Origin of the sequence: Novosphingobium fuchskuhlense, from assembly GCF_001519075.1 — a bacterium.
Lineage (GTDB): Bacteria > Pseudomonadota > Alphaproteobacteria > Sphingomonadales > Sphingomonadaceae > Novosphingobium > Novosphingobium fuchskuhlense.
Genome location: NZ_KQ954246.1, coordinates 394,384 through 452,054, shown reverse-complemented (window position 1 = coordinate 452,054; position 57,671 = coordinate 394,384). Strand labels below are relative to the sequence as shown.

Genomic DNA, 57,671 nt, shown 5'->3' with positions numbered 1-57,671 from the left:
TGAGCACCACCGAGTGCTCCTGCAGGTTGTGGCCCTCACCCGGGATGTACGAGATCACTTCGCGGCTGTTGGTCAGGCGGATCTTGGCCACCTTGCGCAGCGCCGAGTTCGGCTTCTTCGGGGTCGTCGTATAGACGCGGGTGCAGACACCGCGCTTCTGCGGGTTCTGCTCCATCGCAGGGACCTTGGACTTGGTCTTCTGCGGTTCGCGGCCCTTGCGGACCAGCTGGTTGATCGTCGGCATGAAGGACTCTTCACCTTGGTTGCGGGCGCGGCGAGAACCAGGTGAAGGCTTGCGGGATATCTCATCCAGCGGCAGGCAGGACTGTAAATAGCCCTGTGCCTTAACGCTGCATGAGCCGAAAACGCTCCACCCGGGGCAAGTCGCCACCGGGTTACTTTGACGGCTGACGGAACTGCTTGATCCGCCCGCCCGATTCGGGCGAGTAAGACCAAACACAAGCAGGACCCGCGAATGACGGAAATCCGCCCTCGAGGCCCTTCTTGCCGCGCACCGGCAATGTTCAGCTCTGTTGAACCGAATGGCAGATAACCATTCGGACCGCCGCGCCCTTAGGCCCGAACCGCCTGCCGGTCAAGCATCAAGCCCGCAGCGGAGCCGATGCCTGACCTATTCCGCAGCCTCGGCGAGCGGAGTCGCCTGGCGCAAGATCGACCCGACCGTGTGGTCAAGCGTGACAAGCGCGACATGCAGCCAGTTGTCCATCGCGGCAAGACCGCGCGGCGAAAGGCGGACGAAGGTGCGACGTCCGTCCCGGCCGTCCTCCTCACGTTCGACGAGGCCGCGCGTCTCGAGTATTCGCAGCCAGCGCAGCGCCGTCGTGGGTGGCACGTCCGCTCCGATGCAGGCGCTGGTGGTAGGCACGGGCCGGTTCTCGCGCGTGGCGACATAAAGATCGAGCAGGATATCCCATGTCGGCTCGCCGAACAGGTCAGCGGGCAGGTAGCGATCACGTCGGCGGCGGATAGCGTAGGCTTCGCGTGCGAAGGCCAGCAGGGCGTCGGGCGTAACATGTGCCGATGGCGCGTGCATCCCGGCCGCAGACACAGTTGCGAGATCCGGCAACCCGGCAGCTTCCGGCGAGACCTCAAGGGCCGATACCGGGCTGGGCTCGGCGTTGACCACGATTACGGCGCGACGAAGCGTTGCCCGGCGACGGCCACGATCGTGACGGCGAACGAGACGGCCAGTCATGCGCGCGCCCGCTTCTCTCCCGGCGCGCTCATGCGAGCCGCCAGGAGTGGTAGCGTCCGATGCGACGCTGCCGAGCGACATGCGCGCCGGTGCCGATCGCAAGCACGACCAGTTGGAACAGGAAAGGCATCTGCGTCATCGTCCAATAGGCCCGGCGCACCATGTCCACCTCCCACAGCTTGGCGACATGGCCGAGCACGACAAGGACCTGAGAGGCCGAAACCCACAGCGGCCAGCCACGATTGGCGTAGAGCGCCACCCAGAGCAAAGTGAAGAAAGCCCAGATATCGATCACCAGGTGCCCTGGATTGACGGTGTACCAGGCTGGATCGCCGAACAGCATATGATTGCCCACATCCAGCACGAACGTGGAAAGCAGCACTGTCGCCACCAGCTGTTCGGGTTCGTCGCCCTTGCGGGCAGCGAACAGCACGGTGGCAAGCAATGCCGTACGAAGGAGCCACAACCAGACCATCGCGCATCAGGATCCCCGGGTGGCAGACCGCATCGGCATCATGCTGCGCGGACCGCATCGGCAGCCTCGGATGCGTCATCGCCTTCAAGGAGCGCAGCAGGCGGGCAGGCGTCGTTGCCACCGCAGGTCTCAACCGCGATCGTGCTGAGGCGGCCGTGGACGCGGGCGAGCTCACCGCCGGCGTCGAGCATTGCCTGCTGGCTCTTCACAAGGCGCATGAGGGCATCCTGCCCGAGGAAGGGGGCGACACCGGTACCGCGGCGCGCACCGACCATCGTCTGCAGGAGCTGCGCCTGGCGCACGAGCGCTTCATCGAGCGCGGCTTCGGCCTGATGCAGATCACGGGCGATCCGCAACTGCGCAATCGAGAGCGGCATTTCCGGCGCAATATGGGTAGGAAAGTCGGTCATCTCTGTCTCTCCGTGCTGGGGCCAAGGCTAGACCCACATTGTCAAACCACGAGGAGACGTTCGCGCCAGTTCAGTTGGTGATGATCTGCGACAACTGCGCAAACATCGCCAAGCCTCCCATCACGATCAGGATCAGGAACATGGCAAAGACCGCGATGGTCCCAAGCCTGACATACGTTCCATAGGGCCCGTCGAACATCTCCGGCAGGACATGATGGTAGGGCTCGGCCAGTGCCTCGCCGCCCTGGAACATGGCCTGAGGCACTGTTTCCCGGCGGATCGGCTGGTTTCGGGCCCAGACCATTCTGTCTTCCCGCATCGGATCCTGCAGGGCATCGAGAGGAAGCGCGACATCGGAAAAGTCATATACGGATCGTTCGTATACAGATGAATTCGCGGCTGCATCCGACACGAGACGGCGATAGGCCTGGGCCACTTCGCCTCGCGTCGCGACGCCGAGCTTGGCGCGGGCCAGCATGATCCGTTGGTCAACCGTGTGGTGGGAAATGCCAAGGATGCGCGAGATCTCCTTGGAGGTCTTGTGTTCGATCAGGAGATCCAGAACGGCGCGCTGCTTGTCCGTCAGCGCATTGAGGATACCCCAAGCATCCGGCGAATCGGGCGGCCCTGGCCCGAACACGGCGGCGGGCGGATCCGGCTGTTGCCCGGGCAGGCTTTCGCCGCCGGAAAACAGGGGCGATTCGTCCCGAACTGGCAGAGGCGACGATGTGACGCTATGGCCCGACTTGCTTATGCTCATCTACCCCGCCCCCCAATAGCACCATTGCGGCGGTAAAAATGGATGAATAACGTCCCGACCGCAAGAACAACCCGACCTCGCTGCCCAAGTCTCTGCATGCAGCGAAGAACCCGATATTGCGGGCCACCTCAAAAAATCATACTTTCCCCTAACATAGGTTAAAATGATCATTAACCTGATAGAAGGCATGTGATGCGCGCGCGGATGTTTGCACGGCGAACCGGGAAGGTTCTGGCGACCAGCCGGGCTGCGATGGCGCTGGTCTTCCTCATCGCGCTGGCGCTTGATCCCTCAGCCCCCGGCATGGGCAGCGAGGCGATGTACGTCCTGCTGATAGGCTACCTTGTCGGCGCCGCCGCCATGATCGTCATTGCCTGGCGTAGCTGGTGGTGGGAATTCCGGCTGGCCCCTTGGGTGCATGCGATCGACACGCTTGCCTTTGTCGCGGCGGTCTACTTCTCCGAAGCCGGCAAAGCGGACTTCAACAGTCCCTTCATGTCGCTTACCGCCTTCCTGCTGATCAGCGCCACGCTTCGCTGGGGCTGGTTCGCGGTCGCCTGGACGTCGATCACTCTCGTCACGCTGAACGTCGTGATCGGTACCGGCCTCTTCGCGCTTGGCTTGCCGATCGAGCCCTACCGCTACGGGCGGCGGCTGATGTATCTCGGCGTGCTATCGCTCATGATGGTCTGGCTGAGCGGCGAGCAGCGCGGACCGCGTGCGGCGCCCATGCCGCGCACGCCTGGAACGCCCGGTGAACGGCGCAATGCGATCCTCGTCGATACGCTGAGCTTTGCGCGCACCGCGCTGCAAGCGAAGGGAGCGGCCATCGCGGTGCCCCATGGGGAGGAGCCGTGGACAGAAATGCTGCGTGACACCGGCTTTGCAGTGATCGTCGACAGGTTCGGGCCCGAGGTGCTGGACGGCAGTTTCGGCCCGCCCGACCGCGCCGTGCTGATCGACCTGTCGCGGGGGCGGCAGATCATCAGCCGCGCAAGTTCCTTTCCGCTGGCACTGCCCGGCCCGGTCGATGCGCCGCTGGCCGCGCATTGCGGCGTCAACGAGGCAATTATCGTCACTTTCGAGACGGCGGCGGGACCTGGCCAGCTGCTGATCTGGGGCATTCCGGACATGTGTGTCGACGACCTCCCTCTCGTCGAGACGATTGGCCGTCATCTCAGCACTGAGCTTGACCGCGAGGACCTCGCCGAACTGGCGCAGGCGGCCTCTGCCGCAGCGCTGCGCGATGCACTTGCGCGCGACCTGCATGACAGTGTGGCGCAGTTCCTGGCCGGCACGCTCTTCCGGCTTGAGGCGCTTTCGCGCTGGATCCGCGAAGGCCTTGATCCGAGCAACGAAATCAACGATCTCAAGGCAGCGCTGCGGCGAGAGCAGGGCGAGCTGCGCGCGATGATCCAGCGTCTGCGGCGAGGCGAGGAAGGCGACCGTCGCACCGACCTTATCGAGGAGCTTGAAACACTGCTCGGCGAAATGAGCCGACACTGGCACCTTGGCGTCAGACTTGATTCTCCGGTGCGACCGATGCCGGTCTCAATCGGCCTTGCCCACGAGCTTCGCCAGATCATCCGCGAAGCGGTCGCCAATGCCGCGCGTCATGGCAGCTGCCGCGAGGTTGTCGTCGCGGTATCATCCGGCCAGCCGGGACTGACGCTCACGATCGCCGATGATGGGCAAGGTTTTCCAGCGGACACCGCGCCAGCCCGCCCGAGGTCGATCAGCGAACGGGTGGAGGCTCTGGGCGGAACGCTTTCAATCTGTCATAACGCACCGGGGGCCGTGCTGGAGATTGCCCTGCCCAATAGGATTGCCTGATGATTCCCGTTCTTGTTGCCGATGATCACGGCTTCATTCGTGCCGGCGTCGAAGCCGTCCTGCGCGGAAGCCGCTTCCAGGTCGTTGCCGGTACGGCGAGCGGCGAGGAAACACTTGCCGCCATCGCCACGCACGATCCCGCGATCGTGTTGCTCGATATCAACATGCCCGGAATGAACGGGGTGCAAGCACTCGAGGCGTTGCGCTCGAAAGGCGACAAGCGCGCGGTCGTGCTGCTTACCGCCGGCATCAACGACCGCCAGCTTCTGGCGGTCATGCGCGCCGGGGTCGAAGGGATCGTCTGCAAGGACGGCGCCGAAGGGGGCTTGGTCGAAGTGCTGGAGAAAGTCCATGCAGGGGCCAAGGCGATCGAGCCGGCGCTTCTGCAGCGCGCGCTGGATCTCTCGCTCAGCGCCGAAACCGGGGGGCCGCTCGAACGGCTCAACCAGCGCGAGCGGCGGATCGCCCGGCTGGTTGCGCGCGGTATGCGCAACCGCGACATCGGGACTGAGCTCGGGATCGGCGAAGGCACGGTGAAGGTCTATCTCCACGCGATGTACCAGAAGCTGGGGATCGAGAACCGCACCGAACTCGCGCTGCTGGCCGTCAACGATCCGGGCGAGTAGCCCAGCCCAGTACAAGCCCGCTCGGCTCCGGCTGCTCAGGCAGGCTCAAGCACCACGGTAGCCGCCGCTGTATTGCTGATCGGCACATGATAGTTGCGCATGACCATCGTCTGAGGCGCATCGCCAAGCGCGCCGCGTGCCGTGATCCAGTTGAGGATCTCCACGCCCTGCGTGCCGGCCAGTTCCGCCACTTCCTCCGCTGAATGCGCCGTGAGTGCGGCGGGATCGGTGGCAAGGTTGTCGAGACAGAAGCGGTCGTATTCGGGATTCATGAAACCGGCGCGCGCGCCCTCCAACTGGTGCGAGAGGCCGCCCGTGCCCATGACCATAATCCGCTCGTCGCCTTTCCAGCTGCGCAGCGCACGCCCCACAGCCTGCCCGAGAGCAAGACAGCGACGCGGCGAAGGCAGCGGAAACTGCACGGTGTTGATCGCGATCGGTACGAGCTTCACAGGCCAGGCGCCGACGTCGGGCCAAGCGAGCTCGAACGGGATCGAAAGCGCGTGATCGACCTTCATATTCTGGCAGGTCGTAATGTCGAACTCTGCCTCGACCAGCGTTTCGATAACGTGCCACGACAGGTTGGGATGCCCCACGAAACTCTTGTAGACGGGCAGGCCCCAGCCCTCGTCGGCATTGTCATAGCGGGCAGCCGCCCCCACCGCGAAGGTGGGCATTGCATCGAGGAAGAAGTTGAGTCCGTGATCGTTGTAGAACACGATCGCGACATCGGGCCTCGCTTCGGCAAGCCATTGGCGTACCGGCGGGAAGCCATCAAAGAAGGGCTTCCAATAGGCCTCCTGCTGGTCTCCGCGCTCGATCGCACCGCCGATCGCTGGAACGTGACTGGTGAAATAGCCGCCGACAACCTGCGCCATCACGCATGCTCCCTTTGTAGTGCGGCCGAGGCCGGGTCTGGCCCGAAATGCAGTCCGCCGAGCGCGGGATCGACGAGATCCCGGGTGGCCGAGAGCATCGCCTTGAATTCTGCCACGCTGCGGCCGGTCTGAAGTGCGCCGAGGTCCTGAACGTTGAGACCGAAGATGCCCGCCAGCTTGGCGAGGTAGTAGACATTGCCGCCCACCGCGAGCATGGCCGGAACGTCGCGCGCAGCGACCGCGGCGCAGTGCTCTTCGCTGAGGCCGAACTTGCGGCAGTAGGCCTCCTCGTCCGCGACGAAGGCGGCGCGATTTTCAGCATCATTGAACGAATAACACATCGCGTTCAGCGCAAAGCCGCGCTCCGCCAGTTCGCCATCGAACAGAACAGTGCCGGGGATGGACCGGCGCAGCGCGCGGGGATCGGTTCTGACGCTGACTTGCGACGGCATGGACACTTCTCCCGCAGGAAGACCGGGTTCACCCGGCCCTGTCCGCATAGCAGCAACCACAGGGGGACGAATTGACCAAGGTCAATCGCAAGGCCCGATCTAGGCACTGTTACGTAACCGGCAATGCGGATTGCACAACGAAAGCCGCAGGGCCACATGCGCGATCATGGCCCTTTCCAATGCCGAGCGGCAGCGTCGCTATCGCCAGAAATTGAAAGTGCGGGCATCGCCCGAGGGTGTGGCCGATCAGGTCCGCGCCGCCGTTGAGCGTGCCATCCATGCGCTTTGGGCATTTCATCAGCGGCCGGGTCCGGGCGGGACCGACTGGGCCGAGATCGACGGCTGCCAGACACTCGCCCAGTATCGCTCGGAACTGGAGCGAAGCCCGGGCAATCTCGTGCAGGCGGTGCGCGCGTTCCTACCGGATTTCGCCGGCCTGACTCCGGAGGAGGCGCGCGCTATAGCCGTGGTGATCGATCTGTCCGATGCACTGCGCATCGCCCCGCCCCGCCACCATGCAGCCCGCATTTCCAGCGCGGCCCACCCGGCCGCAGATTGGGCCCCGGCCGCCGATAGGATATGACATGTTCATATTCCCTTCACCAATTTCTGTAACGAGCCAGCACAAGCCCACCAAAGCACGGTTGAGGATGCAATCGCGCTTGATGACTGTGGTTCAATCGTTTAGCCGCCGGGCGTCAGGAGTAATATGAACGTCGACCGTCAATTCATGCGGCTTTTCGTGGCGCGCTATCGGAGTGCCCTCATTCTTGTCGGCATCGCCAGCGTCATGCTCAACGTTCTGGTGTTTGCCGGATCGGCCTACATGCTCCTCGTATACGACTCGGTCTTGCCAAGCCGCAGTGTCCCGACGCTGTTCGGCCTTTTCGGCATGCTGCTACTGGTCTACGCCTTCCAATCGATCTTCGAGGCGATCCGCAGCGAGGCGCTGCTGGGCATCGCCAATGGGGTGCACGACGACCTGTTCGAGGCGGTGCACTATGCCACCGTCACCCGCCCCCTGCGCGCGGGGGCTGACAAGGGTGACGGGCTGCAGTTCACGCGCGACCTTGACTCCATCCACACGTTCCTCGCCGGCCAAGGGCCGATCGCGCTGATCGATCTGCCGTGGGTGATCACCTTCATGATCGTGCTGTTCGCGCTGCACTGGTGGCTTGGCGTCACAGCGCTGGCGGGCGTATTCATCATGGCCGGCATTGCGATCATTTCCAACCGCCGCACCCAGGCCGGCTCGCGCGAGTTGGCGAACATCACCGGACGCCGGTCTGCCGCCGCATTGTCGGAAATCCGCTTTGCCGAAAGCGCTTTCGCGATGGGCATGCAGGAACGGCTTGTTGCGCGCACCGCAGGCTGGGAAACCAACTTCATCGAGGCGCAGTCCTATCTTTCCCGAACGGTTTCGCGGCTCGGCGGTGCCAGCAAGGCGTTCCGCATGCTGCTGCAATCGCTGATCCTCTCGGTCGGCGCGTTGCTCGTGATCGACGGACAGGCCAGCGGCGGCGTGATCCTCGCCTCCTCGGTGCTGTCGGGCCGGGCGCTTGCACCGGTCGATCAGGCCATCGCCAACTGGAAGGGGCTTGTTGCCGCCCGTACCGGCTGGGGCCGCATCGCGCAGGCCGTCGCCACCTTCCGCAAGCCGCAAGCCCGCGGCGTGACGCTCGAGCGGCCTTCGCGCGAGCTTTCTGTGCGGGATATCTGGGTAGCGCCCCCGGGCACGCAGCGCTTCACGCTTTCGGGCGTATCCCTCACCCTTACACCGGGTCAGGTCCTTGCCGTGATCGGGCCGAGTGCGGCGGGCAAGACCACGCTGGTCCGCGCTATCCTCGGCATCTGGAAGGCCAACCGCGGTGAAGTGCGGCTTGACGGCGCGACACTTGATCAGTGGGATCCGGAAACGCTCGGCAGCTACTTCGGTTACGTGCCGCAGACCGTCGATCTCGTCGATGGCACGATCGGCCAGAACATTGCACGCTTCGATCCCGAAGCGACCTCGGAAGGCGTCATGGCCGCGGCCAAGGCCGCCGGCATGCACGAAGTGATCCTCGCGCTGCCTGACGGCTATGAAACCCAGGTTTCGGCCGGCGCGGTGGAGCTTTCCGCCGGCCAGCGCCAACGCATCGGCCTTGCCCGCGCACTCTATGGGGATCCGTTCCTCCTCGTGCTCGATGAGGCCAATTCGAACCTCGACGCAGCGGGTGACGCGGCGCTGGCCAATGCCATTGCCGGCATGCGGGCGCGCGGCGGCATCGTGATCATGATCACCCACCGTCCGGCCACGCTTGGCCCCTCCACGCACCTCGCGGTGATCAATGGCGGCCGCCTTGCAGACTTTGGTCCACGTGATGAAGTGATGCAGCGGATGCAGGCCCAGTCCGCTCCGCAGCAGGTCCCCCAGGGTGCTCCGGGCGCCAGCAATCCGGCCAAGGAAGCCACCGCATGAACATGCCCACCACCATCTCCGATCCCGCACGCCAGCTCCTGCCAGCGTTCGGCGAGGAAGGCGCGAACAAGGCCAAGGCTCCGATCCTCCTCAAGCGCCTGCTGATGACGGTGGGCGGGTTGCTGCTGCTGCTGTTCGTGCTCGCAGCGCTGATCCCAATGGGCGGTGCCGTGATCGGTGGCGGTGCCGTCGGTGTCGAATCCCGCGTCAAGCGGATCGCGCACCCGACCGGCGGCGTGATCAAGGCGATCTACGTGCGCAACGGCGAACACGTCACGCAGGGGCAGCTGTTGATGCGGCTCGACGACCGGGTGACCGGCGCAGACGCGACCTATTCAAACCTCACAGTCGAACAGCTCCTGGCCCAGAAGGCACGGCTTGAGGCGGAACGGCTCGGCTCGGGCAAGCTGGTATTTCCGGCGGAGCTGACGACGTCGACCAAGCCCAGCGCTGCCAAGGCCATGGCGGACGAGACACGTCTGTTCTCGATCCGTCAAACCGAGGAAACCGGCCTGCGCGCACAGCTGGCCGCACGGGTACAGCAGTACAACGAGGAAATTCGCGGACTGGAATCCCAGATCGCCGCGCTCAAGCAGCAGCGCAAGCTGATCGAGCCCGAGCGGCAGGGCGTCAAGGACCTGTGGGACAAGCAGCTCGTAACGATCAACCGGCTGAACCAGCTGGAACGCACCGCCGTCGATCTCGACGGTAATGTCGGCTCGCTCCAGGCACAGATTGCCCAGGCCCGCGCCCGCATCACCGAAGCGCAGGAACAGTCGATCCAGCTCAGCGAGACGCGCCGCGTCCAGGCGGGCACCGAACTCGCCCAGGTCAACACCGCGCTGAATCAGCAGCAATTGCGCAGCGTGGCAGCGTCCGATCAGCAGGACCGCAGCGAGATCAGAGCGCCCTATACCGGGGTGATCGAGAAGATCGCCTTCGCGGCGATCGGCGATGTGGTGCGTCCCGCAGAACCGATCATGGAAATTGTTCCCGATCGCGATACCTTCGTCGTTGAGGCCATGATCAGCCCGGCCGACATCGACCAGACGATGAAGGGCCAGCTCGCCCGTGTGCGGTTCACCTCGTTCAACCGCCCGACGACGCCGGAAATCATCGGCAAGGTGACCTATGTCGCAACGGATCGCAGCGAGAACCCTGAATCCAAGCAGTCCTTCTACATGGTGCGGATCGAGGTGGATCAGGCTGCCGTGAAGAAGGAAGGCCTCGTCCTGCGCAGCGGTATGCCGGCCGAAGTTTACATCGAAACGGGCAATCGCTCGATGCTGTCCTATCTCACGAAGCCGTTCATGGACCAGTTCATGCGCGCCTTCCGCGACAACTGAACAGCAGCGCTATGACCCCTCCCCTGCCCCTGCGCCACGTACTCCTCACCGCCTGTGCGGCATGCTCCTTGCTGTCGCCAGTTTTTGCCCAGACCTCGCCTGCGGCGCCTCCGGCAGGCGCACCGATGCAGGGCCCGCCCAATACCGGTGCGCAGGGCGGCAATCTCGGCACAGACGATCCGGACAGCGGACGCGATCGGGGTGATTTCCGCGATGATGCTGGCGACGACGGGCGCGATGCCGCCGTTTCCGAAGCCGAGCGGATTGCGCTCCGACCGGAACTTCCTGAGGGAACTCCGGCCGACGTCGTGGAACACGCGAATACCGGTGCGCCCGTCACGTCGCTGACGGATGCGCTGCGTCTGGCCTACTGGACGTCGCCCACGCTGCTCGCCCAGCGCGCGACAGTGAAGAGCTACGACTACCGCGTGGCGCAGGCTCGCGCCGGCTACGGGCCAAAGCTGAACTACAGCACAGCGCTGACCTGGCAGCGCGACAGCTTCGAGCAGCGGCGCGGGCGGTCGATTGCGCTTTCGGGCTGGACGTCGACGGCATCGGCGGTGCTGACCCAACCGCTGTTCACCTTCGGCCGTAACGCTTCGCAGGAGCGCAGCTCGAACGCGCAGCTCGAATTCCAGAAGCAGGTGCTGCGATCAACCGAGCAGCAAGCCCTGCTGGATGCGATCACGGCCTACATCGGGGTGCTGCGCGACCGGGCTTCGGTGATCATCGCGAAGGACAACCTCGCGGCGCTCGAACGCCAACTCAATGACAACAAGGCGCGGCTCGCTGTGCGCGAAGTGACCGCGACCGATGTCCAGCAGATCTCGACGCGCGTTGCATTGGGGCAGGCGCAAGTCTATTCGGCACTCCGCGATGCCGCCTCGAGCGAGGCAACCTTCCTGCGCATGGTCGGCGTGCCGCCTGGCGATCTCGTGGCGCCCAACCCGCTCCAGCTGCCGGTGCGGCAGCTGGAGGAAGCCTATGCCTTTTCCGAGACGCATAGCCCAGTGATCCTTGCCGCACAGGCCCGCGAGAAGGTCTCGCGCGCGAGCGTAGCAGCTGCCAAGGCCGATCTGATGCCGCGCATCGACCTGCAGGGCAGCGCAAACATAGGTACGCAGAGCGCCTACAACGACAACCTGCGGACCAAGGAAGCGCGGGCTCAGTTCATCATTTCGGGCCCGATCTTCGAAAGCGGGCTGCGCCGTGCGCGGGTAAGCGAAGCGATGGCGGCCAATGATGCAGATTGGCGCCTGCTCGATGCATCCCTTCGCGAAAGTCGTGCCAGCCTTGCCGCATCGTGGAACGACTGGCAGGCCCAGCAAGCCGCGATCGCCAGCTATCGCGATGCCGAGGCGTCGGCGCGAATGGCCTATGAGGGTGCGATCCTGCAACAGCGCGCGGGCTTGATCACCACGCTCGACGTGCTTGATCTGGCGCGTGAACTGCTGGTCGCGCGCAGCAACTCCAACACTGCTATTGCCAATGCCTATATTGCCAAGGCGCGGGTGCTGGCAGCCGCCGGAGCGCTCGAGCAGACCTGGCTTATGCCCGATGCCGCGCGCTACAACGTCGACCGCCATTCCGATCGGGTGAAGCACAATGGCGATGTGCCACTGGTTACCCCGATCCTGCGCGGGATCGACAGTGCCGCTGCGGTCGGCAGCACGGCCACACGCCCTGTGCGCGATCCGACCGGTTCGCGCACTGCGCCGCCCATCGTGATCCAGCCTGCAGACAAGCTGGTTGAACCGGCTCCCTCCCCCGCAGATCAGGCGCCAGCGAAACCGCCGAAATGACAGCGGAATTCCTGTCCGGAGCGTTGCCTGCAAAATAGTTCTCGCAAGTACCTCCTCGCAGGAGTAGCGGCGCGCCGATGGACACCAACGGGACTCACGACGGCGCGAATCAGACCAGCGAGCCACGGGGCGAAGCAGACCTGGACAAGCCCGCTATCAGCCCATCGGATAGGCCCGATCCGGCGCAGACACATGGTCCGGCAGAGCACGGGCATCACCGCGAGGGGATAGCCACGCTCGCCATAGGCGCCATCGGGGTTGTGTTCGGCGATATCGGCACCTCGCCGCTCTACTCGCTCAAGGAGAGCTTCATCGGCCACCATCCGCTGAAGGTGGACCAGACGCATATCTTCGGCGTGCTGAGCCTCGTGTTCTGGACCATGATCGTGATCGTGACCGTGAAATACGTGTTCATGATCCTGCGCGCGGACAACAAGGGCGAAGGCGGCAGTCTGGCTCTTCTCGCACTGGTCAGCCGTTGCATGGCCGATACCCGGTTGACCTACATCATGGTCATGTTGGGTCTAAGCGCCACGGCACTGTTCTTTGGCGATGCTATCATCACGCCAGCGGTTTCCGTGCTCTCTGCGGTCGAGGGTTTGACTGTGGTCCATCCGGCGTTCGAACGGCTGGTCCTGCCGATCTCGATCGCGATCCTGATTGGCCTCTTCGCAATCCAGTCACGCGGGACCGCTGCGGTCGGCAAGCTGTTCGGGCCGGTCATGGTGGTCTATTTCCTCACGATCGCCGCCCTCGGCGTCACCGGGATCGCCGAGGCCCCGGAAATTCTGTGGGCGCTCAATCCGATCCATGGCGTGGAATTCTTTGCGCTCGATCCCATGCTTGCCTTCCTCGCGCTCGGCTCGATCGTGCTGGCCGTGACGGGCGCGGAGGCCCTCTACGCCGACATGGGCCACTTCGGACGCCGCGCGATCACGGTGGCCTGGCTCGGCATGGCCTTCCCATGTCTGCTGATCAATTACCTCGGGCAGTCGGCAATGATGCTGCGCCATCCCGAAACGGTCGAGAATCCCTTCTTCCTTCTTGCACCCGAAGCGCTGCGCCTGCCGCTGGTGCTGCTGGCGACGATGGCCACGGTCATCGCCAGCCAGGCGGTGATCTCGGGCGCGTTTTCGGTCTCGCAGCAGGCGGTGCAGCTTGGCTATCTGCCGCGTATCCGCATTCGCCATACGAGCGCGAGCGCGGCGGGTCAGATCTATGTCCCCGTCGTCAACTGGGCGCTGCTGGTGCTCGTCGTGCTGCTGGTGCTGAGCTTCAAGACCTCGGGCAATCTCGCCTCAGCCTACGGGATCGCGGTGACGGGGACGATGTTCATCACCGCTTGCATGTTCGGCGTGCTGGCCTTCGTGGTATGGCGCTGGCCGCCGCTGGTGGCGGGCTTCTTTACTGGCGTGTTCCTGCTCGTCGACGGTGCCTATTTCGCCTCCAACGTCACCAAGATTCCGGATGGTGGCTGGTTTCCGCTGGTGGTCGCAGGTATCGCCTTCACCATGCTGACGACTTGGGCGACAGGTCGGCGCATCCTGCGCGAGCGGCTGGCCGAGGATTCGATGCCGTTCGACATCTTCCTCAATTCGGTCTGCCAGAAGGTGCGGCGGGTGGCCGGCACCTCGGTGTTTCTCGCTTCCAACGCGGAGGGCATTCCGCCCGCCCTGCTCCACAACCTCAAGCACAACCACATTCTGCATGATCGGGTGGTGGTGCTGACAGTGGAGACCCAGAACGTCCCGCATGTGCCGCCCGAGCGGCGACGCGAGGTGGAAGACCTCGGCTTCGGCTTCTACCGCATGATCATCCGCATCGGCTTTATGGACGAAGCCGACGTACCTGCGGAACTGGCAGCGGAAACGCGCGCCGGCGGCCCGTTCAAGCCGATGGACACGAGCTACTTCCTCGCCCGCCAGACCCTGATCGCCTCAAAGCGGCCGGGCATGGCGATCTGGCGGGAGAAGCTCTTTGCGTGGATGGTGCGCAACGCGGAAAGCGCAATGGTGTTCTTCCGCCTTCCGACCAATCGCGTGATCGAACTCGGCAGCCAGCTGGAAATCTAAGGTCTCAGCTCCACCACCGTGTCCGCCAGCCGCGCCACATCGGCTCGGTCGTGACTGACCAGCAGGATCGGCAGCGCCAGTTCGTCGCGGATCCGCTCGATCACAGCAATGATCGCCTCGCGCCGCGCATCGTCGAGCGCGGTCAGCGGCTCATCCATCAGCAGGAAGCGCGGGCCCGAGAGCAGTGCGCGCCCGATTGCCACGCGCTGCGCCTCGCCGCCGGATAGCGTGCGCGGACGGCGGCCGAGCAGCGGCGCGATATCCAGAAAATCGGCCACTTCCTCAAGGCTCAGGAAACGGCGTTCGGGCGGTGCTAGCCTTTGGCCGTAAAGCAGGTTGCCCAGCACACGTCGGTGTGGAAACAGGCGTAGGTCCTGAAACATAACGCCGCAAGCCCGAGCCTCGGGCGGCAGGTTGACGCGCGCCAGGCTGTCGAACAGCACGGTGCCGCCGACCGCAATCCGGCCCGCCTCGGGCCGCAGCAAGCCGGCAAGCGCCTCGAGCACGCTCGACTTTCCGGCACCTGACGGCCCGACCAGCGCCGTGATCCCCCCCGCCGATGCAAACCGGCATACGATCGCGCGTTCGCCCCGCCTCACGGTCACATCGACGTCAAAGGACATGACCACCTCGTCCCGAGCCCGATGCCCGGGTCAGCGCTTCCGAAGCCACAAGCGCGGCCAACGACAGCGCCACGGCCATCAGCGCCAGCCGCCACACTGCGCCGTCGCCGCCGGGCAACTGGAGCGCGGCGTAGATAGCGAGCGGCAGGGTGCGGGTTTCATCGGGAATGTTGGACACGAAGGTGATGGTTGCGCCGAATTCCCCAAGCGAACGCGCGAAACCGAGCACCGCGCCGGCCAGCACACCGGGTGCAGCCAGCGGCAGGGTGATCGTCCAGAACGTCTGCCAGGGCCCCGCGCCGAGCGTGCGCGCCGCGGCCTCAAGCCGGGGATCGACCGCCTCGAGGCTTAGCCGGATAGCGCGCACCATCAAGGGCAGCGCCATGACCGCCGCCGCGATGGCGGCCCCCGTCCAGCGGAACAGGACGCTGACGCCCAGCAGCGCCAACAAACGGCCGCCCGGACCCTCGGGCGCGAAGGCGATGAGCAGCAGCCAGCCGATCACCACCGGGGGGAGCACCAGCGGCAGATGGACGAGGCCATCGAGCAGGATCTTGCCCGGGAATTGCAGCCGGGCGAGCACCCAGGCCAGCACGAACGCAAGCGGCAGCGCGCCGGCCATCGCGGCGAGGCTGACCTGCAACGAAAGCAGGACGATGCCCCATTCTTCTCCGGTCATGCCCATCGCACCAGCCTGCCGGATCAGCGCGTGCCGAAGCCGAAGCGGCGGAACACGGCCTTGCCTTCCCCCGATAAGAGAAAGCGGCGGAAGGCTTCGGCATCGGGATGGCTGGATGTGGTCAGCCGGGCGAGCGGATAAGTGATCGGCCGGTGCGCTTCGGCCGGAATCCAGCCGGCCACGCGCACTGCAGGCTCGGCCCGGGCATCCGTGGCGTAGACGATGCCGAGAGGTGCGGCCCCGCGCGCCACCAGCGCAAGCGCGGCGCGCACGTTTTCAGCGCGGGCGAGGCTCATTTGCACGGTCTGCCAGACTTTCAGGTTGGTGAGCGCCTCGCGGGCATAGCGTCCGGCAGGAACGGAATCTGGATCCGCCACCGCCAACCGTCCGCCGCCCAGCGCCGAAGCGAGCGGAAAGCCCGGCCGCATGGCGAAGCCGGCGCGGCTGGCAGCCGGCGCAACGATCACAAGCCGGTTGGTGAGAAAATCGGCGCGCGAGCCGGGAACCAGCAGTTTGCGCGCGGCGAGAAAATCCATCCACTCTTCATCGGCCGATACAAAGAGATCGGCCGGTGCCTTGGCCTCGATCTGGCGCGCCAGCGCGGATGAGGCCGCAAAGGAAAGAACCGGACGGGAATGACCTTTCCTTGCCCAGCTGTCGGCCGCGGCGGTCAACGCTTCCTGCAAGCTGGCGGCTGCGAGCACGAGGGGACCGCGCCCGCCGACCTGCGCCTGGGTCCGTGCGAGGGCCGGCCCGGCCAAGCCCACAGGGGCCAGCAAGAGCAGCAATGCTGCCAGCATGTTTCGGATGCGCATCGATCACCCCAGAGTTGCGATATTCGTCCGTATATAGTTAGGACTGCAAGAACAAGGTGCCGCGCCGTCATTGCAGATTCATCCCGGACGTGAAAAGGAAAGGATGCCCGCAGGCCGGACCCATCCGGCGGCTAACTCAAAGGATCATGTCCGTGTCGCGCTTGCTCAAAACGATGATGGCCGGCGCTGCCTTGCTGGCGGCACCGATGGCAGCTTCTGCGCAGGAAGATGATCAGGGCGGTTGGCACGTGGCGACAAAAGTACCGCCGATCGGACCTGGCGACCGGATCCACGGGCCGGTGAGGGCAGACATCAGCGTGATCGTCTGGCTCGATCCGGAATGCCCCTACTGCAAGCAGTTCGGAACGACGGCGGAAACGGCGATCGATAACGCCAGGGGCAAGGCCAACCTTGCGGTGCGGCTGTTCCCCCTGCCCTTCCACGGACCGAACGCCATGTTTGCTTCGCTTTCTGCGCTGTGCGTGGGCGAACAGGGCGGCGATCCGGCCTACTACCGCTACCTCGATGGCTGGCTGGCGAGAACCGCGACGAATGGGGCTGGTCTCCCTGCCGAGCCCGGACAGGGCGGTGATCCGGCAATCGCGCTGGCCACAGCTGCCGGCGCTCGCGATACGGCCGCACTCGCCTCCTGCACAGCGGCACCCGCGACAGCCGAGCGCCTGAACGAGGAGATGCGCGGGGCGCAGCGCGCCGGACTTGCCGGAACGCCGTCCATAGCGGTGCGCAACAACCTGAGCGGCAGGACGATCATGGTCGACGGCGCCGTCGGAGCAGACGATCTGGAGGCAGCCATTGCCTACATGGGCAAGCAATCGGCGCTCTGATCGCAGCCATCGCCCATGGGCCTAAAAAAAGGCGGTGGACGAAGCCACCGCCAGAGATTGGGATATAAACGTCTCACCTGCCTGAGCCCTGTGTGACATACATGAAGGTAGCGTCAAAGCGTTAACTTTATCTGAACCGACAATTTTTGACGAACCCGCCTGAAAATTGACGAATCAGCGGGTTGCCGGTGCATCATCTGCTCATCGGCAGCGAGCGCGTGTTCCGCGCCGACACAAACCCCCGACCCGAAACTGTGCAGCCCTGACTGCCTGCCCAGCGCCCTACGCCACCGTAATGTGGGCCGTGCGGTGCGTGTGGTCCGGATACAAAAAGACGGCCCCGGTTTCCCGGGGCCGTCCAATTGCGTTGCAAACCGACTTAGAGGGTCGGGATGCCCTGACCGGCGGTGCAGGTCGGGTTCGCGCTGCCCAGCGGGAAGGTCGTGCCCGGGACAATCGCGGTCAGATCGGCGACCGAGAGCGCCGAGCCCTTGGCAACCTTGGTCGGAGCCTTGTACTTCTCGGTCACGAGGCCGTTCTGGATGTAGAGCGGCGAAGTGTAGAGAGCCGGGAACTTGGCGTTGCGAGCCAGGAAGGTGTCCTTGATCGCGTTGATCCAAGCGGCCGGAAGCTGAGCAAGGCCCTGCTGCTGACGGATGCCGAGGGCACCGGCCTTCGCACCCGTGAAGAGGGTCTTGTCGAACTTCTTGCCGTCGCTGCCCGTGATGTTCGCGCCGTACAGCGTGTTGAGCAGGGTGGCGAGACCGTTGCGGGTCGCCGGATCAGCGAAGCAGGTGCCGGTGATCAGCTGGCTCGTGCCCGTCATCGGATAGCCCTTGACCGGGTTGGCGAGCGTCGAGAGGTTGGCATAGAGCGCGTCGTACCAGTTGAGCGGGTTCGAACGGAGCAGATCGCCACCGGCGACATAACCACCCTTCGAGTCCGATTCCGGCGGAAGAACGCCACCGAAGGCGAGCGTCGCATTGGCGGCGTTCGGTTGGGCGAAGTCCCACTTCTTGCCAGCACCCTTGTTGTAGGAGGTACCGACTTCAAGCGCGGCGGTCTTGAGAACCATGTCGGCGGTGCCGCCGATCGAGTTGCCCGAAACCGGGGTCGGGTTCGTAAACACGGTGTCGGCCGAGACGTAGCCGATCTTGCCGTTGAACTTGATCGAAGCGTCGGCGCTGGCGATCAGCACGCCCGGGTTGTCACGCGCATCGACGACCGCGCTGGCGACGTTGCCGCCACCGTTGGCGAGGATGTAGAGACCCGAACCGTTGGTGCCCGAAGCGTTCGCGGTGATCACTTCACCGGTGCCCGAAACGGTCACGATGCCGCTCGTACCAGCATAGGCAGCGCCGCTGATAAGGGTGGCATCACCAGCGAACTTGGTCGAGTCGGTCTGGCTCGGCTTGTAGTTGGCCGAGCTCAGGCTACCCGTGCCCGAGGTCATGTTGATGGCCGAAGCGACGTTGTACGGCAGCTGCTCGGCAGCGCGCGTGATCTTGGCCGTGCCGGTGAGCTGGATGATCGGACCCTGGCAAGCAACCGAGAGGTGACGGGTGAAGATGTCGGTCGTGCCCGAGCCGTCGAGACGGCCGACGAGACGGATCGGTGCACCTTCAGCAGTCCAGCGGGCGCTGCCGTCGTTGGTGGCGTCGAACAGCGGCGTGCCAGCGACCTGACCGGTCTTCTTGAAGGCGACGTCAGGCGTGTTCGAACGCGTGATTTCGGCGTGGTTCCAGTTCTTGATGTTGCCGTTGAAGATACCGCAGTAGGCGTGCTTGCTGAGGCGCAGAAGGCCGTTCGGGGCCTTGATGTTGAAGGTCAGCGGGATCGTGTAGGCGTTCGAACCGTCCTTCTTGTAGCCGTAGATCGGGTTGTAGGTCACCGCGATCGGAAGCACGAAGAGCGGGATCTGGATCAGGGCACCAGCGCCGGTCGGCTTGTTGGTGTTCCAGCTCGTGACGTTGCCGGTGGTCATCGGCGCGTCGCTCATGACGAAGTGCGGCATCGTCCAGGTGTCGGTGTCGGTACCGAAGATCGTCGCGTCCGGCTTGGTGTTGGTGCCGAGGATCGCGGTGCGCGAAGCCGAACCCGGAACGGCGACGAGGCCGTTACGACCGCCGGTCGAACCGACGGCGAGGTACTTCAGGGTCAGGTTGGGCTGGATGTTCTGCGTGGCGCAGTTGAACTTGGCGGTGCTGCCGGCAGTCGTCACAGCGCTGCGAGCGGCGAACGCGGTGGTGCCCGACGGAACGTTGAACGAGTTGTTGTTGCTCGAATCGGCGTTGTAGTCGCCAATGCAGTTGGCTTCGCGGGGCAGGATGTCCTGGATCGACGTGGCGCCCGCGGCGTGCAGTTCAGCCTTGGGGTAAACGAGCTGGGCGTGGGCGGGCGTAGCCGCGGCGGCAATCATCGCGCTCGCGGCGAGCAGCGACGTCTTGAAATGAGTCGACATTGTATATCCCTTTTGTTTCAGACCTTTGCCTCTACTCACCAGCAACTTGGCAAACAGAGACCGGCCCTTGGTGCGTTGAACCTTGGTACCCTTTTTTACAAAGGCTTGACGGGCACTGCGTGCAACGATCCCGCCCCCTCGTTCAAAGAGGCCGGGTTGTGGCACGTTTGATTCGTCCCCGCAGAACCCCCTCTATTTTTCAGCGGTGACATTTTTGTGATGATGATGTCAGCAAATTGGGTGCCTGTTGTTCCGCACCGTCTGCGCATCGAAAGCGATCCCGAAGCAACGCCACGAAATCCTGCGTGAGATCCAATTTTACGTCTGATTTCCAGATCCTTAGCTTGCACATCGGGCGCACGCGATCTGGCCGCCGGAAATGCAGAGCGCACCTCCGGCGAAGTCCAAACAATGTTCCTAAGAAGGATTACGGCTTCGTGCTGGCCGGCAGTGTCGCGCGCTGGATCGCAAACGATGTAATCTTGCCGTCAAGTGCCGTTACAACCGCGGCGGTGATATCATTGCCAAAATTGCCACCGAGCAGGCTGTTTCGATCGAACAGCAAACCGCACCCCTTTTGCCCATAGGCCGCGGCAACCAGCGGTTGAACTTGCGCCGATATGGTCGCGAGGGCATCGATTCGGGTCTTCTCAACCTCGCGGCGGCGCTGCTCGGCAAGGGCCTGCACCGGCGCCAGCTTGGCGCTGAGCGCCTGTTCTTGCGCGCGGATCTGCTGCGGGGTCATTTTGGGTGCCTGCGCACGCAGCGCGGCTACCTGGGCGTCGACCGGCTTGCGCATGGCATCGACTTCGGCTTGCGCCTCGGCCGTGATCTGCCGGATGCGCTCCGACGCATAAACCGCAACCTTGCTGCTCGTGAGCACGGCATCGCGCGAGATGAGGCAGACACCCGGCACAATCGGCCCGCCAAGGCCTGCCGGCACGATCGAGGGCACCGAGCCCTGCGCCTGCGCGCCCGCCGGGGCCAGTGCCAGCATGCTGGCGGCCACGGCAGTCGCGGTGCTGAAGAACTTGCAAGCCATGGTTTAACTCCTTGGGATCCCTGTCTTCGCAACCGGGAAGTGACGTGCGCCGATCAGCGCACGCACTTGCCCGATGAATCGAACCGTCCGCTCGGGCAATCATCCGCGTTGCCACCGATGAAGCCGAGCACGTCGACCCGGATGATCGAGCGACGATCCGTTGTCTTCGATTCCTGCGCCTTGGCCTGTGCCGCTGTGGCCGCGGTCGCCGCTGTAGCGCCCGCAGGAACCGACGGCGCAGCAACGATCGCCGTGGTCGGCACGCCGACCGATACCCCGCCGACCTTGAAGTTGTCGGCATTGGCAACGCGCGCCGCCGCAACGAAGACGTCGCCCGAGGCCCGAACACCGGCGTCGCCCGCGTCGACCGTACCGACCGGCGCCACCAGGATGACGCTCGAAGAGGGCACATCGGGGGTCGGCCGCAGCGCGGCGATACCCGCACCCGCAACGCTGCCTGCCGAGTTGAGCTCCCCGGTCGCGTTGTTCGAGAAGCGCAGGGTGACCGGCGGGAAGTTCGATGCGGTCTTCGGGCCCTGACCGGCGTTGAGATCGCCGTTGGACGACCACATCGTGACATCGCCACCACTGAGCGTGAACAGACGGCTCTGATTCAGGCGGAAGCTGCCGTCGCTGAAGCTGCGGATCGCACCGCCGCGCAGAGAGAGCACACCTTCGAAGCCGATCGGGATCGAATCGATCCCCACTGGGTTCGACCCGAGCGAGAGACCATTGGCAATGGCAAGTCGGCCGGAATCGCCGAGCAGCGTGCTCTTGCTTGCGGCCTGGGTCGAGGTACGCACGACCGAGCCGGCGATGAAATCGCCGCCCGGACCGATGAGGGTAATCGAGCCGCCGCGCGACGTGCCGATCGTAGCGAGACGCAAGTCGACGTTGCCGGTCTGGACGCGGGCTGCAACCGCAGCCTCGCCATTGACGAGCTTCTTGGTGGGCTCGCCCAGCGGGTGATCGGCCGTGACCGATGCAGGATCGGTCTCGAACGTGGAGAGGTTGTCGGTGTAGCCCAGCTTGGCCGGGAACAGCGTCTGGATGACACGATAGCCGCGCACGTACTGGTTGAACGAATTGCTGTCCGGCCGCGCCGGTGCTGCAAGTTCGCCGAAGTACAGGCTGCCGAGGAGGAACTGGCGCTGCTGCTCTTCGGAGACCGTTCCCTTGAAGGCAGCGTAGAGCGCGTCGTACTTTGCCCAGGCTTGCGCCGAGAGTTTCGCATCGGTCGAGACATCGGCGCTGCCGAACACGGCTGCAAACGCATCCGCCGCATTGTCGCGCATCCAGCGGGCGAGCACCGGCCCATAGATCGGACGCTTGCGGTCTGGCGAGAGGTTGCCCGCCGTATCGGCGTTCTGGGCAAAGAGATCGCCGTCCAGCTTCGCGAGGTTGGCCGGATCGAGGTAGGTATCGCGCAGGGCCGTGTAGTCGGCACCGAAGGCCACACCGTAGAGCGCATAGAGATCGGCCCCGGTGGTGCCGAGCCACGGGTTGGCCTCGTTGCCGATGGTGCGGATGCCGCCCGCATAGGAAACGTTGTTGACCGTCACCGAGTTGAGGAATGGCCCCAGATTGCGGCCGGCCTGCACGCTCAGCGCGCCGGGCCCGCCCAGCACGAAATTGGTCAGCCCGACATAGGGACGCCCTGACACCGGCGAAATCAGATCCGGGAGCGTGGTTGTTGCAAGAATATCTCGTCCGGCGACGATGCTCGTGACATCGGTGGGCCGCAGATTCTGGCCTTCGAAGTAGAAGTTGACCAGATCGAGACCCGCATTGATCCGCGCCGCCTTGGGCAGCGAGAGCTGGACGTTCGACATCGAGCCGCCGGCATAGATCAGCGCCGGCCGATCATCGTCGATGTGGGTAATGTTGCGGTCGTGGATGAGGCGCTGCACGGCATCGTCCGGTTCGCCGATCGTGCCGCCGAACGTGAAGCCGAGGCCGCTGACGCGCAGCGGAATGCCGCCGCTGACCGTGAGATACTTGGCAGCGGTGAACGCGCCGGGCAGGTCCGACGGATTCGCGTCGCTCATCGAAAGCGCGAAATTGGAGAGGTTGCCGCCGGCGACCAGCGAAAGCTGGCCGAAACGGCTTGGATAGAGCAGGTTGGGATTGACGCCCGTAAGAGCGACATCCGAGCCGAGCGAGGTCAGCGACAGCGAGGGCGGGAGGACGTACCCGAAGAGCGGCAGCAGGCCGGCCGAAGCCTCCTGCGCGGTAAACGACGTCCGCAGATCGTTGCGGTTGGGCGCGAGCGTGATGGCGCCCACCGTCGCGACCGAAACGCCGGCCATCGGGCTGAAGAAGCCGGCGCTGCCCAGACGATCGCTGATCGAGGCTACAGTCCGCTGCGCGCCGAGCGCGCCGATACCGCCCAGCGTGACCGATCCGCGCGCCGTCAGCGTGACCGCCGCATCGGCGACACGCAGACGCAGCAGGCTGCGCTGGTCATTGCTCGCGAGCGATGTGTCGTAGGCCCCCGTGTTCGCCGTGCTGCCCGCATCGGTCACCTGCCGCCCGACATTGATCGAGGCCGCGCCCTGGGCAATGTCGACCTGCCCGCCGAACACATCGCGGCCGGCGACGAAATCGAGATTGCCCGAACCGCTCGAGACGAGGACCTGGGCTCCATCGGCTGTCCGGTCGGTCACGACGGAGTTGACCAGTGCCACTGTCAGGTCGCTGACATCGCGGCCCGCACGGATGGTCACATCACCGCCAGCCAGTGCGCCCACCCCTGACGAGAACATCTGCGGAATCAGCGTGATCTGCGTGTTGTTGCCGACATTGCCCGTCCGCCAGCGCTGGCTCCGATTGCCGAGGCGCAGGTTGTTGAACGTGGTCGTCTCACCCGCAAGGCCCGGCAGTGTCGTGGTCAGCTCAATGCCACCGTTGAGGTAGACTTCGCTCCACACATCGCGGCGAGCCAGCACGTCGTTGCCTGCGGAGAGGGTGACCGAGCCGCCGCCACCGGTGTAATTCGGCGCGGAATCAAGCAGGCCCTGCGGCGAGGGAATGTAGTTCAGGATCTCTGTCTGATCCGGCTGGGTGATCGTGCCGGTGAGGCCGATCGTGGAGAGGCGCGTGCCGGCGGTGTAGATCGCAGCGCCGCCGACCTGCGCGGTGCCGGCATCGTCGCCAAATGCACCGCCTTCATCGCGCGAGGCCCCGGTCTCGTCGCGATAGGTGATCGCCCCTGAGGCAACCAACGAGATGTCCTTGCCCGCAGCGACCGCGATATTGCCATCACCAGTGCGCACGACCGGACGGTAGAACACGCGCGGCTGATCGAACGTCTGGGGGACGTCGATCGAGCTGAGATCGATGTTCTCCGCGTTCAGGCGTGTGAAGTCCGCACCGTAGCTGCCGGAGAGGAACGCGTTTACTTCCGCCAGCGAGGCGTAGACACCGGTCACCACTCCGTCCTCGCGGATGAAACGCCGTCCGGCGAAGAACGACAGCGCAGCCGTACGCGTCGTGTCCGCAAGATCGGTGTCCGCGCCCCAGTTGAGGCGCGTGTAGAGATCGGCTGCAGTGGTCGGATCGACCAGGCTGGAGAACGCCCCGTTGAAGAAGTTGCCGGTGGTATCGTAGACGATCGTGCCGGAGCCGTCGTCGAAGCCGAACTGGACACCGCCGCCAAGCGAGGTGTCGCCGGCTTTCGGCTTCAGCAGATAGGACTTCTCGCCCGCAACGATGACCGAGCCGCGCTTGGTGGGATCCACAGCGACCGGATCGGCCGATGCGCCTTCGGCGCCTGCGGCAAGGCGAATGTCCGAGGATCGGACAGGCTTGCCGTCGACCAGCGGGAAGAGGTCGGCGACGCCGATACCGTTTCCTGTTCCGTCTGCCGCCACCGAATTCGCCGAGGCCGTATAGGGTGAATGAACGAAGATCGGAGTCGCCTGACCACCGAGTTCAGGGCTGGTCAGATCGACAACGACGATGTCGGCATCGTCGAGGCGGCGGTTCTGGTACTTGCTGAACAGCGGCAGCGTGTTGTCGCAGGTGCTGAAATCGGCGCAGTTGAGCTGGATCGCGGGGTGATACTGCCGATTGCCACCGCCAAGCTGGTAATTCAGGTAATCCGCGTTTGTGCGGTCGTGGAAGGCGAAGAAGCCGTCGCTGATGCTGTTGGAAACCTTGAGGTCTCCGCCTGCGCGGACGGTGAAGATGCCCGCCTCGCCCGTGGCCTTGCCGCCGACGCGGAAGGTCATGTCGATGTACTTGGCGAAGAGCTGGCCTTCCTTGCCCTGGACCACTTCGTAACGCGGGTTGCCATTGGCGTCGGGGCCGAGCGGCGAGGCAACCAGCAGGCCATCTGCCAGTGCGCCGGCGTAATCGACCAGCGTGCCCGCCGCGAGGTTGATGTTGCTGTCGACGAGGATGGTCCCCTTCGACGAAAGCTCGACTTCCGGACGGACCCGGAAGCCGGCGAGCGAGCCGCCGTTCTTGAGCTTTAGCGAGAAGTTGCGGATGAACGAGGGCAACGTTCCGGTGGCGGTCGTATCCGCAAGCAGGTTGGGTTTGCCGGTGGCCGCCGCATCGAGATGGATGCCATCGGCATCACGCGTCACGCCCGAGAACGCCCCCGAGGCCGCGATCGCATCGAGATCGAAGTGCTTGAACGCATCGATCGTCTGCTCGCGCGCGCCGACAATCGTTCCGCTGTTGCGGATATCGACCGTAGTGTCATTGTCGATGACCGGGGCGCGCAGGGTTACCGTGCCGCCGAGGTCGCCGTAGACATGGCGGTAGGCGGTCGTGAGCGCGAGCGTATCGGCATCCTTGACCGTGATTGCCACGAGCCGGTCGCCGGGCCGCTGCGCCGAGACGTCGATGCGCGCACCAGAGGCGATGCTGATGCTTGCCGTATCCGCAGCGACGCCGAGCATGACATTGCCGCCATGGGCCTGACGGCTGTCGAGCGCGCTGTAGCCGCTGGTTCCCGCCAGAATACGGGCAGTCCCGGCCAGCGCGACCCCGTCCTTGCCATAGACGGCAATGTCACCGCCATTGACGCGCAACGCGCGATAGGCCGGATCGGTGAGCTTGAGGCCCGCGACGCTGTCGCCCGAAGTGTCGATCGTGCCACCGATGGTGACGGTGCCGTTGTCGGCCACAAGCCGCACGCTATCGGCCCGCAGCACGGTTCCCGCCGCGAGGTCGAGGTTGCCGGTGCCGGTCCGGAGATCGAAATCGCCCTCGAACAGGCGGCCGTTGTCCGCAAGGAACGCGGTCAGATCGAATGGCTTGTCCTGCGCGCCGAGCACGTTGCCGCCATTGATGTGCAGCGAGGCATCACGGGATGTGCCGGCCTTGACGCCGCCATTGAGCGCCGAACCAAGACGGATCGTCCCGTTCGTCGCGGCGAGCTGCAGCGTGCCGGCGCCGCCGATCCCGTTGTCGACGATGAGGCTGGTGCCCTGCGCCAGCGTGATGTCGCCCCGCGACGACTGCAGGCTGATCGTGCCCGAACCAGCCGTCACCACGAGCGGATCGGTGTTCGATCCGACCTTGGTGGTGAAGCCTGGAACCGCGATCGATGCATTGCCCGAGACCGTGATCGCATTGCGAGCAAAGGCATTGACCACGCCCGACGTGGCGCGGATTTGCGAATTGTTGAGCGTGAGGCTGGCAACGTGCGCATCGGCCGAACCGAACGCGATCAGCGAACCGGCAAGCCCTGCCGCCGCCGACGCATCGCCGGTGCGGCCCGTTCCGTCGATGGTCACCCGGCCGCGGGTCAGGAACGCATAATCGGCACCGCCCGAGGTGTAGTCGATTGTGCCGCCGGGTGCACGGTCGGCGACCAGAGGAGCCTTGATCGTGAGGGCCGCCCCGCTCGTCGCCGAAGCATCGTCGAGAACGAACGCACCCTTGCCTTCGACGAAAACGCCCTTGCTAGCGTCGAGCAGGACGCCGCCTTCATAGCCGACCACGCGGAAATCGCCCGAACCGAGCGCAATCTCGTCGGCGCGGATCGTCAGCTTGTTGGTGCTGCCGCAGGCCGCCGCGCCGTTCTTGGAACAATCGGCCAGCGCTGCAACCGAGTTGCGCAGTTTGACCGACTTGGCGTTGATCAGACTGTCCCCACCGCCCGAGAGCAGCCCCGGCGCATCGATAACAAGATTGTTGAAGCGGTCAGGCAGCGCACCACCGAGAGTGATCGCGCGGCGCGAACGCAGGGTCAGGTTGTCGGCTGCGGCCAGCTTGTTCGCGACGACACTGCCGATGCCGCCGTCCGAGAAATCGATCCGCGTGCTGCCGAGGCTGACCGACTTCGCTTCGATCGAAGCCTGTTCGTCGAAGCGGACGCGCCCGCTGGTATCGAGAGCGATCGTGTTGGCGGAAACGGTGGCACCGCCCGCGATGGTCAGCGTCGCGCCTGCAAGATCGGCATTGCCAAGCGCAGGATCGGTGATCCGGCGCACCAGCCGCTCTGGCCCGGTGGAGATGCGCAGCAACGAGCCGATACCGCTGTTGTCGGACCGTGTCGTCGCCGGTCCCTTGTCCTGATATCCGACGATGTAGTCGCCCAGCAGCTGGTCGGCGAGTGTGCCCGCTGTCTTGATCGAGGCACCCGCCGCGACGGAAACGCGGGAATCCGAACCACCTGCAACAAGGATCAGCTCCGGCAGGGTCAGCGCGACATTGCGGCCGACACTGACATCACGGGCCTGCACGTCGATGCGCGTCGTACCGTCGACATTGTCGCTGCGCACGCCGCCGATCAGCAGGCTGTTGGCATTCAGCGCGCTCAGCGTGCTGGTCGTGAGCACGAGCGTGCCCGGATCGGAAACGGCGGGCAGGGAATCGCGGATCTGTACAACCGAAGCGGCGATATCGAACTGCGCGCCGCGACCGCCGGTGGCAACGTCGGTGACAAACGTCCCGTCGACTGTGAACGAGCGCGATGGGCTGATGACAAAACGCGCGGCATCGAGCGGAGTGCGCGGCGCCACCTTGCCGTCGTTCTTGGCCTGGTTCGAGAAGTTGGTCGTGCCCGACGTGGTCTGGATGCGCGAGTAACGCCCGAACGTGGCGGCAGACTGCACCGTAAACGACCGCCGCACCGACTCGCGATAGTCCGTTCCGGTGGTGGCATAGCTGCCGCCAACGACGACACTGCCGTCGAGCAGCTTGGTCGAGCCGGTGACAAACGGTGCCGCGCTGTCGGTATTCTCGACAAGACGCAGTGCGCCGGGCAGCAGCGCATAATGCGCGGGCAGAAGCAGATATTCGCCAGCAGCAATCCCGTTGCCGCCGTCGAGCCAGACGGTGCGGCCCGCAGCGGTCCCGTAGAGATCGCCGCCGCCTGCCCCATAACTGGCTGAATAGAGCGGATCGAAGGCTGCGACCTCGCCTGCCTGGGAGACCGGCACGATTGCATAGACCTGGCGGCCGTCCTCGAATTGCAGGCCGTTGTTGCTGCTGAAGGTGTCGGTGTTCTCGCGGCTCAACACGTCACGCGAACCACCGGTGCCCGAGACGAACTCGTAAGCGAAGATATCCCCGCCGCCGCGGCCATCGATCTTGGCGCCGCCCTGGATCGCGATGTCCTGGCCCTCAAGCCGCATTTCGCCAACCGGCGCCGCCGTGAGCGGTCCGTTCACGTTCGGCTTGAAGTAGTATTCGGTAAGGTCGGTCGTCTGGCCATAGGGAACATTCAGCCCCTCGCCGCTGACCGAGGTGACGCTGCCTGCGCCGAAGTGCACCGACTGTGTCGCGGGAAGCAGGCCACTGTTAGAACTCAGCGGGCTCGCATTGCCGATCTCGAGCAGGCCGAGCGGAACGCGCAGCACGCCATCCTGTTCGATGTGGGCGCCCGCCACGCGCAGCCAGCTGCCAGCGGAATAGGGCGCCTTGGGAGCCGCGCCGCCGTTGGAGGAGAAGCCGACCGTGCCGTCGGCTGCAAGCGACCCGAGCAGGAAAGGCCGCGCCGTGCTGAGCGATGTTCCGTTGCGACGGTCCTCGATCAACTGCTGGAGATTGCCGGTTCCGGTCGTTGTATAGACCTGGTCCGCGGTGAAGCGCAGGTCGCCGGTCGAGACCACCGCGCCGGTAATGCCTGAAGGCGCAGTTTCGGGGAACGGTGCAGCAACGCCGATCAGGCGGATATCATGATCGGCCTTGAGATTGACCGCGCCCGCGGCAGCGCTCTCCGACTTGCCCGTGGGCACAATGAAGGTGATGCCGCCGACGAGGTCGAGCGACTTGGCCGAGAAAGTGACACTGCCCTTATCAGCCGCGGTCGTCGGGCTGGACAGGGTCTGCTGTGACCGGCTTGAAAGCCGGATATAGGGCGCGGAAATCGCAGCATCGCCATTGCTGAGCAATGAGACCGAAGTCCGCAGTTCCGGCTCGTTCACCGTGCTCGTGGTCGGATCGATGCTGGAGAGGATGAACGCCTTCCCGAGGCGGAGATCGACTGTCCCGTCGAGCCCGAGCTTGCCCCGCGCGATCATCGTCGCAAAGCCCGAAGCCTCAACCCAATCCGCGCTTACCACACCGGCGGCGGCGGCACCGCCGCCAACCGATTGCCGCAGGATGGGGTTCACCCACTCGAGCACGCCGCCCTCTGCCTGATCGGTGCCGCCGAAGGCGCGCACCGTGCCGGCTGCCAGCGATCCGCCGGCCAGCACGCGAACTGCGCCCGCATTCGACCACTGCGGCGTCAGAGCATAGTCGGAACCGCTGATCGCGATGTCGAACGCGGCCTTGCTGCCGCTCACATCGAGCACCGACCCGGTCGCCGCATTGAAGGCAAGGCCCGCGACCGGGGCCACCACCAGCGAACTTTCGCCGCCGCGATAGACCTTCTCGCGCCCGCCGCTGTAGTCACCCGGGGTGTATAGACCCGCCGACGCGTTCGTGAACGCCGCCGAGGTGCCGATCGAACCGCCACCATAAAGCAGGCCGGTGCGCTGCATGCGCCCATCTGCAAGGATAGGGGCACGGGGGTTGAAGACCACACCGCCCGACAGATCGGTCGTGCTGCCAGCCTCGAGGCGGATGCCCTCGTCCGCGCCGAGCTTGCCGAGGAAATAGACCGCCCGGTCCTTGTTGGGACGGGAAAACAGCTGACCGTTGGTGACCGTTTCGCCATCAATCTGCACCAGCGCGTTGGCGTTCTCGGAATACTGCTTGTGGCCGTCGACCAGCGTGAACGCCCCGAGCACTTCACCCAGCCCCAGCCCGCCAAGTTCCTCGCCCCGCACGCCGATCGCGCCGCCGACCAGCGATTCCGGAAGCACGCTGCGCTGGGTGATCGACCCGCCGACAAGGCGGATGCGCCCTTGGTTGAGCAGCTTGGGCGTGATGATCGTCGCGCCCGCGCCGCCGATGATGCTGCCATCCTTTTCGACATCGAGTTCGATCATGCCGCCGAGCTTGAGTGTCGCGGCGCGCTGGTCGAAGGCTTCGGTCGGCACCGCAGCCTGGAGCAGCGCGGCGACATCGGAGCCGGTGGCGAGCGCCTGAAGCGCGCTCGTGCCGGAGGCGTCGAGATAAACCGGCATCAGCGCCTGGTTCAGGTTCAGCGTCTCACCCGCGCCGATGCGGAAAAGTGTCGTATCGAGGAATGCCGAGTTCCCCTCCACGCCGTTGTCGAACAGGTTCTTGAACAGGCGCGAGCGGTAGGACGAGACATCGAGCGTGCCGAAGCCGGTCTTCTGCAGGAAATCGAGATCGACGTGGGCACTGCCCGCCGCAGTGTCGGAGCCGAACGAGACGCTGGGCGCAACCAGCGTGAAGCTACCACCACCGCCGAAGCTGAATCCCTTGAAATTGCTCGCGCTGAACTGGACCGAGGAGCGCTGCTCGACCGGAACTGCGGATGAGCGGATCGCCGGCAGGATGCCGTTCGACGGGATCGGCGTGTAGGTCACGGACTGCGTCGCGGCGCCAACCGCCTGATCGGTCAGGCTGCTTTCGTTGTAGCCTGAATCGGTCCGCGTGACGGAGGCGTAGATTGTCTGGTTGATCAGGCTGACATTGCCTCCCTTGGCCACCAGATCGAGCAGGCCGTTCTGCGCGACATGGCCGCCGGAGGAGACATTGAGCAGCGCGTCGCTGCCGATCACGATGCTGCCGCTAAGATCCGCGGCATACTTTGCGGTCGCGCTCGTGCCGCCAGAGTAGACAAAGACCTTGGGCGCAACGAGCAGCGAGATCGAACCGCCGGACGTGTAGGCGGTGCCAGTGGGAAGCAGATTGGACTGCGCCGCGAGGTAGTCGTTGCTCCACACGCCCGAAACATCGAGCGTGCCGCCGACGCGCACGTCAAAGGGACGCGCCAGCACCGCATCCTGGGCATAGGAGGCCTGAACGTCATCGTCGGTGGTGAAGGCCGAACCGGCGGCGGCGATCGGCGAGGTGAGCACGGTTCCCAGCAGTTCGCTGGTGCCGGCGGTAATGGTGCCGGATTTGGCCGTGATGTTGCCGTCCAGCAGGATTGTCCGCCCGGCATTCACCGTGAGCTTGCCGCCGTCAACCAGCGTGACGGCGCTGTCAGCGGCAAAGCGCACGCCGCCGGAGGTCTGGAGCGTGACCGCTGCCAGATGGGCATCGTTGATCTGGGCATCGGAGAGGATGATTGTCCCCGGCGCCGCGTCGGTCGGCGCGCTGACACCCCGCACCAGGATGTCCCCGCCAAGATCGACGGCCGACTTGCCACTGAAGCTCCCGACCCGCAGGAAGCCTGCACTGGGCAGTTCGTAGGGGCTGGCCTGAAGATTGCGCGGGTCGCGCGCGATAGCTGAGACCTTGCTGCCGATCTGCCCCTTCGACAGCTGGAACTGTCCGGCGAAGGCATCGCCGGCAAAGCTGCCTTCGACCGTGGCCGTGCTGGCGGTGATCGTCAGCCCGCCAGCGTCCCGCCCTTCGTCATAGGCCGGATCATCGCGCGAACCTGAAAGCAGACGGCTCGTGAAGGTGCGCGAGGTGCCGAACTTGCTCTGTACGGAACTGAATCCGTCGGCGATCCCCACATAGTCGCCGTTGGGATCGGCATCGGCGATGTCGACAATCGTGCCATCCGCGCGGATCAGGCGGGTGGTTTCGATCCGGCCCGCATTATAGTGGACCCAGCCGCCCGAGAAATCGATCTTCGCGCCGGATTCGATGATCACCCGCGCCGGATGGGCGGCTTCGGCAACGTCGATGACCGGTTTGGCCAGCAGCGTGACAGTGCCGCCCTTGGTCATCAGTTCAGCCGCATCGACCCCGATCTGGCTGATCGCGGAGCCTGCCTCGATCAGTGGCGAGCCGACCCATTTGACGCCATCGGCGCGCACACCGCTGCGCCGCGGATCTACCGAAACGGTCTGCCCGTTGAGCGTGAAGCCACCATTGGTCAGCACGTCACGGTAATTCGGTGTATCGCGCAGCTCGTTGCCCTTGAGCGGCGAGATCGTGACAATGTTGCGGCTGGCCTCGAGTTGCACGTCCTTGACGCCGCTGACGTCGATGCGCGCGCCGGATTTCACCACCACATCGCCGGCAAGCGGGACCTTGTTGACGGCGGCATAGGCCGCAAGATCGAACGGCTGATCGGCCCGTCCGCCGACCGACACAACGGCCGAGGGCGCATAGATCAGCGCGTTCTCGCCGAACTCGACATTGGCCGTCCCGAACACCCCGCTGGTGGAAGTGCCCGCAACCGGCGAGACATAGGCGCCGCCGATGTCGATCCGCGATGTCTTGAACAGCGGTGGCTCGTCCGCGGTGCCTTGTGGCACAGTTTCGCCATTGTCGTCCGGCTGGATCGAGATCCCACCCGCATGCGCGGTGTCCGCACCGCCACCGATGAGGATATGCCCGGCGGTCAGCGAAACAACGCCATTGCGCGAAACGCTTGTCGTATCGCTGATGAGGCCGAGGTTCGAGACAGACCCGGTGAGATCCGCGCCGAGCGACACATAGCCGCGCTTCGCATCGATCAGACCTGAGTTGACGACCTCGCCTCCCGTCTCGATCGGCGAGCGCAGGATGAGGCCGCGAATGTCCGGATCAGCGCTGTTGGAGGCGCCGGTCGAGGTCGTGTAGCTGATCGCCCGGCCGGCCTGGAGGCTGATCTGGCCGTTTGTTGCCGTAAGCGTGCCGTCATTGCTGAGATTGGGGGCGGTGAAGATGAGGAAACCGCCATCGCCCGCCGTGATCGAGGCACCGCGATCGATGACCACATTGCCTTCAGGCACTGAAGAGAAGCTGGAAGCCGCATCGGTGTAGACATAGGTACCGCTGCCCGCGAGGCTTGAAGTGAGCAGCGCGTCGAACTTGGTCGGCGCCTTCGAGGCGACGAGCAGGCCGTCATCGAGGAACGACCGGTTGCGTTCGGCCAGCGACAACCCGGTGAAGAGCAGGTCGGAACCGGGAGTGCCAACGGGCAGTTCCTTGCCGAAGTTGCCGATCTCGAGGCTGCTGGCCAGCAGCGAGTTGACGTTGATCTGGCTGCCCTGGCCGAAGATCACGCCGTTACGGTTGAGGATCAGCACCTTGCCGTCGGCCTTGATCTTGCCGAGGATGGTGGTGGGCGAAGCCTTGGGATCCACCACGCGGTTCAGCGCGACCCAATCGGTCTGGGCCTTGCCGTTCAGCTTCTGGTCGAACACCAGGGTCGTGTTCGCGCCGACATCGAAGCTGTTCCATGAAAGCAGCGCGCGCTGGTCGGTCTGCTTGATCGTGACGGTGTAGTCATTCCCCGACTGCACCTCGGTCGGCATCAATGCGCCTTCCCAGGTCGCGCGGCCGCTGGCATCGTCTGCCGCCTTTACAGGCGCCGTGACGGCCGGATTGAGCCCGCCGAGCGAGAGCCCGTCCGTTGGCTTGTTGCGCACCGAAGCGAGCAGCGCATTGCGCACATCGGTCACCATCGTGCGCATGGCCTTCACCGCATCACGGTTGGCCTGCTGCTGCGCCAGGGCCTGCTGCATGCGCACCGAACGCTGCGGAACGGCCGCCGTCTGCGCGCCCGTGGTCGGCACCGTCATGGCCCCGAGGACGCCGGCCATGCGCGCTGTCTGCGCCTGCGCCACCGGCGCCGCGACGACAAGGCCCAGCACCATGGCGCTTGTACCCGACAGGAGCATCTGGCGAAGGCGAGGAGCGTCAGCGGGCTGGCGGGGCATAGGGAACCTCATGGAAAACTTCCATCAAACGGGCAGTCTAGAACCGAAGGATGACGGTGCAGGGTCAGCCCGCGCGGGATGCCGGAAAAGACCGGCACGCGGGCGCAGGTGTCCTGAAGCGTCCTCCGGCAAACTCAGAACCGGGCCATGAAATCGATCTGCAACACGTCGATCGCCAGCGGCTCGCCCGAAATCTCGTTCGCGCTGAACCAGCGCGCGCGCAGCGAGAGACGATCCGCGAGGCCATATTCCGCTCCGACGACGTACCCCTTGGCGTTGGTACCGCCGAGGTGGAAATCGCTGTCGGTATAGGCGTCGAGCACCGCATCGCTTTCGAGGTAGCGGTATTCGGCAAAGGCGTTCCAGGCCCCCTTCTTGACCACCTTGGGGTAGCCGATCGAGGCATTCACCAGCCAGCCGGTATCGCCCCCTATGAAGCTCGTCGGGTTGGTCTTGGTGCAGATGTTGCGCGCGGCGTTCCCGTCCGCCCCGTAGTTGTTGTAAGGCTGCACGAGGAAAGCCTGGGCCGTGTCATAAAGGCCCGAGCATATGTCAGCGCGCTTGAAGCCGAGGTTCTTGACATATTCGCCCGCCAGCCGTGCCGTCACGTTTTCCGAAACCGGCACGCGCAGGGCAAGGTTGAGATCGAGGATGCGATAGTCGAACTTGAGGCCGAAAAGCTGCGGATAGACGCCCGCGCTGTTGGTCACGAGATTGCGGATCGTGAACAGCGTGTTGCCCTTGCGCAGGAACTGCGGCTGGAAGCCGTCGGTCGAGCAGAAATTGCCAAGGTCGAGGTTGCAGGGTTCGGACAGCTGGCCCTGAACGTTGCGGAAGCTGTGATAGCCCGCGCTCGCATCGACCGCGAGGGTGTCGGTAATCGGTGCCGTCAGCTTGATTTCGCCGGCATAGAGCCACTTGTTCGGGAACGACTGCTTGTTGACCGCCACGCTCGGGAAATTGCCGTCGCCGTAATCGAGCGGAAATGCGCCGCCCGTCAGCGTCACGCCCGAATCCTTGCCGAACAGGCCGGCCCACTTGAGCGAGGCCGAAAGGCCATCGAAGCGCAGGTCCTCGTCGTAGAGCAGCGGCGTGGTGTTGAAGGGATTCTCGAAGCGGCCGAAATGCAGCGTCGCCCAGTCGGTCGGCTTCACCTTGATTTCGGCCGTATCGACGAAGATCGACCGCTTGGCAAAGCCGCCGCCGAGGCTGGCATTTTCCGAGATCGGGCTGTTGTCTTCGCCGGTGCCAAGCACCAGCGTCGCCGTCACGCCCTTCACCACATTGGCCTCGAGGCCGAGCCGCGCACGATACCGCGCGTCAGTGCGATCCTTGCGCGTGTTGAGGAACTGGTACGAGGCAAGCCGCGCGAGGTCGATCGGCTCACCGGTCGCGGTCATGCGGGTGAAGTCGAAGATCTGGTTCGAGTTGCTGCGCGAATAGAGCGCGCTTTGCGAACGCACGCGCACGTCGCCAAAGAGGCGCAGGCGCTTGGTCCACTCGGGCGCGGCCTGGTCCTTCGTCACCCAGCCCTCGCTCGCGGCCTGGGCCATGATCTCGCCGCGAATCTCGTCGCGGATCTGCGCGCGGACCGCCTCGGGCACGCGGCTGACGCGGACAGCCCCTTCTGCCACCGGCGGCGGAGGCGGCGGCGGCGCGGCGGCGAGCCGGGCCTTGTCCGCCTCCGCCTGGGCCTGGGCCAGCAGCGCATCCCCGTCAGCCTGCGTCAGCGTGCCCTTGGCCACGAGCAGGCGGATGAGGTTGGTCATGGCATCGGGCGACGGCGCAGCGGCCTGGGCTGCCGGAGCAGCAGCAGCCTGAGCGGCATCGCCGGGTGCAGCCTGCGCAAGAGCGCTGCCACCGACCAGCAGCGCGACCAGCGCGGCCGAGAGCCCGAGCCCGCGCTTGACCCGCGCCGGGTTCAATCCTGCACGACCGGTCTTGCGATCCAGATTGCACGCCGACATCACGAAACTCCATTCTTGCAAGGTGCCTGAAACCGAGGCGACAGAAAGGCGAGGCTCAGAAGCCACGGCTGCCCCGGACGGTTATCTTCTGCGGAAAGCGGAACGAGGCGGGCGGTGCATCCAGCCCGCGGATGGATTGCAGCGCTGCCAGCAGAAGCTGATCGCGCTTCGAATTGCCGCTGGACCGCAGCAACTGGACCGCAGTGACCTGCCCGCCGGGGCTGATCGTCACCGCGAAATCCGCGCTGAAGATCTGGCGGTTGATCTTGTCGTTGTTCTCCACCCGCTCCTGCAATGCGGAGCTGAGATAGCGCGTGTAGAAGCCGGTCGCGATCGGCGAACCGCCACCACCGCACGGCGGGGCAAGGCAGGTGCCGTTGCTGCCACCGCCGCCCATGCCGCCGCCCTTGCCGGCGCTCATGCCGAAGGCGTCGGTCCCGGCCTGGGCGGGACCGTCGATCTTCATCGGCGCAGGCTGGTCTGGCGCGGGTGCGGGTTCGGGGTTGGGCATCGGATCGGGCTTGGCGTCCGGCGGGGGCGGTTGATCCGGCGGCGGGGGTGGAGGCGGCGGGGGCGGCGGCGGAGGCGGCAGCATGTCCACCGTCTGCGGCGGCGCCTGTTCCACCTTCACCCCCGGCACTTCGGTCACGATGCCATAGATCCAGTAGCCAAGCGCCAGCGCCGCAAGCACCGCGCCAAGTTGGATCAGGCGGATCTTCAGCGAAACCTTCTCGTTCGGATTGAACGCAGGCTTGACCGGATCAGGAGTGGCGGGGCTGCTGGCCATGGCGGATGGGTTTCAGACGACCTTGCTGCGGCTCACGAACCGGTGGGCTTGCCGGTCACCAGACCGACCTTCGACAGGTCGAGCCGGCGGCACAGGTCGAGCACTTCCATGATCTTGCCATACTGCGTGGTGGTGTCGCCCTTCAGCACGATCGGCACATCGGGGTTAGAGGCCTTGGCATTGCGCAGACGCGTCTCCAGATCGGGCAGCGTCACCGGGAAGGCATCCATGAAGATCTGGCCCTGATCGTTGACGGTCAGGGCTATGGTCTTGGGCTGGACGAGGCTCTTGGCCGAGCTTGCCTTGGGCAAATCGACCTTGATGCCCTGCACCGAAGCCGTGGCCATGAGGATGAAGATCACCAGAAGCACGTACGCAAGGTCGAGCATCGGGGTGATGTTGATATCGTCGTAGGCCTTGCGGCCGCCACCTGCCTGCATGGTCCTGGTTCCTTATTCAGCGGCTTCGCGGGCATAGGCCGCATCGGCCTGCATTTCCGCGAGACGGGTGATCAGACGGTCGATGAACACGCGCATCTGGTCGGCCAGCGCGGTGATCCGTCCATTGAGGTAGTTGTAGCCGAACAGCGCGGGGATGGCGCAGGCAAGGCCGGCGATGGTGGCGAGCAGCGCCGCGGCGATACCCGGCGCGATCGCGTTCACGTTCACGTCGCCCGCCATCGCCACGCCGCCGAACACGGTCATGACGCCGATCACGGTGCCGAGCAGACCGATGAACGGACCGCCCGAGATCGCGATGGTCAGGATCACCATCAGCGCGTCGAGCTTCTGGTTCTCTTCGACATAGACCGCGTCCACCGCGGCGCGCATGGCTTCCACCGCTTCGCCCGAAAGCGGACGCGTGGCGTTCTGGTTGCGGCGCACGTCAAGCTCGGCGATGCCCATCTCGTAAAGGCGGGCGAGCGGCGAGGCCTTCTTGATGAACGCCACCTCAGGCTCGGTGATGCCCTGCACCTTGGCGAGGGGAACGAGTTCTTCGTGCATCGCGTTGAAGCGCTCGAAGAACTGCTTGTTCCCCTTGGCGGCCGCATTGAGGTAGCGGATCTTGTTGACCATCAGCGTGACCGCCATGGTCAGCAGGATCATGCACAGGCCGATCACGCCGGCGTCGATCGGCTCGAGCTTGCTGACGATGAAGAACAGCACACCGCCGCCGCCGCCCTGCTTTTCAGCCGTGTCGGACACGCCGACGAGCTTGGTCGAGGGACCTTCCGCGTTCGCCATGGCGAGCAGCATCGCCGCCGGACGCGCCGACTTCGACAGGCGCACTTCGTCGAGCGAGCCGACCAGCGTGCCGCCGATGGTGATCGGCCCGGCAATCGCCGGCAGCGCGACCGAGACCGCGCCGGCCTCGACGCCGTTGACGTAGATCTTGAGGGTGGTGCCATCGGCGACGACGCCGACATGCGTCCAGTCGCCCTGCTTGACTGCCGCCGTTGCCTGCGCACGGCCGCTGCCGACCGCGACGTAGGGCACGCCGGCATTGATGCCGATCACCATGCCGCCGCGCGAAAACAGCTGCTGGTCGCCGGTGAGGTTGTCCGGCTTCACCCACGCGGTGAAGGTGAACGGTGCGCCGGGCGTCATCGCGAGTGAGGGCGTGTCGTTGATGATGATCCCGCCCTGGCCGACAAAGTGGCCGCCATGACCCACGATCGCGCTGTCCTCGACGCCCGCGGGCGCGTTGGTCGCGTTGTTGCCGTTGGCGGTCTTGTCTTCGGTCGGCTGGCCCGGGCCTTCGGAGAAGTGGTAGGCCAGCGTGTAATCGGGGTCGAAGCTGCCCTTGACGTCTTCGCCGACGGGCGCGTTCTTATTGCCGAAATAGAGCCAGATCTGCTTCTTCTCGCCGCCGTTCAGCACCGGCAGGCTGACCCACACCGTGGCAACGCCGTTCTTCGAGTCATAGCTCTCGATGTGGTAGGGCAGCGGGTTCTTGTCGTCGCTGTCGACGAAGCGGATATCCGCCCCGTTCTCGAGCGCATCGGTGAAAGTGAAGTTGCCGCTGTGCAGGCGCACCAGCACCAGCGTGCGGCCGATCGGGCCGCTCACGTTCACGCCGCTCGGGCTGGTGTCGATCGTCACCGCCTTGCGATAGGCCCAATCCTTCTGCCACCAGGCCGCCGCCGGTGACGCCCAGGTCCCCATGGCGAGGACGAGGAGCGCGAAGAAGGCCTTCAAAACAGGCCGCAAGGTGCTGGTGTGCATCAGAATTCGCCCCTGGCTGTAAAGACGACGCGGGCCTTGCCGCGTTCGGAATCGGACAAAGTTGTCAGTGGAACGCCGACGGTCAGGCCGCCGACGAGGTGCTTGAACAGGCGCAGCCTGAGGCCGCCACCCACGCTCGCCTCGCCGAAGCGGGCGCGTTGATCGGTCAGCGGGTTGATGATCCCCACAAGCCCGTAATCGACGAAGGCGTAAGGCCGAAGCTCACCGACGAAATCGGGCAGGCTGCCGGCCAGCGATGGCCCGTCGATCTGGAACGTGCCGGCATAGCCGCGATCCCCGACCGCTTCGGACTGGAAGTAGCCCCGCACCGAACCTTCGCCGCCGATGCCGAACTGCTCGTTCGAGACAAGGTGGCTGTCGGCATATTGCCCTGCGAGCTTGAAGATCAGGCTGATGTCGTCGGCGATCAGGCGCGTATAGGTGAAATCGGCATTGATATGCGCGAAATTCTCGCGCGACTGATAGTCGCGCAGGCTGAACTGGTCCTCGATCGAGCAGCCCCCCTGCCCGTCGGCCACGCACTGGAAGCGGCGGATCACGCGCAGGCCGAGCGTGGCATTGACGCTGAAATCGACCTGCGTCGTGTCGCCAGCCCGCGCCCAGGTATAGCCCAGCGTAAGCGGAATGTAGCGGATCGGAGACTTCGTGACCGAATTGTCCTTGAGGACGATATTCTGTTTGAAGTCCTTGTAATCGAGTCCGATCGAGAAGGACTGGTCGGTCTTCTCGCCCGCCAGCCGGTAGATCGCGCGGGCACCAACCTGATAGCCGTTGCCCAGCACCTGCGTACCGCCGAGCGCGGCGATGTTGCTGTTGGACTTGAAACCGAACAGCACAAGCGTCCACGGGGTGCCGAGGATCGGCGCATTGTAGGAACCGGAAAACACCTCGGTCTGCCGGCGGTCGCGCGGGGCAACGATGTAGGAGCCCGAGATCGTGTGCCCGACGCCCCACAGATTGGTGTAGCGCAGCGAGGCGGCAAGCCGCAGACGGTCGGTGTTGGGGCTGTTGTCGTTGTTCAGCTCCACCGAGCCGTGCACCGGAAAGCTGTCCTTGACCTTCAGTTCGACATCGATCGCGCCTTCGGTCTTGCTGGGCTTGAACGAGGGCGTGACGGTGCGGTCAGGAATGCGGTTGGCCTGCGCCAGCTGGGCCTGCAGATCCTTGAGGTTGATCGGCGAGCCGGCCGCCAGCGCGGGCAGCTGCTTGACCACCGTTTCGGTCGAATGATGCTTGGCACCCGCGACGCGCACTTCGCCAACCGGTGCTTCCAGCACGCGGATCTGGATGATGCCGTTGGCCAGATGCGCCTGGTCCTGCGGCGGCACCTCGACCACTGCAGCTTCATATCCGCGCGCCGCATAGGCATCCTGCAACGCCTTGCGCGCAGCCTCGATATCGGCGGACGTCCGCTTCTCGCCGGTGAAACGATAGACGATGTTCTCGATGTCGTCAGGGCTCAGGATCTTGGCACCACTGACCTCGATCGCGTCGATCAGGAAGGTGTCCGCAGCCGGAGCCCCGGGTGCCGCTTCCTGCGCACGCACCGGCACGCCGGACGCGACAAGCGCCACTGCAGCCACGCGCGGCAGCCAAGCGCCCGACCGCGCCCCCAGGTACCCGAAAGATGTCATGTTCCTCGCATGGCGGGATGCCGCCGCTGATTCCCCACGTGCCGAATGGTCTCCCAATGTGAAATTTTTGAGACTGACCTCCTTCAATGTCCGGATGTGGGAAATTTGTGTGGCTCACGTCCTGATTAGATCCATTACGGACGAGGAACAGTCCGTCCGGAGGTGGAAACCATTTTGTCACACAGCGCGCATAGATAGGCGCGAACGAATGGACGTGCTAAAGCCGAGTAGTCCGTGTACCCGAGGTTTTCCGGCACTATGCCATCGTCGACCGATCCCGCTCAGCGTCATGCCAGGACTTCCCGTGAGGCGGCCGAAGGCCTGATTCCTGACCTTCCGGCAGTGCTGCGATCGGCGGGGCTCGCGGATGATTCTCTTGCCCGCGCCCGCCTTGTCGAGGCCGAGACCGGCGAAACGCTCGAAAAGATTGTTACACGCCTCGGTCTTATTTCGGAGGATGCACTGGCCCGCGCGCTGGGCGCTGCGCTCGATCTGCCGGTGATCGAGCCCGAGCGCTTCCCCACCGAGGCACTGGCCGTTCCCAACATCTCGCAGGCCTTCCTGCATGACCGCCGCGCCCTGCCGCTGTGGCTCGACAAGGGCCGCGTGGTCGTGGCGCTGGCCAATCCGCTCGATCATGATGCGGTCTCGGGCCTTGCCTTCGCCACCGGACATCCGGTCACGCGCGTCATCGCGCGTGGCGGCGATATCGACGCAGCAATCGACCGCCTGTACCGGGCCGAGCCCGCCGACCAGGTCGAGGACGAGATCGACGATGCCGATCTCGAGCGGCTCAAGGACCTCGTCAGCGATGCGCCGGTCATCCGTGCGGTCAACCGCCTGATCGCGGATGCCGTCGATGCCCGGGCCTCGGACATCCACCTCGAGCCGACCGACGACCGCCTGGCCGTGCGTTTCCGCATCGACGGCATGCTGCGCGAAATGCCTGCCAAGCCCGCTGCCATGCGCGCGCCCATCGTCAGCCGAATCAAGGTGATGGCCAATCTCAACATTGCCGAGCGTCGCCTCCCGCAGGACGGGCGTCTGCGGTTGACCGTACGCGGGCACGAGATCGACTTGCGTGTCGCGACGGCGCCCTCGATCCACGGCGAGAGCGTGGTGATGCGCATTCTCGACCGCTCGAACCTCTCGCTCGATCCGAAGACACTCGGCTTCGATCCTGACCTCGAAGCGCAATTCCTTGCAGCCCTCGCCCAACCGCACGGCATCATGCTGGTGACCGGGCCGACCGGTTCGGGCAAGACGACCACGCTCTATGCGGCGCTCGCGCACCTTAACGCGCCGGATCGCAAGCTGACGACAATCGAGGACCCGATCGAGTACCGGCTGCCCGGCGTCGTCCAGAGCCAGATCAATCCGACCATCGGCTATACCTTCTCGACCGCGCTGCGCTCGTTCCTGCGCCAGGACCCGGACGTGATGATGGTCGGCGAAATCCGCGATACGGAGACCGCACAGATCGCCGTGCAGGCCGCACTCACCGGCCACATGATCCTCTCCACGCTGCACACCAACACCGCGGCAGGCGCCGTCACACGCCTGCTCGACATGGGCGTGGAGCCGTTCCTGCTGTCCTCCGTGCTGACCGGCGTGCTCGCGCAGCGGCTGGTGCGGCGGCTGTGCCCGCACTGCCGCGAGCCCTACGAGGCCGATCCCGCACTGCTCGAGCGGCTGGGTATCGCGCATCAGGGCAGCGGGCACGACACGTTCTACCGTCCGGTCGGATGCCCGCGCTGCAAGGGTTCGGGCTATGCCGGGCGCATGGCGGTCTTCGAGTTCATCCGCATCGACCGCGACATTTCGGCGCTCATCCTCCGCCGGGCCGATACCCGCGCAATTGCCGAACAGGCGGCGCGCGCCGGCTACGGGACCCTGCGCGCCGATGGCATTGCGAAGGCGCGCAGGGGCTTGACCGCGCTTGAGGAAGTGCTGCGCGTCGCGAGCGAGGACTGACGCGCGATGGCGACATTCCAGTACCGGGCGCTGGCGAGCAGCGGCGGCGCGGTCGCCGGCCAGCTTGAGGCTGCAACGCGCGAGGATGCGATTGCCAGCATGCGCAAGTCGGGCCTGCGCCCGATCGAAGTCACCGAGCAGAAGGGCAGCGCCAAGGTCCGTGCCGCACGCGGCGCGGAAAAGAAGTGGCGCCGCCAGATCACCGGCTTCTTCGCCGAACTGGGGGTGCTGCTGCAAGCCGGACTGCCGCTGGACCGGGCCTTGTCGATTGCGGTCGATAATATCGCCGTGCCGCCGCTGCGCCAGCGCCTTGCCGATGTGCTCGCGGCCGTGCGCGAGGGCCGTCCGCTCTCGGGCGCGCTGCTCGATCAGCCCGGGCTGTTCCCCGGGCTTGCCCCGGCCATGGCGGAAGCCGGAGAGGCCAATGGCGAACTCGGCCTTGCGCTGGCGCGTCTCGCGCAGATGCTCGAACAGGCCGACGAGCAGCGCCGGCAGGTCTCCGCCGCGATGACCTATCCGGTCGCACTGACGGTCGTCGCGGTCGGTGTGATCCTGCTGATGCTGCTATTCGTCGTCCCGCAGTTCGAAACGCTGTTCGCCTCGGCTCCGGCTGGCTCACTGCCGGCCTCATCAGTGGCGGTGATGTCGGCCAGCAAGTTCGTACGGGCCAATGGCCTTTATATCCTGGGCACTCTTGTCGCCGGCGGCTTCGCGCTGCGCCAGGCGCTTTCAAGCCCGGCCAGCAAGGCATGGCTCGACCGGCAGATGCTTGATGTGCCGCAACTCGGGCCGCTCCTCCGCAATATCGAGACGGTGCGTTTTGCCCGCAGCCTCGGCGCGCTGATCGATGGCGGAGTTCCGCTGCCGAGCGCGATGGCGCTGGCGCGCCGCACCGTGACGAACCGGTACATGAACACAAGCCTGGGCGAAGTGGTCGATATCGTGCGGCAGGGCGGCGGGCTGACAGCCCCGCTGGCCGAGCGACGCATCCTGCCGACCCTCGCCATGAGTTTCGTGCGCACCGGCGAGGAAACCTCGCAGCTCGGCCCCATGCTCGGCCGCCTCGCAACAGTCCTTGACCGCGACGTCAAAGTGCGGCTGGACCGGATCATCGCCATTGCCACCCCGACGATCGTCGTCGGCCTCGGGGTGGGTGTGGCGGCAATGGTCGCCTCGATCATGTCGGCGATCCTCGGCTTCAACGATTTGGCAGTGGCACAGTAAAATGGAAAACAACGCACCCGTCACCGGCAGCCCGAGCCCCAGCCCCAGCGCACCGGCCGCGCGGAGCTCACGCATGCGCGGGCCCCGCAAGCGCAACGGTTTCACCTTGCTCGAACTGCTCGTCGTCCTTGCCATCCTCGGCCTGCTCTATGCGATCGTCGGTCCGCAGGTGATCAAGTATCTCGGCAGCTCGAAAAGCGAGAGCGCGGCGGTGCAGGTCAAGAACATCGATGCCGCGCTCAAGCTGTTGCGGCTCGATGCGGGCCGCTACCCGACCAACGAGGAAGGGCTTCAGGCGCTGATGACCCAGCCGGCCCAGATGCCGAGCTGGCGCGGGCCCTACCTGCCCAGCGCATCCGGACTGACCGATCCGTGGCAGCATCCCTACCACTACACCAATCCCGGCAAGCACGGCGAAATCGACGTTTACACGCTGGGATCGGACGATGCCGAGGGCGGCACCGGCGAAGCCAAAGACATCGGCAACTGGTAATCATGCAGAGCCGCCGGACCCGAAACGCAGGCTTCACGCTGCTCGAAGCACTCGTCGTGCTGGCGATTGTCGCGCTGCTGGCGGGCCTTGCGTTTCCGGCGGTGGACCGCGCCCGCACGGCCATTCTTGCCCGCGCGGCGCGCAGCGAACAGACGCGCATCCTGCTTGCCGCGCGGGCCAATGCGCTGCGCTACAACCAGCCTTTCGTACTGGAGACAACCGCGCGCGGAACCGGCGTGACCGTGGCGCAGGACAAGACCAGCAGCGGTGCAGAAACCGTCGCGACCGCCGCGCCTGCAGGAAGCCAGACCGCAGGCAGCCTGCTCTCCCCGGCAATTACGCGCATCGAGATGACACCGCGGCGAATTGTGTTCTACCCCGACGGCAGCTCCACCGGCGGCACGATCCGGCTCACCACCGCAGACGGCACAATGACGACCTTCATGGTCAGCCGCGACCTCGGCGGCGTGAGCGAGGCCGTGAGGCCCCATGCCTGAGCAGCGCCCTCACCCCGCAGCCGGCTACCTGCTGATCGAGGCGCTTATCGCGCTGGCGATCGTGGCCGTGATGGCCAGCCTGCTGTTCACCACGATAATACAGACCAGCCAGGCTGCCTTGCTGGTGGGCGACCGGCGCCAGGCGGTGCTGCTGGCGCGGTCGGTCATGGCCGCGGCCACGGTCGAAAGCTCCATCGCACCGATCTCGGAGCGGGGCAACGAGGGTCCGTTCGACTGGTCGGTGACGCGCAGCAGCTTTGGCGGCAGCAGCGCGGTCCGCCTTCAGCAGGTTGTCGTCACCATCACCCGGCGCAGCGACGGGCGGCAACTGGCGCGCCTGGCCGGCGTCGAGGCCAGCCGGTGAAGACTGCCCGCCCCGAACGTCTGCCGGCACGCGGCTTCACGCTGATCGAGGTGCTGGTGTGCCTGTTCGTCGTCGGCCTTGTAGGATCCATCCTGCTGTCGATGATCGACATGCAGTGGCGCCGCTCGCTGGTCATGGGCGCGCGCAGCACGGGCGATGAAAGCGTGATTGCGGCGCAGACCCTGCTGCGCGGCAGGCTGGAAGCGATGCGGGCCTTTCCCGATATCCGCACCGGCGGGATCAGACTGGCCATGTACGGCACGGGCAACGAGATCACCTTCCAGGCGCCGCTGGCCGCCAGCGGAGGGCCGCACGCGCTGCAGAGCTTTCGCCTGCGGCTGACAGGCGAAAAGGCACTGACGCTCTACAACGTCAACCTGCACGGCACTGCGGATCCATTCGATACGAAGGAAGCGGGCTGGGACAGCCTGCGTCTGCTCGAGAATGTCGAGCGGCTCGAAATCACCTATTTCGGCTATGACAAGGTCACCCGCCGAAACGCATGGCAAGAGCGCTGGGAGGCCCAGAGCGAATTGCCCAAGCTCGTGCGGATCCGATTGGCCTTTACCGCTGGCGATCAGCGGTTCTGGCCGGTGCTGATGGTAAAGCCCTCTCCGCAGCTGCGGCTTGGCTGTACCGCCCAAAACCCGAACGCTGATTGCTGAGGCGGATGTGAACCTCTCGGAACTCCTCAATGCCGACATGACCACCCTCGCGCGGTGGTCGCGCCAGGGTCTGGATTGGTGGATCGGCGAGCTGCGCACGCTGATCCCGGCCCGCTTTGCCGGCAATGCCGACCGGCTGCGCGCCTTCCACCGGCTCGAAAAGAACGGCGCCGTCCACGCCTCGGGCAATCCGCGCGCCGACACGCTCGTCCTCCCCGGCGAACTCTGCTTCATCCGCCACCTGCAATTGCCGGCGATGAGCGAGGCTGATCTGCTGTCGCTGGTGACGCTCGATGCGGACCGCATCCTGCCCCTCAGCGCCGCAGAGATCGTGCTCGGCGTCCGCAAGCTGGGCCCGTCCTCGACCGAGGGATTGGTCGATGTCGTGGTGGGCTGCCTTCCCCTGGGCCGCGCCCGCAGCGTCGCCGAGGCACTGGCGGAGCAGGCGCTGGTGCCCGCACATGTCGGTCCGCTGGCCGAAGACGATGACCAGACGCTGGCCTTCGACCTTGCCCCCGGCATGCGCAAGGCCGGCCTCCTGCCGCAGCGGCCGGCGGTCGCACGGGCCTGGTGGATCGCTGCCGCCGTGCTGCTCCTCGTCAATCTCGGGATCGCCACGCTGCGCGAACAGCAGCAGGTCAATCATCTGCAGGAGATGGTCGATGCCCAGTCGACCGCGCTGGGGGCTGTCCGCCGGATCGAGGGCCGGCTGCGCACGAACGCAAAATCCATCGAGCAACTCCGCGCCCGCCGCGATCACCAGCAGCCCGAGCGCGCGCTGGCGGCGCTCACCCGGGTGCTGCCGCAGAAATGCTGGGTGCAGCGCATCGAATGGGACGGCGCCAGGATGCGGGTTGCCGGCTATTGTGCGAAGGATGTCAACCCTGTCGCCGCGGTGAAGGCCTCGGGCGCATTCGCCTTCGTGCGCGCCAGCCGGGCCGAAGCCCTCGCCCAGACATTCAGCGGCACGCCGTTCGATTTCAACGCATCGCTAGAAAGGACTGCACCATGAGAACGCTTTCGCCGCGCGAAAGCCGCCTGATCGCGCTCCTGATCCTGGTCGCGGCAATTGCGCTTGTCATCCTCGTGGTGATCAATCCCATAGCCGGGAGCTTCCGCGATCGCGCGGCAAAGCGGGAGGAGCTGGCCTTCACGTTCCAGTCGAACGAACTGCGCATCGCGAACCTCAATGCCCTCCAGCATGCCGCGGAAGACCAGGCCGAGGCGCAGCGCGGGCTCTACATCGTGGCGGCCAACGCCGACGAGGCGGGCGAGGCGCTGCGCGAACAGCTCGAGACCGCAGCGCAGGGCGTCGGCGCAACCATCAAGGCGACCGAGGCCGGTGTGTCATCCGAAGAAGGCCGCACGCGTGCCTCGCTCGAGGCGCGCCTCGGCACCGGCCAGCTCTCGCAGCTGCTGGACCGCCTCAACCTTGCCAAGCCCGTCCTCGTTATCGAAACCATGAACGTGGTTGCGGAAGAGCAGCTCACCAACAGCAAATCGGATCAGATCGATGTCAGACTTGAAGCATCGGCTCCTTTCGTTCGCGCCAAGTAGCAGCAACCGCGCGCTGCTGCCGGCAGCCTGCGTGGTGCTGATGACGAGCACGGCCGTCCTGCAGCTGCTGTTGCCGCAGGACAATCCGCTGTCCGCCCCCCTGCCCGCGCGCCGCGCGCCGCAATGGACACTGCCCGAAATCGGCGTGCCCACCGTGACCGCCGCGGTGTCTGGGTCGTCGGTCTTTGCGCCGACGCGGCTTGCCATGAAGGCAGCGGCGTCCACAGACGGCGAGGAAGACCCGGATGCCGAGGCGGAGGCACCGAAGCCGAAGCGGGTCGGGCAACTGGGCGGCGCCTTCGTGCTCGGCCGGGTCCGCATCGGCGCGGGCCAGGCGGTGCTGGTCGGTCCGGGAGACGGGCGTGTCATCAGGCTGGCGCCCGGCACCGGCTATGGCGGGTGGCGCCTGGTTTCGATCGGCGCAAACGCGGCCGTGTTCCAGCGTGGCGGCAAACGACGTGAATTCAGGTACGGTGCGAGCGACATGAGCTCCGAGAGCGAGGCAAGCAGTGAATAATCTTCCAAACCGGCGTGCAGGCGCGTCTTCGCAAGGTGTCCGCGCAGACGAGTGGCAGCGGCACTTGCGGCGGGGAGCCGGTCTCCTTGCGGTGGCGCTGGCCACTTCGGCTGCCGGGGGCTGTGCCGCCCCGCAGGCGGCAAGGCCGGTCGAAGGCCCTGCCGCGCTGCCCGAGCCGGCAGCACCCGCGGCCGACAAGGGCGTTGCGACCGCGATGGTCGGCGGCGAATTGCCGCCGCCGGTGATCACGCCGCGCAGCACGAAGGCGAAGAACGGCAACATCGAGCTCAATATCCCAAGTGCCGACGTGCACACGCTCGCCCGGATCGTGCTGGGTGACACGCTGCACATTCCCTTTACCGTGCAGGTCGAAGGCGATGTCGATGTGGGGCTTTCGACGCCGGGCCCGGTGAACCGCACCCAGCTGCTCGAACTGTTCGAGGCCTCGCTCAAGAAGGCCGATCTGGCGCTCGTTTGGAAGGGTTCAGGCTATGTGATCGAGACTGTCGCCGCCGCCAAGGCCGAAGGGACAGGCTTCCTGCCCGATCGCGGCTTCGGCACCGAGGCGATCACGCTGCAGTTCGTCAATGCCGAAGAGCTCAAGAAGCTGCTCGATACGGTCGTGCCGGGGGCGGTGCAGTCGGTCGATCCAACCCACAACTCGCTGGTGATCGCGGGCACCGAAGCGCAGCGCAAGAGTGCGCACGACATGGTTGCGCAGTTCGACGTCAACTGGCTGCGCTCGACCTCGTTCGCGCTGTTCGTGCCCGAACGCACCGACAGCCGCCTGATCGTGCCGGATCTCGAAAAGCTGATCAATGCACCGGACGCGCCGACGCGCGGGCTCGTGCGGCTTATCTCGATGGAGAAACTCAACGGCATCATCGCGATCAGCCAGCAGAAGCAGTACCTTGAGGACGTGCGCCGATGGATCGAAGTGCTTGACCGCGAGGGCAAGAGCAACGAGCCGCGCCTGTTCGTCTACCGCGCGCAGAACGGCCGCGCGAAAGACCTCGTGAAAACGCTCACCGGCGCATTCGGTGGCGGCGGCAGCGGTGGCGGTGCCGGTAGCGACGGCCAGACCTCATCCGGCAGCAGCCAATCCGACATGCGTCAAGGCGGTGACGGGATTGATCCGGCGCGCAGCGCCACCAACGCCCCCAGCCTCGCCGCATCTCCTGCGGGCGGTGGCGGTTTCGGCGGCGGCGGGGCCGGCGTGCTCGGCGGCATGAAGGTCAGCATTTCCAGCGACGAGGTCAACAATGCTGTCGTCGTGTTCGGATCGCCGCACGACTATTCGATCGTGGAAGACGCGCTGCGCAAACTGGATGTGCCGCCGATCCAGGTAATGATCGAGGCCGCGATCACCGAAGTCGGCCTCAACGATGCGCTGCGCTACGGCGTGCAGTGGAACTTCCAGACGGGCGAATCGAACTTCTCGCTGAGCCAGGGCACCACGGCTACGGCCACCCGGATATTTCCGGGCTTTTCCTATTTCTACTCCAACAAGAACGACATCCGCGCGACGCTCAACGCGCTGGAGGAGCGCACCAACGTCAAGGTCGTCTCGGCGCCCAAGCTGCTGGTCCTGAACAACCAGACCGCCTCGCTTCAGGTGGGCGATCAGGTCCCGGTGCAGACCGCCAGCTCGCAATCGGCAATCGGCACGAATTCGCCTATCGTCACACAGGTCGAGTACCGCGATACCGGCGTGATCCTCAAGATCACCCCGCGCGTGAACGCCAGCGGCGGCGTGCTGATCGATATCGCGCAGGAAGTCAGCGATGTGAGCGGGGCCAGCAAGTCCTCGACGTCCAGCACACCGACGATCTCCACCCGCAAGGTGGCCACCACGGTGCAGGTGCAGGACGGTCAGGTCATCGCGCTTGGCGGCCTGTTCCGCGACAACAAGAGCTTCGGCAAGAACGGTCTACCGATCCTCTCGCGCATTCCGATCCTGGGAGGGTTGCTGTTCGGCAACAACGACAATTCGCAGCGCCGCACCGAACTGATCATCCTGATCAAGCCGCACGTCCTGCGCTCGCCGGGCGATCTCAGCGCGATCACCGAGGAAATGCGCGAGAAGATCTCGACGCTCGAGCCGTTCAAGAAGCAGGGCCGCATCCCGTGAAACCTGGCGGCCATGGCCGACTGCCCCGGCACGCGGACCGGGGCTACGTCATGGTCGCGGCGGTCGGAGCGATCGCGATCATGGCGGCGGTGGCCGCGATGTTCACCACGGCATCAGTCTCGCAGATCGACACCCTCGATGCCGAGACGACACGCGCGCGCCTCGTGGCGGCGGCCGACGCGGGCATTGCCGTGGCGCTGGGCGGGCTGAGCGAGCAGGGCGGCAACCGCGTGTGGACGCTTGAGGGCGAGGACCATGAACTGACCTTCGACGGCGTTGCTCTGAAGGTCCACGTCGAGGACGAGCAGGGCAAGATCGTGTTCGAGCATGTCAACGAGGAAAACATGGGCTGGCTGCTCGATGCCCTCGGGGTGCCGGAGCCGCAGCGTTCGATTGCCCGCGATTCGTATGGCGACTGGATCGATGACGACGAGGACGCGCGCGAGAACGGCGCCGAATCCGAATACTACAATCCGCGCGGGCTGCGTCCGGCCAACACCTGGATCAGCTCGGTCGACGAACTGGCCGACATCCGCGGCTTCACGCCAGAACTTGTCGAGCGCATCCGCGCCTATGGCACGGCCGATACCTCCGAGTATTTCGATGCCACCCACGCGAATCTGCTCGCGATCCAGGTCATGACCGATGGCGATGCCAATTCGCCCGACATAATCTCGCGGCGACGTGAACTGTCCGGCCAGCGCACCGCGATCGGGTTCAGCGCACCGGAACTCAAGAACCACGTGGTCAGCATTGTTGCCGAGGCCCGCCTCGATGGCGGACGCACGGTGACGCGGCGGGCCGTGGTGGTGGTCGCGCCGCCCGGCCGGCATCGCTATGCGATCAAGTATGTCGAGTAGCACGGCACTTTGGTCGCGCTCTTGTCACACCCGCGTCACCCGTCCTCAATAGGCGCCGGGACAACGAACCACTCGAGGATAGTCATGCCCCGCTTCACCCTGATGCTTGCTCCGTGCCTCGCGCTGGCCCTGGCCGGTGGCTGCGCGCACGCGGCAGGTGGCAAGAAGGTGCCCCTGCTGCCGGCGCGTACCCTCACTTGCGACCTCGGGCACACGACGAATGTCGATACGTCGCGCGAACAGCTCGCCAAGGAGCTCGTTTTCGATTCGTACCATAAGCTCAGCTTGTTCCTGCCGCCGATCCCGGTGCGCACGACCGAGCCGCCCGATCCCGCTTTCCCGGTAACCGAGAAAGTCGACAAGCGCACCCGCATCATCGCCGATCCCGATAAGATCACCGCCGACATGGTCGGCCCCTTCCAGCGCGTGGTCGACATGTGGCCTGAGCGCGTGGAAATGACCGCGCCGGTCGGGGGCTACAAGGTCAAGGTGCTGGTCATCACGAACTACGACGAGGCCGCGCACCGCGCGCAGCTGTTCATGACCAATGCCGCCGATCTCGCGTCGTGGGACAAGGACAAGATCTACGCGGGCTATTGCGACGTCGCCATCACGCCGACCGCCAAAGCGGGCAAGCTGCGTTAACGCAGCGCGAGGCCCCAGGGCGCGAACACCTTCGGTTCCTGCGCGTCGTGCGGGGCCGAAGGTGCCGGGGCAAGCGGCTCTCGGTTCTCTCCGGCACTGCCCTGGCCGATCCGGCTGTAACGGGCATAGGCACGCATGATCATGCCATGGTCGGGCTGCGCCCAGCGCGCGCCGGTGCTGTCGCTTGCGGCGGCCTGCGCTTGCGCATCTCCGCCGGGCAAGCCGCCCTCCGGGCTTCCGCCGGGTAGCGGACGATAGAAGATATGCGCCCCGATCCGGCCGACCCGCACCAGGTTCGCAGCCCACGCCGGGCTCACATAGTTGGCATGATAGTTGAGCGCGCCGGCCACGAGCCGCGGCTTGCCCGCCGCGAGGGTGCCCATGGCAACCGCCCGCGCGGCGCTGATCGTCTCATCGGACAGGCGGCGGGATAGCGCGCCGTCGCAGACGAAGGTGAACTGGCAACCGCGGCCGCGCTGCCACCCCTGCCACACCACGCCGCAGACCGTCTTCGGGAAGGCGCTGTGGGCCAGCCGGTTGAGCACGACTTCGGCAACGGCCTGCTGACCCTCGCGCGATTGGTTGCCGGCTTCGTAGGCCACCGCGAGCGTGAGGCAGCGGAGCGAGTCCTCCTTGTCTTCAGCTGCAGACGGTCCAGCCATATCGGACCGGAGCGCTGCGGCGAAGCCGGTTTCCTGGGCGCGCGCCGTGATCTGGCCGGGACCTGCCACGGCCACACCACACGCCGCCACCAGCAGAACGCCCGCTCTGCTTGCAGATCCGGCCCCGTGGCGGCCGTTAGCTGATCGGGCTTCTAGCATACTCTGCTCGCTACGTGGCGATTGCTTCATTTTTCTGTCAATTGCGCGCAATATCAAGCGCCAAGCCCGGCTCGGCCAGGGACAATCACCGCCCGACACCCGTGATGTCAATAATGTGCAACACAAATGCAATCTAACTGCCCAAAACTATGGGTAGGACGCATCCGCTGCCCGGTCTTTTCAGTGCAGACCGGCCTCCCGACCAGATGGACAAGAAGAGAATTATGGAGAACCCAGTCGGCCCGGCAGGCAAGCAGTCGGCTCAAGCGACCCTGCGCATGGACGCTGGAAATCGCATGTCCGGCGCTGCACAGCGCGGCGCGGGCTTCGGCGCGCGCGTGATGATGCTCGCCGCGCTCAGCTTGCCGCTTGCGGCTTGCGGCATTCCTTACGGCTCGGGCAACCGCGTGACGCTGTCGGAAGCGCCGCCGTCGGCGCAAAGCACGCCGAGCGAAGGCATCATGCAGGCGCTGACCTGCATGCGCGACAGCCACGTGCTCAACCGCATCCGCTTCGGCATTGCGGTGCACTCGGACGGCACCGGCAAGTCCTCCTATGGTTACGAAGGGGCCACCGGCTCGTTCCTGCCGCAGGGCACCGCGGCGATCTGGGCTTCGGAGGCGGTCATCCGCGCCGGCGGGCTCTCGATGAACTACTATGAGCTCAACACCGAGCGCGCGCTGCGCCAGTTTGGCGGCGCGAGCCTCGATTCGGCGCTGGCGACCCAGCAGCAGACCCGGGTGCCCAATTTCATCATCTCGACAGCATTCACCGCGCTCGACTTCATCGGCGGCCCGTCGGTCGATGTCCGCGCCGGGGGCATCGGCCCCTATTACAACGTGCGCGGGGCAAGCCTCGAGGTTTCGGCCGAGATGTATCGCCCGGGCGACCGCATGACGATGGCGATCAGCTCGCTCAACCGCCAGGTGTTCTACCGCGATGCCGGCGTGGGCGTGGCGCGCCTGTTCGGCAAAGGCAAAGGCGAACTGGTTACCGGCACCATCGGGTTCACCGATCAGCAGCGCCTTCAGGAAGCGACTCGGGACGTGATTGCCCTCGCCGTGGCCGACGTGCTCGCCAGCATGCCGATCGTGCCCGACGATTGCCGCCAGATGGTCGAGAATCTGAAGGCGAACCACAAAGCGAAGGCCAATGAGGATCGCCCTCAGGAAAGGCCCGCAGGCGGGTCGCACAAGGGGCCCGAAGCCGCTCCCGCGCCGGCACAGACCCCCCGGAATCCGGCACCGCAAGCGCCTGTTAGCGGGGATCAGGGCGTTCCAGACAAGGCCCGGCGCAACCGGAACTGAAGGCTCGGTGCGGGACTATGGTGCCCCGCGTCGCAACTTGGTTACAGAATGGTGAAGGAAAAAAACCCGCCCATTCTTCAAACCGTCACCAATGTTTCAACCTAAGTGGCCAGAGCGCTCGTGCTAGTACCTACGGGGCTAGATACGGGGTATAAACGAAAGAATAGGGGTATAAACGTGACCAAGATTCACATGACGAAGCTCGCGCTGCTCGGCGCGACTGCTTTCCTCGCCACGACGTCGGCCCACGCCCAGGTCGCTGACACCTGGTCGATTGCCGGCAACGTGACCGTCGGTTCGGTCAACTCGGAAACCGTGACGCTCGACCCGGTCAACGGTGGCGGCGCCACCCTCGGCGTTGACGGCGCCAACATCGGCGACGGCTTCAAGAACTCGATCTCGGCGTCGGCCGTCGGTTCGTCGGCCTCGTCGTCGTTCACCACGGTGAACAACTCGGGCGTCGGCGGTGATGCCTCGCTCGGCATCGACGGTTCCGTCGGCGTCGGCGCCAGCAACGCCTCTGCGGTGACGCAGACCAGCGACGTGCTGACCTCTGCGACGATCGTCCAGGGCAACTCGAACTCGATCTCGCTCGCGGCGGTCGGTTCGTCGGCCTCGGCCTCGGCCAGCACCACGGTCACCGACGTTGGCGGCGCAACGATCGGCTCCAACGAAACCTTCAGCTACACCGTTGGCGGTGGCCTCACGGTTTCGTCGGGTCTTGCCGACGGCACTGTCGCCCCGGTTGACGTTGCGGGCGGCGACCTCGGCGGCGGTAACAGCGGCGCCGTGGCCCTCACCCTCGGCACCGGCGTTGCCGGCGCGGACATCCAGGCTGGCACGGGCAACTCGATCAGCGTTGCTGGCGTCGGTTCGTCGGCTTCGGCTTCGTTCTCGGCCACTGTCAGCGGCGACGGCACGGTGCTTGACAGCGCCCTGTTCGACCTCTCGGGCGGTGACACCAAGATCAGCGCTGCCAACGACACCACCGGCGCGGTTTCGGTCGGCGTGACGACCGTCGCGACGCCGAAGATTGAAGGCGGCGCGGCCAACTCGATCAGCGGCGCTGCCGTTGGTTCTTCGGCTTCGCTCTCGTTCGCTGCGGCCACCTTCGACAGCGGCGCGATCAGCGACTTCTCGGCGACCACCGGCGTTGTCGGCGTCGACTCGACCAACGCTGCTGCGGTCACCTTCAGCGGCGACGGCACGACCGGCACCGCTGCGACGCTCGATGGCGCCGCGATCTCGGGTACCGGCCTTGGCAACTCGATCAGCCTCTCGGCGGTCGGTTCGTCGGGTTCGGTGTCGTTCACGAACACCGTCTATGGCGGTGCGAACGGCGCTGCCGGCGGTTCGGTCGCGTTTGACGACATCACCGTCAACAGCACGAACTCGGGCGCTGTCTCGAACATCTCGGAAACCATCACCGGTTCGGGCATCGATGGCGGTTCCAAGAACTCGATCTCGATCGCGGGCGTCGGTGCTTCGGCTTCGCAGTCGATCTCGGTTACCGACTACACCGGCGGCGGCATCACCGGCGTCGGCAGCACGCTCAACAACGTCACCGTCTCCGGCAACAACAGCGGTGCGGTTCTCGTTGCTGGCGGTCTGGCCACGCCGAACATCGACGGTGGCTTCAGCAACTCGATCTCGGCCGCTGCGGTCGGTGCCTCGGCTTCGCAGGCGATCAGCCGCACGCTCGTCGGCGCGCAGTAATCGCACAATCCCTGCCCGGCTTGCCGGGCAGGGCCTGCACAAGACTATGGGAAGGAGGGGCCGCGCGCCCCTCCTTTTCCTGTTTCAGACGAAGCTGGTTCAGGTTAGGCTAAGGAAAGGTAGAAAGGGGTTTTGTGATGCTGAACAGACGACTGCCACAGCCGGCCCCTCGGCCGCTTGCGATCTGCGTTTTTTCCGCTGCAGCTGCCGCGATGTTGGCCAGCCTTGTCTGCGCTGCTCCCGCAGCGGCACAGATCGTCAACCAGAACGGTGATTCGGACCTCAGCGCGATCAACTCGGGTGACATCACGCTGCGCGGCAACGTCACCAACCCCACCGTCACCGGCGGCATCGACAACTCGGCGGGCAACCTCGCCGCGCAGGGTGCCAGTTCGAACTACAGCATCACCGACTCGAACATCGGGGCAGACGGCCAGCCGCTTGGCAATTCGTCCGTGAGCGTCAGCGGCAACCGGCTGAGCGGCACCAATTCCGGCACCGTGAATGTCCGCGCCACGGTCACCGGCGGCTCGTTCACCGGTGGCAACAACAGCCAGAGCATCTCGGCCACGGGCCTCTCCAACGTCATCTCGATCAAGACCACTTCGTCGAAGTGATCACCCGACCAGCAGGAAGGATCATCATCATGAACCCGACCAAGACCGCCGCCGGCCTCGCCGCCATCGCCCTCATGCTGGGCACGGCCCCGGCTCCCGCGCTCGCCGGCCCCGCCACCAGCGCCTGGGGCACCATGGGCTCGAACGGCTCTTCGACTCAGGCGATCAACTCGGCGCTGCTGCACAAGACCGAAGGCGAAAACGCGCAGCTCCAGACGATCGGCAAGGACGTGACCTCAATGTACCGCTCGGTGACTTCGTGCGGCTACTGCGTCTACAACCAGATCAATGGCGATTCGAACTCGATCAATGGCAACACGATCTCCGGCAGCAATTCCGGTCAGACGACAGCAACCGGCACTTTCAAGAACTGAGGGCGGCGCTGTCTTGCCAAAGGTCCTGCGGACCAGCTTGGTCGTCCCACTCATCGGGGTCATTTTCGCGCTGCCAGGCGCAGGGCTCCGCGCGCAGAGCACCGCGACATCTCCGGCCATCGCTGCAGCCGTTGCGCTGCCGGACAGTGAAAAGCCGCCTGCCGAGCAGGACGATCCCGTAGCGGAAGAGCCGGCGCCGGCCCCGGATCCGACACCAACGGGCTTGAACGCGCCGCCGACAGCAGCTGTATCGGCCGCGCCGCCCCCGGCAGGCCCGACCTCACCCAGTCCATCCGCCCCCGGACCGTCAACGGCAGGTCAGACCCCAGTGGCCACGGCGCTTCCCGCCGGCTCCGGAGTGCTCGACAGCGCAACCGTGCAACGCATCGTCGACCGGCTCGTTAGCCTGCACTTCCTTGCCAACGCGGCCGATGCGCAGGATCCCGATCTGCTGACCCAGGCCATCCGGGAGTTTCAGGCGAACGCGGGCATTTCGCCCAGCGGCACGCTCGATCGCGATACCGTCGGCCGCCTGACCACGCCCTGATCGTCGGGCTCAGGCCTCGGCGCCGTCGAACCGGAGTTCCGCTCGCAGCCGGGGTTGCTGATCCCCCAGCGCATAGCCGACCGAGCGCACGGTGCGGATCACATCGGGCCGGCTCTCGACATTGAGGCGGCGGCGAAGGCGGGTGATGCGCACGTCGACCGCGCGGATCTCGATCTGGCTGTCGCGCCCCCAGACCGCATGGCGGATCTGTTCGCGGGTGCGGACCTTGCCGGCGTTCTCCATGAGATACCGAAGGATCTTGAACTCGATCAGGCTGAGCCGCACATCGATCCCGTCGCGCTTCACGGTGCCGTTGTCGATATCCATCTCCACCCCGGCGATCCGGATGACGCGGCCGCTGATGGCCGGCGCGGTGCGGCGCAGGATGGCGCGGATGCGCGCGAGCAGTTCCGGCAGTGAGAAGGGTTTCATCACGATATCGTCGGCGCCCGCGTCGTAAGCGCCGAGCCGCTCGCGCTCGTCACGCGCGGCCGAGACGACGATGATCGGCAGATAGCCCACCCCATCCGCCTGCCGCACCGCGCGGCACAGATCGATGCAGCCTTCGCCGGGCTCGGTCCAGTTGAGCAGGACAAGATCAAGATCCTGCATGGCAATGTGGCGCGTGACCTCCGCCGGCTCACCCGCTTCGACCACGATGAAGCCTTCCATCTCGAGATTGAACTTCATCATTCTCAGGATGGTCTGGTTCGGTTCGTAGAGCAGGATGGATGCCTTGCGTGACATCGCGCTTGCGGGGCCTTCCTCTCGCCCGCAGGGAGCCGGG

Annotated in this window: 45 protein-coding genes (1 of these 45 running past the window's edge); 25 read left to right on the top strand and 20 right to left on the bottom strand. The window is 65.4% G+C overall.

The genetic code is table 11. The features are described from left to right. From rpsL to AQZ52_RS15995, 5 genes are all read right to left on the bottom strand, one after another. On the bottom strand, positions 1-244 hold the 5' portion of the coding sequence (rpsL, locus tag AQZ52_RS16015; RefSeq protein WP_054121067.1) for a 30S ribosomal protein S12. Its footprint begins 128 nt before the window's first position; only the first 244 of its 372 coding nucleotides appear in the window; the start codon lies at positions 242-244; its stop codon lies off the left edge, out of view. Positions 245-631: 387 nt separating this feature from the next. After that, complete coding sequence (locus AQZ52_RS16010; protein WP_240481709.1) at positions 632-1,216, bottom strand: winged helix DNA-binding protein; 585 nt, start codon at positions 1,214-1,216, stop codon at positions 632-634. A 28-nt stretch (positions 1,217-1,244) separates the two neighbouring features. Next, entirely contained in the window at positions 1,245-1,691 is a 447-nt protein-coding gene (locus AQZ52_RS16005; RefSeq protein ID WP_067913263.1) for a hypothetical protein, read from the bottom strand. A 38-nt stretch (positions 1,692-1,729) separates the two neighbouring features. Next, positions 1,730-2,101, bottom strand: coding sequence for a hypothetical protein (locus tag AQZ52_RS16000; protein WP_240481707.1), 372 nt, complete (start codon positions 2,099-2,101; stop codon positions 1,730-1,732). A gap of 70 nt (positions 2,102-2,171) precedes the next feature. Next, positions 2,172-2,861, bottom strand: coding sequence for a helix-turn-helix transcriptional regulator (locus AQZ52_RS15995; RefSeq protein ID WP_082698166.1), 690 nt, complete (start codon positions 2,859-2,861; stop codon positions 2,172-2,174). Positions 2,862-3,053: 192 nt separating this feature from the next. On the opposite strand from AQZ52_RS15995, the gene AQZ52_RS15990 reads away from it, so the two are divergent. Together AQZ52_RS15990 and AQZ52_RS15985 are read left to right on the top strand one after the other, a co-directional pair. Next, positions 3,054-4,694, top strand: coding sequence for a sensor histidine kinase (locus AQZ52_RS15990; RefSeq protein WP_067913260.1), 1,641 nt, complete (start codon positions 3,054-3,056; stop codon positions 4,692-4,694). Beyond that, on the top strand, positions 4,694-5,320 hold the full coding sequence (locus AQZ52_RS15985) for a response regulator (RefSeq protein WP_067913257.1): 627 nt from the start codon (positions 4,694-4,696) through the stop codon (positions 5,318-5,320). Before AQZ52_RS15990 ends, AQZ52_RS15985 begins: the two co-directional genes overlap by 1 nt. 35 nt (positions 5,321-5,355) lie before the next feature. Here the strand turns inward: AQZ52_RS15985 and AQZ52_RS15980 are convergent, their stop codons facing one another. Then, a complete protein-coding gene (locus tag AQZ52_RS15980; RefSeq protein WP_067913254.1) occupies positions 5,356-6,198 on the bottom strand; it encodes a class III extradiol dioxygenase family protein in 843 nt (280 codons plus the stop codon). Further along, a complete protein-coding gene (locus tag AQZ52_RS15975) occupies positions 6,198-6,650 on the bottom strand; it encodes a protocatechuate 4,5-dioxygenase subunit alpha (RefSeq protein ID WP_082698163.1) in 453 nt (150 codons plus the stop codon). The genes AQZ52_RS15980 and AQZ52_RS15975 overlap by 1 nt, the downstream gene beginning before the upstream one ends. 166 nt (positions 6,651-6,816) lie before the next feature. On the opposite strand from AQZ52_RS15975, the gene AQZ52_RS15970 reads away from it, so the two are divergent. The 5 genes from AQZ52_RS15970 to AQZ52_RS15950 all read left to right on the top strand — a co-directional run bounded on the left by AQZ52_RS15970 (position 6,817) and on the right by AQZ52_RS15950 (position 14,331). Then, positions 6,817-7,233, top strand: coding sequence for a hypothetical protein (locus AQZ52_RS15970; RefSeq protein WP_067913251.1), 417 nt, complete (start codon positions 6,817-6,819; stop codon positions 7,231-7,233). Between the two features lie 126 nt (positions 7,234-7,359). Next, on the top strand, positions 7,360-9,111 hold the full coding sequence (locus tag AQZ52_RS15965; protein WP_082698161.1) for a type I secretion system permease/ATPase: 1,752 nt from the start codon (positions 7,360-7,362) through the stop codon (positions 9,109-9,111). Next, positions 9,108-10,457, top strand: a complete 1,350-nt coding sequence (locus AQZ52_RS15960) for an HlyD family type I secretion periplasmic adaptor subunit (protein ID WP_067913248.1) — start codon at positions 9,108-9,110, stop codon at positions 10,455-10,457. Before AQZ52_RS15965 ends, AQZ52_RS15960 begins: the two co-directional genes overlap by 4 nt. A 125-nt stretch (positions 10,458-10,582) precedes the next feature. Beyond that, positions 10,583-12,259 carry a TolC family protein gene (locus AQZ52_RS15955; protein WP_067913245.1) on the top strand — a complete coding sequence of 559 codons (1,677 nt, stop codon included), beginning with the start codon at positions 10,583-10,585 and terminating at the stop codon, positions 12,257-12,259. Between the two features lie 77 nt (positions 12,260-12,336). Beyond that, complete coding sequence (locus tag AQZ52_RS15950; RefSeq protein ID WP_082698159.1) at positions 12,337-14,331, top strand: potassium transporter Kup; 1,995 nt, start codon at positions 12,337-12,339, stop codon at positions 14,329-14,331. Here the strand turns inward: AQZ52_RS15950 and AQZ52_RS15945 are convergent. The 3 genes from AQZ52_RS15945 to modA are packed head-to-tail and all read right to left on the bottom strand — an operon-like array spanning position 14,328 to position 16,448. Beyond that, positions 14,328-14,954 carry an ATP-binding cassette domain-containing protein gene (locus tag AQZ52_RS15945; protein WP_067913242.1) on the bottom strand — a complete coding sequence of 209 codons (627 nt, stop codon included), beginning with the start codon at positions 14,952-14,954 and terminating at the stop codon, positions 14,328-14,330. The genes AQZ52_RS15950 and AQZ52_RS15945 overlap by 4 nt on opposite strands. Further along, entirely contained in the window at positions 14,944-15,633 is a 690-nt protein-coding gene (gene modB / locus AQZ52_RS15940) for a molybdate ABC transporter permease subunit (RefSeq protein WP_067914084.1), read from the bottom strand. The genes AQZ52_RS15945 and modB overlap by 11 nt, the downstream gene beginning before the upstream one ends. A gap of 23 nt (positions 15,634-15,656) precedes the next feature. Continuing rightward, a complete protein-coding gene (gene modA, locus AQZ52_RS15935) occupies positions 15,657-16,448 on the bottom strand; it encodes a molybdate ABC transporter substrate-binding protein (RefSeq protein ID WP_240481699.1) in 792 nt (263 codons plus the stop codon). Positions 16,449-16,600: 152 nt separating this feature from the next. Between modA and AQZ52_RS15930 the strand changes: the two genes are divergently transcribed. Further along, positions 16,601-17,293 carry a DsbA family protein gene (locus AQZ52_RS15930; RefSeq protein WP_240481697.1) on the top strand — a complete coding sequence of 231 codons (693 nt, stop codon included), beginning with the start codon at positions 16,601-16,603 and terminating at the stop codon, positions 17,291-17,293. 379 nt (positions 17,294-17,672) lie between these two features. Here the strand turns inward: AQZ52_RS15930 and AQZ52_RS15925 are convergent, their stop codons facing one another. The 8 genes from AQZ52_RS15925 to AQZ52_RS15890 form a co-directional block, all read right to left on the bottom strand. Next, entirely contained in the window at positions 17,673-19,754 is a 2,082-nt protein-coding gene (locus AQZ52_RS15925) for a substrate-binding domain-containing protein (RefSeq protein ID WP_067913236.1), read from the bottom strand. Between the two features lie 427 nt (positions 19,755-20,181). After that, positions 20,182-20,796, bottom strand: a complete 615-nt coding sequence (locus AQZ52_RS15920; RefSeq protein ID WP_067913234.1) for an OmpH/Skp family outer membrane protein — start codon at positions 20,794-20,796, stop codon at positions 20,182-20,184. Positions 20,797-20,849: 53 nt separating this feature from the next. Then, positions 20,850-33,953 (bottom strand): filamentous haemagglutinin family protein, encoded by a 13,104-nt coding sequence (locus AQZ52_RS15915; RefSeq protein ID WP_082698157.1) that lies wholly within the window; start codon positions 33,951-33,953, stop codon positions 20,850-20,852. Positions 33,954-34,075: 122 nt separating this feature from the next. After that, positions 34,076-35,908: a putative porin gene (locus AQZ52_RS15910; protein ID WP_067913228.1), complete on the bottom strand. Its 1,833-nt coding sequence runs from the start codon at positions 35,906-35,908 to the stop codon at positions 34,076-34,078. 55 nt (positions 35,909-35,963) lie between these two features. Further along, complete coding sequence (locus AQZ52_RS19225) at positions 35,964-36,695, bottom strand: TonB C-terminal domain-containing protein (RefSeq protein ID WP_067913225.1); 732 nt, start codon at positions 36,693-36,695, stop codon at positions 35,964-35,966. Positions 36,696-36,727: 32 nt separating this feature from the next. Then, positions 36,728-37,135, bottom strand: a complete 408-nt coding sequence (locus AQZ52_RS15900; protein ID WP_067913222.1) for an ExbD/TolR family protein — start codon at positions 37,133-37,135, stop codon at positions 36,728-36,730. Positions 37,136-37,147: 12 nt separating this feature from the next. After that, positions 37,148-38,920 (bottom strand): DUF2341 domain-containing protein, encoded by a 1,773-nt coding sequence (locus tag AQZ52_RS15895; protein ID WP_067913219.1) that lies wholly within the window; start codon positions 38,918-38,920, stop codon positions 37,148-37,150. Next, positions 38,920-40,575: a ShlB/FhaC/HecB family hemolysin secretion/activation protein gene (locus AQZ52_RS15890; protein WP_067913216.1), complete on the bottom strand. Its 1,656-nt coding sequence runs from the start codon at positions 40,573-40,575 to the stop codon at positions 38,920-38,922. Before AQZ52_RS15890 ends, AQZ52_RS15895 begins: the two co-directional genes overlap by 1 nt. Positions 40,576-40,833: 258 nt before the next feature. Between AQZ52_RS15890 and AQZ52_RS15885 the strand changes: the two genes are divergently transcribed. The 12 genes from AQZ52_RS15885 to AQZ52_RS15830 all read left to right on the top strand — a co-directional run bounded on the left by AQZ52_RS15885 (position 40,834) and on the right by AQZ52_RS15830 (position 51,502). After that, a complete protein-coding gene (locus AQZ52_RS15885; RefSeq protein ID WP_067913213.1) occupies positions 40,834-42,549 on the top strand; it encodes a GspE/PulE family protein in 1,716 nt (571 codons plus the stop codon). A 6-nt stretch (positions 42,550-42,555) separates the two neighbouring features. After that, positions 42,556-43,773: a type II secretion system F family protein gene (locus AQZ52_RS15880; RefSeq protein ID WP_067913211.1), complete on the top strand. Its 1,218-nt coding sequence runs from the start codon at positions 42,556-42,558 to the stop codon at positions 43,771-43,773. Between the two features lie 73 nt (positions 43,774-43,846). After that, positions 43,847-44,266 (top strand): type II secretion system major pseudopilin GspG, encoded by a 420-nt coding sequence (gene gspG / locus AQZ52_RS15875; RefSeq protein WP_067914077.1) that lies wholly within the window; start codon positions 43,847-43,849, stop codon positions 44,264-44,266. 2 nt (positions 44,267-44,268) lie between these two features. After that, a complete protein-coding gene (locus tag AQZ52_RS18920) occupies positions 44,269-44,763 on the top strand; it encodes a GspH/FimT family pseudopilin (protein ID WP_067913208.1) in 495 nt (164 codons plus the stop codon). Next, positions 44,756-45,127 carry a type II secretion system protein gene (locus AQZ52_RS18800; RefSeq protein ID WP_067913205.1) on the top strand — a complete coding sequence of 124 codons (372 nt, stop codon included), beginning with the start codon at positions 44,756-44,758 and terminating at the stop codon, positions 45,125-45,127. The genes AQZ52_RS18920 and AQZ52_RS18800 overlap by 8 nt, the downstream gene beginning before the upstream one ends. Next, positions 45,124-45,792 carry a prepilin-type N-terminal cleavage/methylation domain-containing protein gene (locus AQZ52_RS15860; RefSeq protein ID WP_067913202.1) on the top strand — a complete coding sequence of 223 codons (669 nt, stop codon included), beginning with the start codon at positions 45,124-45,126 and terminating at the stop codon, positions 45,790-45,792. The genes AQZ52_RS18800 and AQZ52_RS15860 overlap by 4 nt, the downstream gene beginning before the upstream one ends. Further along, complete coding sequence (locus tag AQZ52_RS18795; RefSeq protein ID WP_169793761.1) at positions 45,755-46,804, top strand: hypothetical protein; 1,050 nt, start codon at positions 45,755-45,757, stop codon at positions 46,802-46,804. Before AQZ52_RS15860 ends, AQZ52_RS18795 begins: the two co-directional genes overlap by 38 nt. Further along, on the top strand, positions 46,801-47,349 hold the full coding sequence (gspM, locus tag AQZ52_RS15850; RefSeq protein ID WP_067913196.1) for a type II secretion system protein GspM: 549 nt from the start codon (positions 46,801-46,803) through the stop codon (positions 47,347-47,349). The genes AQZ52_RS18795 and gspM overlap by 4 nt, the downstream gene beginning before the upstream one ends. Further along, positions 47,306-47,866 carry a hypothetical protein gene (locus AQZ52_RS15845; RefSeq protein ID WP_156424995.1) on the top strand — a complete coding sequence of 187 codons (561 nt, stop codon included), beginning with the start codon at positions 47,306-47,308 and terminating at the stop codon, positions 47,864-47,866. Before gspM ends, AQZ52_RS15845 begins: the two co-directional genes overlap by 44 nt. Positions 47,867-47,957: 91 nt before the next feature. After that, positions 47,958-49,997, top strand: a complete 2,040-nt coding sequence (gspD, locus tag AQZ52_RS15840; RefSeq protein WP_067913190.1) for a type II secretion system secretin GspD — start codon at positions 47,958-47,960, stop codon at positions 49,995-49,997. Then, positions 49,994-50,857, top strand: coding sequence for a type II secretion system protein GspK (locus AQZ52_RS15835; RefSeq protein WP_156424994.1), 864 nt, complete (start codon positions 49,994-49,996; stop codon positions 50,855-50,857). Before gspD ends, AQZ52_RS15835 begins: the two co-directional genes overlap by 4 nt. Positions 50,858-50,941: 84 nt before the next feature. After that, positions 50,942-51,502 (top strand): hypothetical protein, encoded by a 561-nt coding sequence (locus AQZ52_RS15830; protein WP_067913184.1) that lies wholly within the window; start codon positions 50,942-50,944, stop codon positions 51,500-51,502. Here AQZ52_RS15830 and AQZ52_RS15825 read toward each other — a convergent pair. Continuing rightward, positions 51,499-52,233: a cell wall hydrolase gene (locus tag AQZ52_RS15825; RefSeq protein ID WP_169793760.1), complete on the bottom strand. Its 735-nt coding sequence runs from the start codon at positions 52,231-52,233 to the stop codon at positions 51,499-51,501. The two genes, AQZ52_RS15830 and AQZ52_RS15825, sit on opposite strands and share 4 nt — an antisense overlap. A gap of 386 nt (positions 52,234-52,619) precedes the next feature. Between AQZ52_RS15825 and AQZ52_RS15820 the strand changes: the two genes are divergently transcribed. From AQZ52_RS15820 to AQZ52_RS18790, 5 genes are all read left to right on the top strand, one after another. Then, complete coding sequence (locus AQZ52_RS15820) at positions 52,620-53,630, top strand: hypothetical protein (protein ID WP_067913178.1); 1,011 nt, start codon at positions 52,620-52,622, stop codon at positions 53,628-53,630. A gap of 177 nt (positions 53,631-53,807) precedes the next feature. Beyond that, positions 53,808-55,346, top strand: coding sequence for a beta strand repeat-containing protein (locus AQZ52_RS15815; protein ID WP_156424993.1), 1,539 nt, complete (start codon positions 53,808-53,810; stop codon positions 55,344-55,346). Positions 55,347-55,558: 212 nt separating this feature from the next. Further along, positions 55,559-55,963 (top strand): hypothetical protein, encoded by a 405-nt coding sequence (locus AQZ52_RS15810; protein WP_156424992.1) that lies wholly within the window; start codon positions 55,559-55,561, stop codon positions 55,961-55,963. A 29-nt stretch (positions 55,964-55,992) separates the two neighbouring features. Beyond that, positions 55,993-56,337 carry a hypothetical protein gene (locus tag AQZ52_RS15805; protein WP_067913169.1) on the top strand — a complete coding sequence of 115 codons (345 nt, stop codon included), beginning with the start codon at positions 55,993-55,995 and terminating at the stop codon, positions 56,335-56,337. A 328-nt stretch (positions 56,338-56,665) separates the two neighbouring features. After that, complete coding sequence (locus AQZ52_RS18790; RefSeq protein ID WP_067913166.1) at positions 56,666-56,884, top strand: peptidoglycan-binding domain-containing protein; 219 nt, start codon at positions 56,666-56,668, stop codon at positions 56,882-56,884. A 9-nt stretch (positions 56,885-56,893) separates the two neighbouring features. Here the strand turns inward: AQZ52_RS18790 and AQZ52_RS15795 are convergent, their stop codons facing one another. After that, positions 56,894-57,631, bottom strand: coding sequence for a winged helix-turn-helix domain-containing protein (locus tag AQZ52_RS15795; RefSeq protein ID WP_067913163.1), 738 nt, complete (start codon positions 57,629-57,631; stop codon positions 56,894-56,896). Between the last annotated feature and the right edge of the window lie 40 nt (positions 57,632-57,671).

Coding starts and splice junctions, on each gene's coding strand:
- AQZ52_RS16010 (WP_240481709.1), bottom strand. CDS start 1,216: ATGACTGGCCGTCTCGTTCGCCGTCACGATCGTGGCCGTCGCCGGGCA.
- AQZ52_RS16005 (WP_067913263.1), bottom strand. CDS start 1,691: ATGGTCTGGTTGTGGCTCCTTCGTACGGCATTGCTTGCCACCGTGCTG.
- AQZ52_RS16000 (WP_240481707.1), bottom strand. CDS start 2,101: ATGACCGACTTTCCTACCCATATTGCGCCGGAAATGCCGCTCTCGATT.
- AQZ52_RS15995 (WP_082698166.1), bottom strand. CDS start 2,861: ATGAGCATAAGCAAGTCGGGCCATAGCGTCACATCGTCGCCTCTGCCA.
- AQZ52_RS15990 (WP_067913260.1), top strand. CDS start 3,054: ATGCGCGCGCGGATGTTTGCACGGCGAACCGGGAAGGTTCTGGCGACC.
- AQZ52_RS15985 (WP_067913257.1), top strand. CDS start 4,694: ATGATTCCCGTTCTTGTTGCCGATGATCACGGCTTCATTCGTGCCGGC.
- AQZ52_RS15980 (WP_067913254.1), bottom strand. CDS start 6,198: ATGGCGCAGGTTGTCGGCGGCTATTTCACCAGTCACGTTCCAGCGATC.
- AQZ52_RS15975 (WP_082698163.1), bottom strand. CDS start 6,650: ATGCCGTCGCAAGTCAGCGTCAGAACCGATCCCCGCGCGCTGCGCCGG.
- AQZ52_RS15970 (WP_067913251.1), top strand. CDS start 6,817: ATGGCCCTTTCCAATGCCGAGCGGCAGCGTCGCTATCGCCAGAAATTG.
- AQZ52_RS15965 (WP_082698161.1), top strand. CDS start 7,360: ATGAACGTCGACCGTCAATTCATGCGGCTTTTCGTGGCGCGCTATCGG.
- AQZ52_RS15960 (WP_067913248.1), top strand. CDS start 9,108: ATGAACATGCCCACCACCATCTCCGATCCCGCACGCCAGCTCCTGCCA.
- AQZ52_RS15955 (WP_067913245.1), top strand. CDS start 10,583: ATGCAGGGCCCGCCCAATACCGGTGCGCAGGGCGGCAATCTCGGCACA.
- AQZ52_RS15950 (WP_082698159.1), top strand. CDS start 12,337: ATGGACACCAACGGGACTCACGACGGCGCGAATCAGACCAGCGAGCCA.
- AQZ52_RS15945 (WP_067913242.1), bottom strand. CDS start 14,954: ATGTCCTTTGACGTCGATGTGACCGTGAGGCGGGGCGAACGCGCGATC.
- modB (WP_067914084.1), bottom strand. CDS start 15,633: ATGACCGGAGAAGAATGGGGCATCGTCCTGCTTTCGTTGCAGGTCAGC.
- modA (WP_240481699.1), bottom strand. CDS start 16,448: ATGCGCATCCGAAACATGCTGGCAGCATTGCTGCTCTTGCTGGCCCCT.
- AQZ52_RS15925 (WP_067913236.1), bottom strand. CDS start 19,754: ATGTCGACTCATTTCAAGACGTCGCTGCTCGCCGCGAGCGCGATGATT.
- AQZ52_RS15920 (WP_067913234.1), bottom strand. CDS start 20,796: ATGGCTTGCAAGTTCTTCAGCACCGCGACTGCCGTGGCCGCCAGCATG.
- AQZ52_RS15915 (WP_082698157.1), bottom strand. CDS start 33,953: ATGAGGTTCCCTATGCCCCGCCAGCCCGCTGACGCTCCTCGCCTTCGC.
- AQZ52_RS15910 (WP_067913228.1), bottom strand. CDS start 35,908: ATGTCGGCGTGCAATCTGGATCGCAAGACCGGTCGTGCAGGATTGAAC.
- AQZ52_RS19225 (WP_067913225.1), bottom strand. CDS start 36,695: ATGGCCAGCAGCCCCGCCACTCCTGATCCGGTCAAGCCTGCGTTCAAT.
- AQZ52_RS15900 (WP_067913222.1), bottom strand. CDS start 37,135: ATGCAGGCAGGTGGCGGCCGCAAGGCCTACGACGATATCAACATCACC.
- AQZ52_RS15895 (WP_067913219.1), bottom strand. CDS start 38,920: ATGCACACCAGCACCTTGCGGCCTGTTTTGAAGGCCTTCTTCGCGCTC.
- AQZ52_RS15890 (WP_067913216.1), bottom strand. CDS start 40,575: ATGACATCTTTCGGGTACCTGGGGGCGCGGTCGGGCGCTTGGCTGCCG.
- AQZ52_RS15885 (WP_067913213.1), top strand. CDS start 40,834: ATGCCATCGTCGACCGATCCCGCTCAGCGTCATGCCAGGACTTCCCGT.
- AQZ52_RS15880 (WP_067913211.1), top strand. CDS start 42,556: ATGGCGACATTCCAGTACCGGGCGCTGGCGAGCAGCGGCGGCGCGGTC.
- gspG (WP_067914077.1), top strand. CDS start 43,847: ATGCGCGGGCCCCGCAAGCGCAACGGTTTCACCTTGCTCGAACTGCTC.
- AQZ52_RS18920 (WP_067913208.1), top strand. CDS start 44,269: ATGCAGAGCCGCCGGACCCGAAACGCAGGCTTCACGCTGCTCGAAGCA.
- AQZ52_RS18800 (WP_067913205.1), top strand. CDS start 44,756: ATGCCTGAGCAGCGCCCTCACCCCGCAGCCGGCTACCTGCTGATCGAG.
- gspM (WP_067913196.1), top strand. CDS start 46,801: ATGAGAACGCTTTCGCCGCGCGAAAGCCGCCTGATCGCGCTCCTGATC.
- AQZ52_RS15845 (WP_156424995.1), top strand. CDS start 47,306: ATGTCAGACTTGAAGCATCGGCTCCTTTCGTTCGCGCCAAGTAGCAGC.
- AQZ52_RS15830 (WP_067913184.1), top strand. CDS start 50,942: ATGCCCCGCTTCACCCTGATGCTTGCTCCGTGCCTCGCGCTGGCCCTG.
- AQZ52_RS15820 (WP_067913178.1), top strand. CDS start 52,620: ATGTCCGGCGCTGCACAGCGCGGCGCGGGCTTCGGCGCGCGCGTGATG.
- AQZ52_RS15810 (WP_156424992.1), top strand. CDS start 55,559: ATGTTGGCCAGCCTTGTCTGCGCTGCTCCCGCAGCGGCACAGATCGTC.
- AQZ52_RS15805 (WP_067913169.1), top strand. CDS start 55,993: ATGAACCCGACCAAGACCGCCGCCGGCCTCGCCGCCATCGCCCTCATG.
- AQZ52_RS15795 (WP_067913163.1), bottom strand. CDS start 57,631: ATGTCACGCAAGGCATCCATCCTGCTCTACGAACCGAACCAGACCATC.